A 57671-nucleotide genomic window follows, 5' to 3' on the forward strand; every position below is an offset into this window, starting at 1 on the left:
TATATATCGACCTGCCAAAAAAATGGGGTCGGTGTTGGGGAAGCTTTGTCGTTATTATTTGCGGGTAAATGGCCGGACTTTATTCAGGAGAAATTGGATCGGTTGGTGTGACATGCTGAATGGTTACAACAAATCAAAGATAAGGCCGTTAATGAGTTTTGCAAACAAGCGCTACAGCAACATTCAGAGATTATTGGAAAGCCCGATGCAAGCGCTCATCAACGTTACGGCGAGCTCTATGAAAATGTTAGAACACTCGATAAAGAGATGGCGCGGATTTTTGATTACCACAATCACAGCCGTTCCAATGCAGGTATCATATTAATGACATTACGAGCCAACAATCTCGCCGACTCAGAACTCATCGCCAAATTATCGCCTGAGTTTGAGCAGCAGACCCGCGCCTATCGCGATACATCACTTTAAATCTGAGCCATTATTCAGCACAATAAAATTGTGCTGAACATCAAATAGCGAATCAAGTATCTCAGAAATTTTAAATTACTCCGATTACCGTAGATAAACGCAATGTCATCTGATATTTTGGATTTGTTGCTATAACGTCAGATAGTGCTGGCGCTAATCTAACCTATGAGCTGGCAGTTTTTAATGTAGTTTTGAGTTTGATAAATTTTTGCTGTGGTAGATTTGATAAGCCAAAGGCGCCGTTTAACGAACAACGAAAAGTGTCAGATGAGAGGCTCAGAAATTTAAAATTGTTCCGAATATTATAGGTTTGATGAGGCCGAAAATGTTCCATACATTTTTCGGCATTTCCCACTTCCGTGTGGGGCACGTAGCGAAATCAGACATCTGGCGATACGTTCCAAAAGTGTCTGATTATGCCTAAGGCTTATCAAATCTACATGCAACATAAGATTCGGTGCCTCGGGAACAAGCTATTTCCCTAACAACTGATATAGACAAACAAATATTAACAATGACACTTTGCTGCTGCCTACTTACCTTAAATATGGCAAACTGCATGCTATGTTTCTTTCAGCCAGCAGTGCAGCATAATGCCTCTAACCCGCAACCCGCAGCAGTTCCCCAGCGATAAAACCGGTGATGCCTTATGGCAGATGCAGCAAAGTGGCGATCAACTGCAGCAGCCGCGTGAAATCGAATTTTCAATTGCCTTTTCCGATGAAGACGCTGCTGCTCAATTCGCCCAGTTTCTATTGTTACAACGCCAGAAAGTCATGTTGAGAGATGAGCCTGAATCAGCTGAGCCGGTTGAAGTTTTAGTCTGGGTTGAAATGGAGCCAGATCACCAGCAAATCACCGGCTTTGAAGATTTGTTGCTGCAGCATGCCAAACCTCTAGGTGGAAAAAATGCTGGCTGGGGTTGTTTTGGTGTTAAAGCCTGATCGCACTACAGGCAATCTTACATAATCACGGTGCTTCAATTACAAAGCACGGTGTTGACTGTATTTCAAGAAAATCCCAGAGAAAATTTGTGGGTAGTCAGGTTTTAATATGATATTAAAAAGAATTCTCTTTCTATTGCTGGGTGTTTTTCTTATTGGTTGTTCTAATGGACGAAAAGTTGAAGGTGTAGATGTGGCTACCGTGTATACAGATACAACCTATCAGGAACTACTCGCAGCAAGCGCTCGTAGAGATGTGCAACTGATTGAAACATTGCTTTTGGAGCAAAAGCTTGACCCTAATAAAGTCGGAAAAAACGGCATAACGCCGTTAATATGGGCTATTAAGGCAGAGAATTATAATAGTATTGAGACTTTGCTGAAGTTAGGCGCAAATCCAAATCAGAAGCGTGCAGGATATAGTGGAGCGGCGGTAACATTCCTGTCACGGGTGAATCAGCCAAAGCTGTTAGAACTTGTTTTAAAGAATGGAGGAAACCCCAATTCAGTAGATGGCGCTAAAAGTGCTTTAACACTTGCATTTTTTTTACGGTATAAAAAAAATGCTGAACTGCTGCTTAAGTATGGGGCTGTGTTCAGCTATGTTACAGAAGGAGGGAATAAGAGAAATGTTGTTTTTGATTGTTATGCAGTAGGAAATTTTGAATGTATATTGTATTTGCTGGAACTGGGGGCTGAGCATACCGTAGAAACAAGCGTTTTTTCTGGGAATATACTTTCTCTTTTACTTAAAACCGAAGGTCGCTTAATCAAAGAAAGCAAGCAATATCATACGATTCAAGAGATCAAGCAGTTGATTGAAAACAGACAAAGAAAATCGAAAAACACCTACCATTAAAAACTTCAATCCATTAATGCCGCAGCAGGTAAAAAATGCCCTATCTCTTTCGGCACTTGATTTTATGTCAGGTAGGTTAGATTAGCGGAGCACCATCTGACGTTTTGTATTGCTCGTCAGAAGGCGCTGGGGCTTTTCTAACCTACAGTGATCGGGATAATTTTAAATTTCCGCAACCCTAAAAATTTTCAATGGGGTCAAAGCCTAAACATACAAAACAACATTGTCTATTCAATAAAACTCCAACACACCATTCGACTAATTTTCTGCCCCTGGCTCATTGAGATAATTTTCTGCTGCTTCACTTCAGCTTTGGCTAAGGCCTTTTTAATCGCCGGTAAATTTTCTTTCTTGGCGACTAAAGAAGTGAACCAGTAGCATTGGTTTGCATAGCTTTTACTTTGCTCGATCATCCGCCGAACAAATGCCGATTCACCACCATCGCACCACAGTTCATTATGCTGGCCAGCAAAGTTTAACTGCTGCTTGCCTGATGGATAATTCACAACCGTTTCTTTTAAACGCGGCTTGCCCGCTCGCTTTTGTTTAGCTTTTTGCAAATTGGTGTGTTTGCGCAAACTGCCTGCGGCTGCATCTTCGGCTGAGCAATGGAATGGTGGATTACATATTGAAAAATCAAATATCTCGCCTGGCTGAATAATCCCTTTGAAAATATTTTGTGGATTATCCTGCCAGCGACATTCTATTTTTTTTTGCAGCTGATTCTTCTCAATTAATAAATTAGCTGCTGCCAGAGATTTCTTTTCGATATCAGCCGCAACAAAATGCCAACCATAAACACTTTGTCCCAGCAACGGGTAAATCAGGTTAGCGCCACAGCCAATATCCAGCCCGGTGACTTTTCTTTCAGACAACTGTTTTTGAGACAAGCTCAAGCTATCTGCCAGCAAGTCAGCAATATAATGGATTGAGTCAACACGGCCCGGGATTGGCGGACAAAGATAGCCAGCTGGCAAATCCCAATACTCAATTGAATAATGCGCCTTTAACAATGCCTGGTTGAGCAACTTGACTGATAAAGGATCAGAGAAGCGAATCGATTGCTTATCTTGGGGCGTTGTCACTATCTTCTGCTTCAATTGTGGGCAAACTTTAGATAGCAACTGAAAGTCATAGTCTGACTGATGCAAACTTCTCGAATGCAGCTGACCTTTAGCTTTCACTGCAGTATCGACTGATTTCGAAGTCTTAACTGCACTGGGCTTTGAAGCATAGGAAGTGCTGGACTTAGAAACATGGGAAGATTTGGATCGATTACGCATTAAAATCCTGAAGCTTTAAAGGCTATAGCTGGCATCACTTGAGTAGATGGCGGCGATTATAGCGGGTACTGAAAATTCTGGTCGACTTGAATCAATGCTATTGCGATAACAGTATCTGTGCAGCAGCTAAACCAATTATCCAATAACAGTCACTTGTTATGAATTAAATTGTCAAACTCACTCGTTCACTTTTGCATCATTGAATAACTCAACTAAATGTTACCAAAAACAGGTTCAAACAATTCCTTGGCAGGTTTCTTTAGCCATACTCTCAATCTGTTTTCATTACAGTATCAATAATAAGGTGATACGCATTTACAATAACTTCGGTAAAAAAACGGAAACTTTCATGCATATCAATAGAAAAGCAGGCTAAACCGACAATACCTTTGCAGTTAGCACTGACATTTTGTAGGATACGCGACCCTTCGCCTTCACAGAAGTTGATTATTCCTGCGAAGGGCATTTGAAACGGAAATAATTAATGTACCAACTGAGCACCGGTGCCGCCGGCAATTTAAAAAATGATGTTCTCTCGGGGTTGACGGTAGCCCTGGCTCTAGTTCCAGAAGCAGTTGCCTTTGCCTTTGTTGCAGGGGTTCAACCTTTGGTTGGATTGTACGCTGCCTTTATGGTGGGTTTGATCACCGCAGTTGCAGGTGGACGCCCAGGTATGATCTCTGGCGCAACGGGCGCTATGGCCGTGGTAATGGTGGCTTTAGTCAGCCAACACGGCGTTGAATATCTTTTTGCTACGGTGATTCTTACCGGTGTTCTGCAAATGCTGGCTGGCGCATTCAAAATGGGCAAATTCATTCGAATGGTGCCGCACCCGGTAATGCTTGGTTTTGTAAATGGCTTGGCAATCGTTATCTTCCTGGCTCAAATGTCTCAATTCCAAACTCCTGATGGCAATTGGTTATCGGGTCAAGCATTGGTAATGATGCTCGGCTTGGTCGGTTTGACCATGGCTATTATTCATTTCTTGCCAAAATTAACTACAGCAATACCTGCCGCACTAGTTGCGATTGTTGCTTTAAGTTTGCTTGTAATGGGGCTAGACCTTGATACTTTACGTGTGGGTGATATCGCCCAGCTGAATGGTGGTTTACCTTCTTTCCACTGGCCTTTTGGCCAAGGCATTAACCCGGACAGCGCAGCCTATGCACCTTTAGCCGGCGCATTTACTGAAGGCCACCCGCTGGTTCCTTTGACCATCAAAACATTAACGATCATTCTGCCTTACGCAGTGATTCTGGCATTAATCGGCCTGATTGAGTCCTTACTGACACTGACCTTGATTGATGAACTGACCGAAACCCGTGGTCAGGGCAACCGTGAATGTGTCGGCCAAGGCCTGGCAAACACTGTTACCGGTATGTTCGGTGGCATGGGTGGCTGTGCAATGATTGGTCAGAGTATGATCAATATTAACTCTGGTGGTCGCGGACGCGCTTCGGGCATTACAGCAGCTTTAGCATTACTGGGCTTTATTATTCTGGCACCTGATCTGATCGAGCTGATCCCGATTGCAGCACTGGTAGGTGTGATGTTCATCGTGGTCATTGGTACTTTCGAGTGGTCCAGCCTGCGAATTATTGGCAAAGTTCCAAAAGCTGACGTATTTGTTGTCATATTGGTTTCTGCGGTAACTGTGGCGACCGACTTGGCAATTGCTGTGGTAGTCGGTGTGATTGTTTCTGCATTAGTCTTCGCTTGGGAACACGCTAAACATGTTTATGCCGATGATCATATCGATGAGCATGGCAGCAAGATTTATGAATTGAATGGCCCGCTATTCTTTGGTTCTATCAGCCACTTTAAACAACTATTTGATATTGCCAATGATCCGCAAGATGTGATTATTGATTTCAGAAACTCTCGAGTGGTTGACCATTCAGGACTAGAAGCAATTGATTCACTGGCGGAGCGTTATTTAAATGCAGGCAAGCGTTTGCACTTACGCCACTTAAGCCCTGAGTGCCGTACTTTATTGCATCGCGCTGGCGCATTGGTTGAAGTAAATGTGATTGAAGATCCAAAGTATCGTATTGCAACTGACGACTTTGCATAATTCAATTTAAAATTTGCTGACGAAGTGTCATACTTCGTTAGCTAGAAAACCCGAGCAGAGCATGCTTCTGTTAAACTAAACCTGATTCAGGCCTGCATTTGGCGGATTCATGCTTTGCTCGGTACTTATAAAAACTCCGATGCACTTGCCATTCTAGTTATGCTCTTTTTAGACAGCCTTCACGCTATATCCTTCGGCCACTCTTCCTTCCAGCAAGCTCCAAGCACTCCAAACAGCAATTGATTCAATTAATCTGAATAATTTGCATTTTATCTGAGCCTACTAGGAATAGCATTCTGTTTGAGTCACTCTCTTGAGCCTGATTTTTTACACCATAAATCACCACCGTAGCAGCGTAACTATTTAAAAGTGAGAGAGTGCCATAAGTGACAGCAAAGCTTTTTTTTATACGAAAAAGTTAGATAACTTTGATGCACGCAATGGCTCATATCTCTTTTCCCGTTAGGCTCTTTAAATATATTTCAAATATTTCGATCCGAGTCACTGCTGCAGTACAGGAATTCACACTCAAAATGAAGATATTAGCTTCCTCTGCAAAAGTATTTTGCAAAAAAATATCCAGTGCTTTCAGTAAAATAGCTACTGCTTTAGCAGTGATTTTATTGTCTACGGCATGTAACTTAGCTTATGCAGCTAGTGAACCAGCCCAGCTAACTGATCAAGAAAAACTCTACGGACTTAACTTGATTCGCAAAGAAACGATGTATAACTACGCTTTCTTTGACCGAGTGCCAACACTGGAATACGAGAAAGCCTATAAAAAATCAGTCGCTGAAGTACTCGCCAGCAAATCGACATTAGCCTATTACCAACAACTACAAGCTTTCGTCGCTTTACTGAAAAACAGCAATACTTATGTAGAGATGCCAAAAGGCCTAGCTGATTATCCGCCACTCAAAATTGAAGACTCTTTACAACAAGCAGTAATTACTGCGATTTCTGAGGAGCTAGCAAAGAAAATCCCTTTAGGGTCAATCGTGTTAGGTATTAATGGGCAAGCATTAGATAAGAATCTACGCGAACAAACCTTCCCCAGGATCGCAGCATCTTCTCCTTATTCCATGTGGGAAAAAGGAATAGAGCAAGCACTAACCGGTAAGCCGGGTTCAAAAATTACCGTGGTATATTTAACCCAAAGCGGCCGAATAAGCTCTGCCAGTATGAAGCGAGATGCCATCAGTAATCCGCCAAAATGGGTTACTGCCAGTGGCGTGATTGAAAAAAACCAAAACTACCAGGCCAGTACACTTGAAGGTGGTATTGGTTATATCAACTTAGGTAATCAGCAAGTTGGCCAAACCTTATCTCAAATTAAAAAATCTCGGTCACTGATTCGTAAATCCAAAGCCCTAATTATCGATTTACGTTTCAATCAAAGTAATAGCAATCAGCTGGCTGCCGGTATTTTGCCTTACCTGACTCGAACCAAGTTAACCGGCCCAAGCTGGAAAACGCGCATTCGTTCAACCGATGTAGATGCAAATGGTCACCCAATTGGTTTAAGTTGGTCTGGCAGCCAAGGGGCTGATTTATATCCCAATAGAAGTGGCATTAAGAAAACAGTACCGATGATTTTCCTAATCAGCCGCGATATGGGCCGTGGTGCAGAGAACCTATTGGGTTATGTCCATCAAATGCGTAATGCTTTGTTGCTAGGTGAAATGAGCGGTGATACCACTACTCGCCAAGTAGAATTCCCACTACCGGGCGGAGGTCGCTTAACCGTGGCAACTCAGCGCGGTAATTACAGCGATAAAATTGATTACGCCGGATATGGCATACAACCAGATTATATGGTCAAGCGCGACCCAGCGTTCTTTGTTTCCGATCAAGATAAAATGCTGCAACGAGCTATTATCGAAGTTAAGCGCCGCATGTAACAGAACAATCACAGGGTGCAAATCATTCCAGCTTTGGAAATCGTCGATCCGGCTTCCTGCCTTCATCGACATACATTCCTTCCCTGGAAATCGTCGATCCGGCTTCCTGCCTTCATCGACATACATTCCTTCCCTGGAAATCGTCGATCCGGCTTCCTGCCTTCATCGACATACATTCCTTCCCTGGAAATAAAAAGGAGCCAAATTAGGCTCCTTTTTTATCGACGATATAGCAATAATATTTTAATTCTCAAGCGGCAAAATACACACTGTAATTTCTTCGCGGTCATGGTAAAGCTGCTTGGCTCGAATCGAATGATCGGGTAATCGCTCTGTCAGCTGCTCTAAATAAAGTTTTACCGATCTCCATGGTTGCTTCATCGGTAATTTTAGGTTGAAAATAGCCCGGCGACTCCAACCCTTTTCCAACCAGGTCGCCATACGCTCAACCACTCGTGCTGGCTTTTCTACCATATCGCAAACTAGCCAATCGACCGTGCCTGATGGGCGATAAGTAAAGCCATCAGCCCTGATATGCTTAACTAATCCGCTGCCCATCAGGTTGTGTTCCATCGGCCCATTGTCAATTGCAATGACTTTAATTCCACGCTCTACAAATTGCCAAGTCCAACCACCCGGTGCTGCACCAAGGTCGACTGCGGTTGTCATTGGTTTTAAGTACTCTGGCCATTTCTCGCGAGTCAGAAAGTAATGAAAAGCTTCTTCCAACTTAAGTGTTGAGCGGCTCGGTGCAGAACCCGGCATTTTCAAACGACGAATGCCCATTGGCCAAGGAGAGCGCCTGCCTTTCAAGCTAATACCCAACCAAGCACGCGTGCCAGATTCAAAGATCAAATGCATCCATGGTAATGATTCTTTATCTTGCAAGCGTTTCTGCTTGACCAATGAACGTTCAAAATGCGGCTTAAATTTACGGCACAACGCCGACAAAGCCTTGCCTTCATTGGTATCTGCACTTTCAATAAATAGCTTGCCACATACCGGCAATTCAGTTGCTGCCAGCATGATTGGCGTCAGTCGATCTTCAGCTGACAACTCCAATACAGGTGCCACCAAAACAATTTGCCGAGAAAAAACCACATGTTGAAAGCTCAGTTGACTAGCAAAATGCTCCAATGATTCTTGTGAGCCACAATCAAACAGCACCAAGCCAGATTCACGTTCAGTCTTGGCATAGCCGTAAACTTCCGACATTGCTGCCAGGTCGGTAATTTCTGCAGCGCAGGCACTTTCAAAGCCTGGACGACAATATAAAAGCAAGGATTGCATGGGGATCCGATAATATTTAGAGCTTCAAAATATACCCAAAGTAATTGGAGATACCAGTAAGCAGCAAACTAGCGAAACGCCATCAGCTTACAAGAGTAAGCGGTTGGAGCAAGCAAGCTAATGCCATGCATCTTTAACTACGGCGGGGATAAAGCGTATTCTCAACAACCAAGCCCGCGAAGACTGGCGCTGAAGTTTCAGCGGCGAATTTTCGCTCAAAGCGATCCATTATGCCAGCACCCAAGTCTGCCTAAGATCGAACAAGTTGTAGTTATTAGTTTGATATTTAACAGCAACAGTCACTATGTCTATAGCGCCCAATAAAAATTAGCTAAAAACAATCTATTCAATTGAGATCCGCAGACTTTATCAAGTATTTAAATTGACTTTTATCAGCAAACTTATCAGTTAGACCATTACAAAAATGCAAATGAAGCTTGTTTGCTTCTTTAACGCTAATTTTTATAAAATCAACTGAGTGGTAAAGTAGGAAAAATAACGCGACAACCGCAATTTTCTATACTTGATGTCTCAATAGCTTATCTCTGCTATTTACTTGGCTTTCTCTTATCTGGATCAATTAAAATGAAAAAAATAATTGCTATTGCAGCTATCACCTTGCTGTGGCTGACAGGTTGCAATCAATCATCCGCACCCGTCAGTCAGAAAGCGGTATCTCCCGCAGTATTAGTAAGTCAGGTCGAACTGGCGCCAGTAGCATTTCAGCAGCGATTTATTGCTAGAACCGAACCAGTTGACCAGGCAAACCTGAAAGCCCGAGTTGAAGGCTATTTAATTGCACGCCATTTTAAAGAGGGCGAATCCGTCAACAAGGGCCAACTGCTGTTTGAAATTGATCCCAAACCCTTGTCTGCCGTTCTCAAACAAACTCAGGCGCAACTAAAGCAAGCACAGGCCGGTTTACGTAAATCCACCAGAGATTTAAAACGATCCAAACCGCTATATCGCAAAGGTGTAGTGAGCCAAGCTGAATATGACAAAATCATCAGTGAAAAAGAGCAAGCGCAAGCTTTAGTAGAATCAGCCTCAGCGCAGGTTGAAACCGCTGAAATCAACTTGCAATACACCAAGATCTCTGCACCTTTTGACGGCATGATCGGCAAAGCTAATTTCAGCATTGGCGCATTGGTCAGCCCAAGTTCAGATGGCTTGGCGACGATCACTCGATTAGATCCTATGTATGTCACCTTCCAATTAGAAGAAAAGCAGCTGGTTAATTTTATGCAGCAATCTTCCCAAGCAAGCACCAAGGAAAAGGGCGATATAAACTTGTCGCTAGAATTGGCTAACGGCTCTATTTATGCAGAACAGGGCAAATTCAGTTTTCCCGATACGGCATTGAATCAATCCACCGGCACTTTAACTATGCGTGCCAGTTTTCCTAATCCGAAAATGGTGCTGATACCGGGTTATTTTGTCACCCTGCGGGCAGAGTCAATTGACACAACACAACAGCCATTAATTCCTCAATCAGCTGTTCAGCAAGACCAGCAGGGTTATTACGTGATGCTGGCCGACCAAAATAACCGAATTATTCGCAAGAGTGTCAAATTGGGTCGCCGCATCAATGCCATGTGGGCAGTAACTGCAGGCTTAACCGGTGGAGAAAAATTAGTGGTTGAAGGATTACAAAAAATCCGTAGTGGTATCGAAGTCATTGCTAAAGCTGCCACAGTCGATAATAAAACCGGTGCTATTTTGCCGGCTAACCAGTAACCATCAGGAAGCCGTCAAATGTTTAGCCACTTTTTTATAAAACGGCCGCGCTTTGCATTGGTAATATCCATTGTTATTACGCTAGCCGGTATTTTATCGTTACTAAAACTGCCAATTGCTCAGTTTCCAGAAATTAGCCCGCCGCAAATTTCTGTCACTGCATTTTATCCAGGCGCCAGCGCTCAAGTTGTTGAAGAGGCGGTTATTAAACCGTTAGAACAACAAATTAATGGCGTTGAAGATATGCTCTATATCGAATCAACTGCCAGCAATGATGGTTCTGCTTCGATTACCATTACTTTTCGCACCGACACTGATGCCGCGCAGGCTCAGGTCAATGTACAAAACCGGGTAGCCATTGCAGAAAACAAGCTTCCCCAAGAAGTCACTCGATCTGGTGTGACGGTTCGACAACAATCTTCAGCAATGTTATTGGGTATTAATCTTGTTTCTGACGACCCAGCCCATGACGGTATTTTTCTCAGTAATTATACCTCTAATAATATTGTTGAAAATATGGCGCGAATTCCTGGCGTGGCCAATGCCCAAGTGCTCGGTGAACGTACTTGGTCAATGCGCGTGTGGTTAAATCCTGATCGGATGGCAGCACTGGGCGTTACCATTTCCGATTTGCGAAGTGCGCTTCAAGAACAAAATGTCATTGTCGCAGCAGGAAAATTAGGCGCAGGCCCGGTCATTCCTGGCCAACAATTTGAATACAGTATTCAAACTCGTGGTCGATTGCAGTCAGTTGATGAGTTCAAACAAGTCATCGTTCGTGCCAATCCTAATGGCTCATCGGTGCATTTAAAAGATGTGGCACGAATTGAATTAGGTGCAAAAACCTACACTGCAGAAGCGTTTCTTGATAACAGTCCCACTGCATTTTTGGTGATTTACCAACAACCAAATGCTAATGCACTGGATGTCGCAGCCGCCGCTGAAAAAGAAATGCAGCGCCTGTCCAAAGCCTTTCCGAAAGGCATTGAATACAAAATTATTTTTGATACCACCAAGTTTATTCGCGCATCAATTAGCGAAGTAGTCATTACATTACTACAAGCAATTGCATTGGTTATTTTAGTGGTATTTCTGTTTTTACAGAATATTCGTGCCACCTTAATTCCAGCTTTGGCGATTCCAGTTTCTCTGGTCGGTACCTTTGCTGTAATGAGCTTGCTAGGTTATTCGATTAACACCATCACATTATTTGGACTGGTGCTAGCGATTGGCGTAGTGGTTGATGATGCCATCGTGGTGATTGAGAATGTCGAACGGCTGATCACCGAAGAAAAAATGCAGCCGATAGAAGCCACCAAGCAGGCAATGACTGAAATATCTGGCCCTATTATTGCAACCACTTTAGTTCTGCTGGCGGTGTTTGTTCCTGTTGCATTTATGCCGGGTTTAACCGGTAAGCTTTATACTCAGTTTGCAGTGACTATTTCGGTTGCTGTTTTAATTTCTTCTTTAAATGCATTAACGCTCAGCCCTGCATTATGTGCCTTATTACTTAAGCCTGGTCAGAGCCAATTAAAATGGCTTGCGCCATTTGAGCGATTAATTAAAAAAATGACCGGTGGCTACAGTAGCGTCGTCGCCTCATTATTGCGTCGCAGTACATTAATCGGGGTTTTGTTCCTCGGCTTGCTAGCGACCACCGGATACATGCTGCAAACCACACCAACCGGTTTTGTGCCCTATGAAGATCAGGGTTACTTTATGGTCGATGTTCAATTACCCGATGCCGCGTCTGGAAATCGGACTGCCGAAACACTAAAAAAAGTCAGCGCTATTATTAGTGAGCAGCCGGGTGTTGCACATGTGGTCAGCGTTTCCAGCTTCTCGTTATTATCTGGTGCCGGCTCCAATGGTGCGATGGCGATTGCTATTCTTGATGACTGGGAAGATCGTCCTGGCGTTGAACTAAATCAATTTATCATTCTTGGAAAACTTCAGGCTCAACTCAATCAACTGGCAGAAGCCCGAGTGATTGCTTTCCCATTGCCTCCTATTCCTGGATTAGGAAGTACCGGTGGTTTTGATTTCCGATTGCAAGATACTTCAGGAAAATCACCACAAGAGTTGGCACAAGTAATGGGCGGCTTAATTAATCAAGCCAATAGCAAAGATGAATTGACGCGTGTAAACAGTAGCTATCGTGCAAATATCCCCCAGTATCAATTAAATATCAACCGTAACAAAGCTAAGGCGTTAGGGGTTCCGTTATCTGATATTTTCTTGACATTACAAACCCAACTGGGCTCACTATATATTAATGATTTTAATTTATTTGGCCGCAGTTATCAGGTAACGCTACAAGCAGAAAGTCAGTATCGAGCTAAACCTTCTGACTTACAGCATTTCTATGTGCGAAACAAAAACAATGAAATGGTGCCATTAAATGCGCTGGCTTCCCTAGAACCGGTGCAAGGTCCAACCTCGATCAAACATTATAATTTGTACCGCTCTGCCAGCATCAATGGCTCAACTGTTGATGGTTACAGTTCTGGCGATGCGATTCGTATTATGTCTGAACTGGCAGATCAACTACCTGATGGTTATAGCTATCAGTGGTCAGGTCAGTCGTTGCAAGAGATTGAATCAGGCAGTCAAGCACCCTTTATTTTCGCTTTGGCTCTATTGTTTGTTTATTTATTCCTGGTAGCACAATATGAAAGCTGGAATATTCCATTTGCTGTTTTAGGCGCAGTACCGATTGCCATTTTGGGTGCCTTTATTGGCTTGTCATTATTCCGACTACTAATTCCAAGCATGAGCAACGATGTTTATGCACAAATCGGCATGGTGTTATTGATTGGTATTTCCAGCAAAACTGCGATATTAATTGTCGAATTTGCAGTGGAATTGCGCGCACAGGGACAAACTGTTTTCGAAGCCGCATTAAACGCAGCCAAGCTGAGATTCCGTGCAGTATTAATGACCGCACTATCATTTGTACTAGGTGTGTTGCCACTGGTATTGGCTAGCGGCGCAGGTGCATCCAGTCGCCGCTCACTTGGCGTAGTCGTCTTATTTGGTATGATGTTGGCAACCATTTTGGGAACGTTGTTGGTTCCAGTTTTCTACCAGATCATTCAGAATATGCGCGATAAGGTTAAAGGAAAGTTAGCGAAAAATACAAAACCTGAAACTATTTAAATTACGTTCTATCATCATTAAAAAAGGTGCTTTTAAGCACCTTTTTTAATATGAAAAATAAGTTCATTATTTAACATCAGTAGCCAACGCTTCAATGAATTCACGTTCTTTGCCAATTTTAGCCTTACATATCCCCATTATCGGATCAATGATTGTGACACCAAATTCTTTACCTGTTCCGATATTCAAATGATTCCAAGCTCTACAGAAAATACGGATATTTTGATCAATTGAGGATTGTGAAGAGCTAGATCTAGGGAATAGTGCTAAGTCAGAAGATTGATAATCCTGATCGGTTAAATAAACCAGCGCTTCATTGCCTCGAAATTTTTGGAAAAATTGATTTTTAAAATCATTGCTAACAATTTTTTCCAGCAATTGTTTTACATCTTCTAACGGCAATTCTTCATAAGTTTGTTGCAAAGCTTCATCAGCATACACATTCGCTAAGCTTTGCTCATCACTATTCATTCCTGTCATTCCATCGCCGCTACAAATCATACCAAATCGATTTGCCAAGTCTTCAAAGCGAAATACCGAACCTATTGTTCTGAAAGGACGAGGAAAAATAACATCTCCATTATAAGCTAATAAAGAAGCACTCATTGCAAGGCGGTTCTCAGTCTGGATCTTAGGAATAATTTCATGCTCTGGAGCCTCACCAATCCCACGATAAAGCATCACACCTTGAGAAATAGCTACAGGCGAGCAATATTTGAGTAGTGTTTCTTCTAGCTGTAACCGACGACTTAAATTAAGAATCAGAAAACGAAACATCCTTGTCTCTATTTTATTAATGTTCCCATCAAACTAGTCGTTTAACGGTAGATCAACCAGCAAGTCGCCTTGTAAACTGGTAATTTTGAGTTGTTGTGGCTCAATCCAGCCTACCGACGGAACATGTTGATTACGGGGAATAGAAATCGAGCCTGGATTAAATATAATAATTCCATCTCGGCATTCAATCAAAGGAATATGGGTATGCCCAAAACAAAATATATCACCTGAATTAAGCAATGGTAATTTTTCAGGTGACCAGATATGGCCATGAGATAGAAAGATCTGCCGTTCGGGCAATAACACTTGAGAAAATTCAGCCAGTACTGGAAAGTTGATCAACATTTGGTCAACTTCACTATCACAGTTGCCTCTCACTGCGATCATCTTGCTGGCATTCTGATTCAACAGTTCAGCCACTCGAATGGGGTCATAGCCTTCAGGCAAAGCATTTCTGGGGCCATGGTTTAGCAAATCGCCCAACAACAAGATCTTGTCTGGTACTTGTTGCTCTGCCAAAGCTAACGCTTTCTCAAGTGCCGAGGCGCTACCATGAATATCAGATATCAGCATTAATTTCATAAATGTCCAAAAATCACTGTAAAACTTTTAGCTGGAGGTTATTTTATTTTTCCTAAATGTAAACAGGGCAAGGAATAATTTCCCTGTCCTGTTTGATCTAAATACAATTTTCGATGTTATTTATACCCGAGAAGACCAATCTCGCTCTAACTCTCCTAAATCTTCCCAATTTTCTTCGGTGGATAAAAAATAACCATGCAATGCCATTGGACTAGTTCTCATTGCATCTTTTTCCATATATTGAAGAGAACCCCATGTTCCTAAAACGGCTTGCCACACCGCAATGGTGAACATGCTACAAAACATTGTTCTGTGTACAGTCGGATCTTTTACAGACATTGGCGGTTCATTTTGCGATTGCATATAATGCTCAACCTGCTTGACTGCTTTAGAACCAAAAGCAGAAGATCTCACTGTAAGAGAAATGGCTTTTTTCATCGAATATTGACCACTTGCAAACAAGCCACGCACCCCTTCAGCATGATTGGTATAATCCCGAGGAGTCTTATCAAAAGTGACCCATTTATTGGCAATGTGCCCAACTCGCATCGAATTCGCCATAGGACCTTTATGACGAAAAACATGCAAAGTTGAGCCGAATGGAAACATATGGGCTGGCAAGGCGGTGCTGCGTATTTCTGTTCTCTCCCAGTTAGGTGCAACCGCATGAGCAATCGCAATTTTTTTTGCGGGGTGAACTATCCCCCTGGCACGAATGCCATCACTCATACACACCACTGCGGTATGCCACATCTCCGGATCACCTTTTCTGGTTCTCTTTCCGCTGAGACCGAGTCCTGCCCGCATAAAAAATTTCTGCGGAATAGAGACACCGGGGTTCCCTCCTCGACAAAAGATGATATCCCCCAACATTAATTCAGAGAATTTCATAATTTACCAATGGACTAATTTTAATCAAAAAAAAGACTACTGTTATCTGAATTAATCAGCCAACAATAGTCTTGTTAATTATGGTGAAAATTATGCACTACAAGCAACCAATTAGCGTACTAAGCTAACCGTCAATACTTTTTTTATTAAAAAAGATCTGAAATGTTAGTCTAAGCCTGCAGCTGCCAAACTTGCAGCACGGAATACTGCCCGCGATTTATTCATGGTTTCTTCCCACTCATTTTGCGCGATAGAATCTGCCACAATACCGGCTCCTGCTTGCATAAACAGTGTGTGATCTTTAATCACCGCCGTACGAATCGCAATCGCGGTATCCATATCACCCTGCCATGACAAATAACCCACCGCACCAGAATAAATGCCTCGCTTTACTGGCTCTAGTTCATCGATGATTTCCATCGCCCGAACCTTGGCTGCACCCGATACAGTACCGGCTGGAAAGGTCGCTTTAAGCACATCCATTGAGCTCATTTCAGGTTTTAGTTTACCGGTGACATTAGAGACGATATGCATGACGTGGGAATAACGTTCAACGACCATTTTATCGGTTAGCTGAACGGTTCCTACTTCAGAAACTCGACCGATATCGTTGCGACCCAAATCGATTAGCATTAAGTGCTCTGCCAACTCTTTTGGATCGGCTAGAAGCTCTTGTTCTAATGCTTTGTCTTCTTGCTCGGTGGCACCACGATGGCGAGTACCGGCAATAGGCCGCACTGTGACATCGCCATGCTCCAGCCGAACCAGAATTTCTGGTGAAGAACCCACCACTTGATGATCACCTAAATCCATAAAAAACATATAAGGAGACGGGTTAAGGCTGCGAAGTGCCCGGTATAAATCGAGTGGCGGCGCTTGATAAGGAACGCTTAATCGCTGCGACAGCACTACTTGCATAATATCACCGTTGTAAATGTACTCTTTGCATTTATCAACCGCCTCTTTAAAGCCTTGTTCGGTAAAACCTGATTGAAAATCAGCCTCGGTGACTTGCTGGGGTTTGCTCCAGTTACGGCGCATAGGCCTTGGTAACCGCAACATCAGCTCCAATTCTTTCAAACGAGCTTCCGCTTTTAAGTAACCCTGGGCATCCTCGGTATCACCGTAAACCACCAGTAATAGTTTGCCGCTCAGGTTGTCGAATACCACCACTTCACGAGACACCATCAACAGAATGTCAGGCGTTCCCATCTGATCTTCAGATTGACATTCACCCAATCTTGGCTCGATATAACGCACCGTGTCATAACCAAAATAGCCAACTAAACCACCAGTTTGTCGATCCAATCCTGCAACCGGCGCTACTTTAAAGCTTTTGCGGAATTGCTCGACCCAATCTAAAGGCTGTTCAACCGTGATGCTTTCAACCTGCTCACCGTCTAGCTCACGCACCACTTGATGGCCATAAATTTTGACCACTTCTCGCGATGGCAAACCGATTACCGAGTAGCGCCCCCACTTTTCACCGCCGGTAACTGATTCAAGCAAATAGGAGTAAGGACCTTCTGCCAGTTTGATATAAGTACTTAAAGGTGTATCCAGGTCAGCCAGAATCTCTCGCTGCAAAGGCACCAACTGATAACCTTGCTCGGCCAGTTGATCAAATTCATTCAAAGTCATGGAGGTATCTACATATCGGGGAACACATTGATCGTTCCAGACTAACCGAAACCGCTGGCTTTGAGAATATTTATGCGCGGAGTCATCTGGTTTGCCACTGAAACTGTTAAGGTGAAAAATTGAGTTTTTCCAGAAATAAGACGAATAATGCTAGGTTTATTTTTCATTTTTATCCCATTCCTAATCTTAACCAATCTGATCGGATACCTCAGTCGTAAGATGATCACCCGCTACAAGTGCCAGCACTATCAGAAAATGACAGCTCTCGACTGGTCAGATCAACACTCTATTGCTGATACCGCTTCAATTTTTCTAAGAAACAAACCATATTCCATTATCCACCCTGAACTGCATTTCAGAGTCGGTGTCCATACATTGCTATCTGATCAGCAATTCAACCAACAACTCAACGATCCTGAGTTACAAAAGATGTATGCATTTCGAGAAATCTTAAAGAAAGTAGCCCTGATTTACTTACCACTATCTCCTTTTCTGGTAATTTTTATTTGGCTCGCCAAGACCAGTTAGCCCTAACGCTTAAAACCAAAGCAAAAACATCAATTCAACCAACGTACTTCCATACATAACTATCTCACAAACTGTCGATTGACTCACACTCTCGCACCATCCTGACAAACATTCTGCTTTGTTAAGACTTCCTTAAGTTTGCTGATTCAGACTGATCAGTAATTTAAGGAGGCACGCCATGTTTTGCTGCAAATCACAGATTAATCACCAACGCTTAAACCAGTCTGTTTCACTGGTACAAACGCCATTGCAGCAAACTGGATTGCCATTCAAACCAGCGGTTATTTCAACCAGTTCATCGCCTTCGCAGCCCAAACTAAAACTGCAATGGATCTCCCCGAGTTGCCCACAACGCACTCGGGCAGAAGCATTAATTCGTGCCAATTATCAGCTTCATTTTCAGGCAGAACCAGAAATACTGATGCCTTGGCTCGTTGATTTACAGCTGCAATCCGATAAAGCAAGCCAGCGCTTTTTATTTGGTCTAACGCCAGCCAGCAGCCAGCCATTATTTCTTGAGCAGTATCTCAACCAACCTATCGAACAATTTCTCGGTGATTGTGATCGGCAGAAAATTATTGAAATTGGCAACCTAGTAACCAATGGCAGAGGCCGTAGCTTGATTGCATTAAGTGGTCGGCTGCTCGACCAATTAGGTTTTGAGTGGGTGGTGATGACCGCCACCAGTCAATTGGCTAACAGCTTCAAAAAAATTGGCATTCCTATGCAACAGCTGGCCAATGCATCGTTGAAGGATTTGCCCAAGCAGCAGCAACAAAAATGGGGTAATTACTACAACAGCAACCCTGTGGTACTGGCAGGCCATTTACCTAGTTATCGAGATAAATTACAGCGACTGACTGGCCGATTAGATTTTTCATCTCTACTCGATGGGTTATTGCCATTTGACCTAAGTGAATCCGAAAATGCCGGAGAAAATTCATGTCTGTAATTTCAAACAACGGTATTTATCAGCAGAACACCAGCTTAATTGATCAATTAATTGGCGATGATCATATCCATAAAGTTGACCATCGGGTTGCCTTGCAATCAGCCGATCAACAATTAAGTTATTTTCAACTTCAACAAAGAATCTACAGCCTTGCTAGCCAGTTAAAAACTTTGCAAATTAAAGTAGTTGCGCTGCAGCTAGAAAACAATGTCGATTGGGTGATTACTGACCTAGCTTGTTTGGCTGCCAATATTTGCTGCGTTCCAATTCCGGTGTTTTTTACCGAACAACAACAGCAACATTGCATTAAAAGTGCCAATGCCGATTTACTAATCAGCAATCAAATAGATAAAAATAATATAACGCTGGCAGGATTAACCCAAAGTTCAGCGATTCACTTAAACCAACAAAGCATAAATATTAACAACACCTTGCCTGAAGATTGCAGCAAAGTAACTTTCACTTCCGGCTCAACTGGTCAGCCAAAAGGAGTTTGTCTAACCCAGAAAACCATGTTGCAAACTTTGCTTGCAGTGCAAAAAGCCACTGAAGCAACACAAGCAAGAAAACATTTATGTTTACTGCCACTGGCAACCCTTTTAGAAAACTTAACCGGGCTTTGGCTGACCTTACTTAATCGGGGCACTATTGTATTAGTTGATTCAAAAAACTTAGGTTTCAGCGGTGCAAAATTACAGCAGCCACAACTATTGCTAGCCAGCATCAGCCAAGCCCAACCTCATAGTATTATTTTATTGCCTCAATTATTGGGTCTATTGCTACAAGCACATTCCAAGTTAAATGATAAATCACACACACCATGGAAATTACCTGACAGTTTGCAGTTCATGGCGATTGGTGGCGCAAAAACACCGGTAACTTGGCTGGATGCTGCCCAGCAATTAAATTGGCCAGTGTTTGAAGGTTATGGTCTGTCTGAAGCGGGCTCGGTAGTTTGTTTAAACCAGCCTCAGCAGAAAAAAAATGGCACAGTTGGCCAAGCTTTATCTCATGTAAAGCTAAGTGTTGCCGACGACGGCGAGCTGCTATTAAAAGGACATTACGCCCAGCACTATCTAATCCAAAACCCAACCCAAAGTCTAACCCAAGACAGTCAATTGCAAAGCACCGATCAACAAGATGGCTGGTTAAAAACTGGCGATATTGCATCGATCGATAGCCAGGGCTTTATTTCAATTGAAGGCCGCAAAAGTAATTTACTCATCACCCAGTTAGGCCGGAATATTTCGCCGGAATGGCCAGAAAGCTTATTAAATGCCCAAAGCAGCATTGCCCAAGCCATGGTCATTGGCGACCACCAGCCGTTTCTAGCTGGGTTAATTGTCGCTTTTGCCGATGCCAGCCCACAACAGCTACAGCTTGCAATTGATCAGGTTAACCAGCAACTGCCGGATTACGCAAAAATCCAACAATGGTTAATCGTAGCGCCCTTCAGCATTGGTAATGGACAACTAACCGATAACGGTCGATTAAAGCGTGCCGCAATTAACCATCAACATGCCGAGTTAATCGAAGCGTTATACCAACCAAATACTCAGAAAACTTATAGCGCTTAATTTATAAAAAATAACCAAATTAAAGGACACTCGTATGAGCTTTTATCAAACACTGCAGCAATCTACTGAAACAGAAAGAAATCACTTACTGAGTGCGCCGTTAATTCAACGCGCATTATCTGGTGAGATTACACCAGCGCTATACCAGGCTTTTCTAACTCAGGCTTATCACCATGTTCGCTTTACCGTGCCACTACTGATGTCTTGCGGTAGCAAATTATCGGCCGAACAAGAATGGTTGCGTAAAGCGATTGCCGAATACATTGACGAAGAATATGGCCATGAACAATGGATTTTAAGTGACATTGAACATGCCGGTGGTGACAAAAGAACAGCCGCTGCCAGCATTCCTTCACCCGCAACCGAATTAATGGTTAGCTATGCATTTGATTCAATTGAGCGCGTTAGCCCATTAGCATTCTTTGGCATGGTTCAAGTATTGGAAGGCACTAGTGTTGCATTGGCTACCCAAGCAGCCGATAAAATTAAAGATTCCCTGCAGTTACCAGAAAAAGCATTTTCTTATTTATATTCCCACGGCAGCCTTGATCAAGACCATATTGAATTCTTTGCTGGTTTAATGAATCAGATCATCGATGAGAATGATCAAAAAATCATTATTCATGCCGCAAAAATGTTTTACCGTCTTTATGGCGATATTTTCCGCTCGCTGACAGTCTTAAATACAGTTGCAAACCCAACACCAAATGACGCATTGGCGGAGGCGGTATGAGCAACAAAGTATGGAAGCACGTTCTGATTACGGGTGCAGCAGGTGGTATTGGAGCAGAAATTTGTCAGCAGCTATTAACTAGCAGCGAAAAAATGACTTTAGTCGGCCGTTCTGAATCTGCATTGTTACAATTAAAACAACGCTTGTTACAACAAAAGCCCCAGCAAACAATTGATATTGTAACCTGCGATCTGGTGAATGCTCAGCAAAGAGTTGAACTCGCATCACAAGTGACCAATGTTGATTTATTAATTAACAATGCCGGCACTTTGGCATTGGATTTTTTATCTGAACAAACTGGCCAACAAGTACAACATCAAATTGAATTGAATTTATTAGCACCGATTGATTTAACTCGCTTGCTATTAAATCAGCTAGGGCAGCAACCGTCCGCCAGCATTGTCAATATTGGCTCAGCACTGGGGTTTATTGGCATGCCAGCCCACAGCGTTTATTGCGCCAGTAAAGCCGGATTACAAAGCTTTTCAGAGTCACTGCGGCGTGAACTATCAGATAGCAATATTTCGGTATTGCATATCGCGCCTCGCGCTACCGACACCCAATTAAATGACCAGCGCATGCGCCATTTAAACCAACAAACTGGCAGCAAAACAGACTCTGCCCGTTGGGTTGCTGAGCAGGTAGTTGCCGCTATCAATAAACAAACTGCAGAAACCGTACTGGGCTGGCCAGAAAAATTATTTGCCCGAATCAATAAAATCGCCCCTTCGGTGGTAGATAACGCCCTGGCTAAAAAACTACCTACGGTTCGACAATGTCTTGACACTTCTACCCAAGCACCGGTTTAATTTCATTTTTAGCTTAAGGAGATCATAATGTTCCGCTATCAAACATTTTTAATCACACTAATACTCTCTTTGGTTAGTTTTAATAGCTATGCCAGCGATGATGACCACGACAGCCACTATAAGTCAGACTCCGATCATGACAGCTACTACCAATCAGAATCCGAGCATGATTCTGATTCAGAATCACATTACGGCACGTCATTTCAACATTTACCACCACTGCAGCAATTACAGCAAGGCTGGGCAAGAGCCCAATACCAAACTAGCAAGGCGCAACAAGAAGATGCCTTTGAAGATTTATCTAAATTGGCAAAGCAACTAGCAAAGCAAAACCCTCAATCAGCTGAATTATTAATTTGGAAAGGTATTATTTTAAGTAGCCGTGCTGGCGCTGAAGGTGGTTTGTCTGCACTGTCACTGATTAAAAAAGCAAAATCATCTTATGAATCAGCATTAAAACTAGATTCCCAAGCACTCAATGGCTCAGCCTACACCAGCTTAGGTGTGCTTTATTATAAAGCACCGGGTTGGCCAATTAGCTTCGGTGACGATGATGTGGCGAAAACTATGCTAGAAAAAGCACTGGCAATCAATCCAAATGGTATAGACCCAAACTATTTCATGGGTGATTATTGGTTGAGTCAGGGCAAAAAAAATCAAGCTAAAGCATCATTTGAAAAGGCACTTCAAGCCAGCCCACGTACCAGCCAACCAATAGCAGACAAGGGTCGTCGGCAAGAAATCTTACAAGCACTTGAGCGCATTTAGCCCTATAGATCTATTGGGCTGAGTGTCCAACATAAAGGCTAGGAAATTACGTGGAAAAAATCCTACTGGTTGAAGATGATCGCATGCTGGGGCAAGGGCTCAAGCATGCGATTGAATCAGAAAACTATCATTGCGATTGGGTCACCGACGGCCACAGCGCATCAGCTAAAGTGATTAAGAGCGATTATCAACTAGTCATACTCGACCTTGGTTTGCCCGGCAAAGATGGTTTGCAGGTTTTACAGCAAGCTCGCAGTCAGGGAGTTGATATTCCGATTTTAATATTAACTGCCCGAGACACCTTGCAAGATAAAATCTCCGGGCTAGATCTAGGTGCCGATGATTACCTGTTAAAGCCTTTCGAATTGGATGAATTATTAGCACGAATTCGCGCCCAGGTAAGGCGCTATCAACGGCGTTTTAGCCAAATCATCAACCATGGTGAACTGGAATTAGATATCGGTAGCCAACAGTGCAGCTATCAAAATAAACCGATTACTTTATCTCGCAGAGAATTCGCTTTACTGGCTGATTTACTACAACACAAAGGCCAAGTTCGCAGCAAAGACCAGCTGACAGAAGCGCTGTATAGCTGGCAAGACCAAGTAGAAAGCAACACGGTTGAAGTGCACATTCACCATTTGAGAAAAAAAATTAATAATAAACTGATTCGCACCTTACGCGGCATCGGTTATATGATTGAGAGAGAATAACGTGTCACAGTCAACAAGCGTTTCAGCTAGTCCAAGCACATCATTATTGCCCTCTTCTACTCAAGCAATGTCAGACATTTCTATTCGCCGCCGACTGACTTTAATGATTATTGGCTTACTAGTGCTTACCAGTCTGACTAGCGCCATTTGGGGTTACCAAGGTGCCAGCCATGAAGCAGAGGAATTATTCGATGCTGAATTGGCGCAGCTCGCCCGTTTTTTACAAACACAGCACCTACAAGCTGAAGACCATCCATTATTATTAGTGCCTGGGCCCCATGTAATCGATGAAGTTTTTGGTCATAAATATGAAAAACGCATCGCCTTTCAGATTATTTCTAAAAGCGGAAATATATTGGTCAGTTCCGCCAAATCACCGGTTGAACCATTACAAGCCGAAATCGGCTTTTCCAATTTCATGCTTGATGATAAAAACTGGCGTAGTTTTAAGATTATTGCTGAAAACGGCAGCCAAATTATTACCGCTCAAGATGAAAAAATTCGTCAAGAGTTGGCCAGTTATATTGCCCAAGAATCGCTAATTCCCCAGTTGCTCATGCTGCCATTGGCTGCCTTGTTTTGTTGGCTGGCAATTGGCCGTGGGCTGGCACCATTAAACGCGTTATCCCAAAGAGTAAAAAGTATTTCTAGCGATTCACTTCAGCCAATAAAAGATATTACGGTACCGCAAGAAGCACGCGGGTTAACCGACTCACTAAACGATCTACTCGCGCGACTAGAAATCACCTTGCAGCGTGAGCGACAATTCACCGCCGATGCTGCGCATGAATTAAGAACACCGCTTGCAGCATTACAGCTACATACCCAACTTGCCCAGCGCCAAGCAGTGAAATCAGCGGCAAATGATCAACTTAATCAATCGCTCGACCAAGTATTACAAGGCACTCGAAGACTCACTCGTTTGGTCGAGCAATTATTGATGCTTTCAAGATTAGAAAGCCAGTCATCAAACGCTGCAGGTCAATCAACGCTTTCGCTAATCCCTATCTGCCAACAACAGTTTTCTGATTTACTACCAATGGCTGATCAAAAACACTTACAGCTGATATTAAATGCACCGCAAACTAATGCTGTACCTACTTATCAAATCAATGGTCACAGCGAAGCGCTCGCCATTTTAATTCGTAATTTATTAGACAATGCGATTAAATATTCACCCGAAAATGGCGAAGTCACCTTATCTTTACAGCAAAATGACTTAACCAATCAATTACAAATTTCAGTCACCGACCAAGGCTGCGGCTTCAGCCAACAAGCATTAACTCATGCTACCGAACGTTTCTGGCGAGATATAGAAAGCAGCCAAAGCTTAACAGGAAGTGGATTAGGGTTATCTTTGGTAAAGCGGATTGTCGAGCTGATGGATGGAAGTATTCAAATTGAAAACCAGCAAGCTGGCGGTGCTAAGGTGACGGTTTTTTTAACCGGGAAATAATTTAAATAGTATTCGACAAACACCTTATGGGACATGCTAGAGCACAACCAATCTCCAAGCTCTTCGAGCCAATTATTAAGTGTGCTATTCATAATTCAAGACATTTAAAAGTTTACAACAAATGACGCGTATTGAGCCTTTGGCGTCATTTGCTTGTGCTTGTTAAGCAGTTTACATATAAAGTGCTTCTGTATTGGGTTCAGAACTTTTTACGCGCTCAGAAAATCCTTTAAACAAAAATGATATTCTGCTGCCACTATCACCAAATAACCGTGACTTGATTGCAGGGTAGATTAGTAAGGAAATTCTACTTTCTGGCATGCCAGAAACTAAGAAAGGTTGGTTGTACTCATTACTCCAAAAGAACTCGCCACCATGCTCTTTGTAGGCAACAAACAAGGTATATGCGGTCATGAGTTCAATAATTGAATTGGTGCGCTCTTCCGGCATTTCATCAGCAAAGTCTGATGCTTCTTCAAGCATTTCATCAACAGCAGACAGGCTGTCAGCTGAAAAATCTAATTGATCATCAAGTCTGGGGTTAAATTGCTGCGCTGCAAATTCAGCATCTTTCTGTATTTGATTTTGTAGCTCGCTCACGATTACTTCCTGCGATTGTTTGTTTTTAACTTTGTAAGTTTCTACTATGGGTACGCAAGATACAAGTGCAAATGAAAGTATGTAAAAGGCAAATTTCATTGGATTACCGCCTAACAGCTTAATAGTGTGCATGCTCCATATAGCATTAATACAACCTGTCAGTTAAACCAACAAACCATTAATTAAAAACAAAACAATTATATTGATTGGAACTAGTTAAAACAAATCGTGCATGCGTGTTTTTCCAAGATAGCAGGTTTCTCGTTACCCCAGAACGACCTGCCATTAACTCTATGATACAAAAATTAATTTGATGATCGCTTAGTAAATCGCGCATTAACAGTTACCGCCAAGTCAAAATAATCACCGGAAAGTTTCACCCTTGGCTACTTGGCTTTGGAATGGCTTCTACGGATGGAGAAAATGCAGAAAAATGTCGGAAACATTTTCTGTCTGCATCGCCCTAATCCGTGGATCCATGCACTTCCTACTCGGAATGACAGGTGCTTAATCAATCAAGCCAACGCTTTTTTAATCAGCACCAAGGCTGCATCTGGAAGATCGAGCGCTAAAGCAGCTTGATGGGCTTTGTCAGACATTTTTCCCCATGTCTTTTGTACAATTCTAATAATTTTTTCTTCAGCATGCTTGGCGGCAAAAGGTAAAAATGCCGTTTCAATGAATACCATACAAGCACAGTCTTCCAGCGCTTGTACTTCGCCATCTCTTTTTATGCCTTGCTTGCGAATAATCGCCTCAGCGCGAGAACAATCCTGATCGCTATAACCATTTTGTTTCATGGTAGCTACTGCTTTGTCAGCATGTAGTTTTGCTAAAGATGTACGCCATTTCAAATAGCCAGTACGGTCCATAGGAAAGTCGGAACGAGGCATCTCCCAACGGCACAAATGTTGGCTACGCACTGCAATGGTTAGCACTTCAGAGGCATTCGGATACAAGATTTCAAGCCAACGGCTGCAATGCTCGGCATATATCAACTCTTGTGCTTTTCCATCGACCTTTTTAGGGTCTTGTTTATGCAGCGTATCGATTGCTTGAAGTGTTTGCTGGAGTTGGGACATGCTGTTTTCCTATTTTTTTATACCCTGAAGTTGCAGGGGCGTTGGCTACTTTCGCTCACCCCAATCACTTACCATAGTATGCTCACGGGGCTTCGCTCATTTGCCGCCTACCTGCACCCTCAATTACTTTGGGTATAGTATTATGGTTTTAGCAGAGCATTTTTTATTTAATTAAAACAATGAGAAATTAAATCTAATCGTTCAATCAATGCATCTGGCTGACTATCTGCGATATCTTCGCCATGGTTATAACCATAAGGCAAGCAAACTACTGCTACCTTGGCATTTCTAGCAGCACCCACATCATTTTTTGAATCACCGACCATAATGCACTGCGCTGCAGTCACATTAAAATGCGCCATAGTGTGCAGTAGTGGCTGAGGATGCGGTTTTTTCTCTGGCAAGCTATCGCCACCAATCCAGAAATCAAAGTATTGAATCATATTTTGTGTTTTTAAAATATCTTCAACAAATTGATAAGGCTTGTTAGTGACCACCGCCATTTTCACACCCTGGTTTTGCAACCATTGCAAGCCGTCAAGTACGCCGTCATAAGTGCAAGTTAACGAGTGTTGGTCTGCGTAATAGTGCATAAACAATGGGTGGGCTTTAGCAAATAATTCAGCAGTGCAATTACCTGCCATATCATCCGCTAGCGCTCGCTTGACTAGCATAACACCGCCATTACCTACCCAATCTCGAACCTTTTCAACTCCAACTACAGGCCGATTTAAGTCAGCCAGCATTTTATCGATGGCTATCGCTAAATCAGGTACTGAATCAACCAAGGTTCCATCAAGATCAAACATTGCCAGCTTTAGGTTTTTCAGCGCTGGTAATGATTGCTTAGGACTATTTTCAGAAGAAATAGATGGGCTCATTTACAGTTAGTCCATTAAAGGCGAGATAAAAACGGGAGCACTGAATGCACTCCCGAGAAGCAGCTATTTAATCGCAGTTATTTAACTTGAGATAATTGCTGACGCATTTGATCAATGCTGCCTTTGTAATCACCACTATTAAAAATGGCTGAACCTGCTACAAATGTGTCAACACCGGCTTCTGCAATTTCTTTAATGTTTGCGACATTCACGCCACCATCAATTTCCAGGCGAATATCACGGCCTGAAGCATCAATTAACTGGCGAACCTTGCGCGCTTTGTCCAACGTAGTATCGATAAATTTCTGACCACCAAAACCTGGGTTTACTGACATCAGTAAGATCACGTCTAAGCGATCCATTACATATTCCAGACATTCCAAAGAAGTGCCCGGATTTAATACCAAGCCCGCTTTACAGCCATTGTCTTTGATTAACTGCAATGAACGATCTAAGTGCTCACTCGCTTCTGGGTGGAAGGTAATGTAATCGGCACCGGCTTTGGCAAATTGAGGAATTAATGCATCTACAGGCTTGACCATCAAATGCACATCAATCGGCGCAGTAATGCCGTAGTCACGGAGTGCCTTACAAACCATTGGGCCAAAGGTCAGGTTAGGCACGTAATGGTTGTCCATTACATCAAAGTGAACCCAGTCAGCGCCAGATTCAATCACCTTGGCAACATCGTCACCGAGACGCGCCAGATCGGCAGACAAAATAGAAGGAGCGATTTTAAAATCTTTCATGATGTGATGCCTAATACCTTGGAAAATTCGCGGGCAGGTTACCGCAAAGTGGCTGTGATTTCATCAGAAAGCAGTGATTAACAGCAAAAGCACCTATTGATCACAAATAGTTACCCGCACTTTCTTCGAAACCATGATGCAAAACATCTGTCATAACGATTACTGATCTACTTTAAAACTAGCGCAAGATTTAGTTGGTAAAGCCCAGTACTGGCATACGTTTGCAGCTACCTTGTAAAAAAACAAAACCATAACAGGACAACTTCTATGGAACATTTTCCGTTGTTAGTCGAGCAAGCAACTGCTGCAGCTGGCCAACATACCGTTCTTTCTCCTTTCGATCGCCAGCCAATTGCCACCGTTGATACTGCTAACTCACAACATGTCGAACAAGCCTTAAGCAATGCTTATCGCCTATTTCGTGATCGCGATAGTTGGCTTGCCATCGATCAACGAATCGAAATTCTCGAAAAGCTCGCGGTTTTAATCGACAGTCACCATGAACATTTATCTTTGGAATCTGCTCGTGAAGGTGGCAAGCCATTATTAGATTCCCGGGTAGAAGTTTCTCGCGGTTTAGATGGTGTAAAGCTAGCCATTGAAGCACTGCGTAAAGATGGCGGCAGCATGCCAATGGTTAATGGCGCTGCAGGTTCTCGCCACCACCTGGCTTTTACCACCCGCGAACCTATCGGTGTCGTGGTTGCAGTGAGTGCATTTAACCACCCATTTAATTTAATCATTCACCAAGTGATTCCTGCGGTTGCTTCGGGCTGCCCAGTTATCGTCAAGCCAGCCGGTGATACACCCCTTTCTTGTATGCGGATTATTCAAATGCTGCATCAAGCTGGCCTACCTCCTGCTTGGGCTCAAGCAATGGTCACTGCAGAAACCAGCCATGCAACTCAGCTGGTCACTGATTCTCGCGTCGGATTTTTCTCATTTATTGGCTCATCAAAAGTCGGCTGGATGCTCAAAAGCAAACTAGCAGCAGGCACTCGCTGCGCACTAGAACACGGTGGCGTTGCCCCGGTAATTGTTCATGAAGATGCTGATATCGAACAAACCATTCAGTCACTGGCAAAAGGTGGTTACTACCACGCTGGCCAGGTGTGCGTTTCGGTACAGCGAGTTTATGCGCATAAGTCGGTATTTCAGCAATTAGCCAAAGGGCTAGCAAATGCTGCAAACGCGATGAAAGTTGGCGACCCAACGAGTCCGACTACCGAAGTTGGCCCATTAATTCGCCCTGCAGAATTAGAACGAATTCATAGTTGGGTTGAAGAAGCAGTTAAAGGTGGCGCAGTGTTGGCAGCTGGTGGCAAGGCCATTAGCGAAACCTGCTATCCACCCACCCTATTATTAAACCCTGCAGAAGATGCCAAAGTCAGCACTGAAGAAGTGTTTGGCCCGGTCGTTTGTTTGTATGAGTTCGACGAAATGGATCAAGCGATTAATCGGGCTAATAGCTTACCGGTTGCATTTCAGGCGGCAGTATTTGGCAAAGACATGGAGAAAATCCTCCGCTGCTACAAACGCCTAGACGCTTCAGCGGTGATGGTTAATCAACATACTGCTTTTCGAGTCGACGGCATGCCATTTGCTGGATTACGCCAATCAGGTATCGGCGTTGGCGGCATCGAACACACCATCGCTGAAATGCAAATAGAAAAAATGATGGTGATTCGCTCCGAGCAACTATAAATAAACTTGGAAATAAAGCGTTCACATTACATACATCAGTTATCTAATTAAATAGCGGCCATTTTTATAAAATGGCCGCTTATGAAAAAAATCAGCATAGATAAATTAACAGGAATTAAAACAATGAAAGCATCCGATCTATTTGTTAAGTGTCTCGAAGAAGAAGGTATTGAATATATTTTTGGTGTTCCCGGTGAAGAAAATGCCGATTTTATGATTTCTTTAGAACAATCAGAAAGCGTACGTTTTATTCTGACTCGCCACGAACAAGGCGCAGCATTTATGGCCGAAATTTATGGCCGATTAACCGGCCAGCCTGCCGGTTGCTTGGGCACGCTCGGTCCGGGTGCTACCAACCTGATTACCGGTGTTGCAGACTCCAATATGGACCGCGCACCGATGCTAGTGTTAACCGGCCAAGGTTCTACCCGCCGCTTACATAAAGAGTCCCACCAGATTATGGATGTTGTCGGCATGTTTAAGCCGGTCACCAAATGGGCCGAAACCATTTACCACCAAGACAACATTCCAGAAATGATTCGCAAGGCAGTTCGAATTGCCCGCAGCGAAAAACCCGGCGCAGTCTTATTAGAATTACCAGAAGATATTGCAAAATTAGATTCACTATCATTGCCAATGAAGCCTCAACGATTCCGTCGTCCAGTGCCCCATCAAGAACAAATCTTGCAAGCGGTTGAGCAAATCAAAAAAGCCAAACGGCCGATTATTATTGCTGGTAATGGTTGCATTCGTACTCGAGCTAGTGAACAACTACGCATTCTATGTGAAATGACCGGCATTGGTGTGGTCAGCACATTTATGGGTAAAGGTGCGGTAGACATGGATGCAGATTACTGCCTGTATACAGTTGGTTTAGGGCAAAAAGACCTGACTAACTGCGCTATTGATGCATCAGATTTAGTTATCTCGCTCGGTTTTGACATGGTTGAATACCATCCGAAACAGTGGAACAAAGGTAAGAACAAAGCCGTTATTCACGTCGACTACCAGCCAACCGAAATTGATGAGCATTACCACCCAGAGCTCGAGTTAGTGGGTGATGTAGCCCACTCGATTGAAATGCTGATTGCAGAATTAAAAGCGCAAGGTGGTTACAGCTTCGACAGCAGCCAACAACTATCTACTCGCGATCAAATGAAAGCCGAGCTGGCGATTCATAAAGACGATAAAACCGAAGGTACAATTCGTCCACAAAAAGCAATTTGGGATGTTCGACAAGTATTAGGTGCCGACGATATTCTGCTGTCAGATGTTGGTGCGCATAAAATGTGGATCGCTCGTCATTATCAGTGCCATTCACCAAACACTTGCTTAATTCCAAATGGTTTCTGCTCAATGGGCTTTGCATTACCCGGCGCCATTGCCGCCAACATAGTGCACCCGGATCGTAAAGTTTTAGCCATTTGTGGTGATGCCGGTTTCTTGATGAACGTTCAAGAAATGGAAACTGCCAAACGTTTGAATTCCAATATCACCGTGATGGTTTGGGAAGATCAAATGTACGGTTTAATCGCTTGGAAACAACAGGCGCAATTTGGCAAACATACCGACCTCTCGTTCACCAATCCTGACTGGATGAAGCTAGCGTCATCATTTGGCTGGAATGGTCACTGGTGTGATAAATCAGAAAATCTGCAAGATGTATTAAAACGCAGCTTCAGCGAAATGGGGCCAAGCCTAATAGTCATCCCGATTGATTACCGTGAAAACGATAAATTAACCGAGCGCCTAGGTGAAATTTCCTGCCCAATTTAGTTCTAACTAACGGAATTGGAAATGGCTCGCAATGTGCGGGCCATTTTTTCAAGGATGAAAAATGCTCTATTTGTTTTTTGATATTGATGAGACGTTATGTCTAGGCTCTCATCCAATTCTACTAGATGAAATTCATGGACTTCGAAGCGCACTATTACATAAAATCAAAATACCTCAAGCTTGTCGAGAACATCCTCCAATCGGTTTCGAAAAAGCAGAAGAAATAATGATTTTTTACTTAGATTTACACTCTCAGTTATTTAAGCTTTGTAAAGAGAACGCTGATTTTTTCAAAGTTTATTTCATTACATCTGGAAGAGGTAACAAAGCCGAATTTTTCATCCCAATATTCAATTTTGCTTTCAAAACCCAAGGATTTTTCACGCATCAAAACTTCATTGGTGAGAGTGAGATAAGGAATGATTTTGAAAAAAAACCAATCGATGAACAACGGGCATACAGCCAGATTACTAAAGATGAAACCATTTTCAAAATCATGAGAACTTTAGGGTTATCACCGCAACAATGCTTACTCATCGACGATTCTGAAACGCAACGTACAGCAGCCAACAAAAAACTCATCCCAACACTTGATCCAACAACATCAGATTATGTTACAGAGATAGAAAGAATACTTTCTTTTACTCCTAACGTTGGCTACGAATCTGAAGTCTAAATATGCTTAGTGAGAACCTGCTTTAATAATTCTGGATTACTTTGCTTCATACTATCTATCGATTGCATTAAGTTTTTCTGCAAATCTTCAGCTGCTAGCTCTTTAAGCTGATCAATTTCAATCGATAACTTCAGCAAAGTTTGTACCTCATCTAACGATTCTGCTTTGACATGTTCAGCTATCGCCAGCACTGCTTCCGATAACTTATCCAGCTGAGTGCCATAAGAATGTTGCTCAAAGATTTTTTTCTCTAGCGGGCCATTACCAGCAGCGCTTGGAATTGTAGAAAAAAACCAGTCCATCTCCGGTGCAATATTTTGATTCACTGCCCCACTAAAAGGAAAATGAATTTGCGGCATAAAATTCGGCACACTATTTGATAAAAAATTCGGTAAAAAAGCCATCCATGGATTAAACATTGCACTTCTCCCTGTCATTCAAAGCAATCAGTGTCTATTTTTTTAACAAAAGGTCAACGGAAATGACGCATGCTCACACGAAAAATCTTATACCCTCTTTTGCTGGCCGGTTCAGTTTATGCTTTGTCACCATTAGCGATTGCTGTAAACACCGAAGAACTAGTTGACCTAGAACTAGAAGACTTATTGGAGCTAGAAGTGAGCATCGCCTCACGTTACGCCCAGTCAACGTTAGATATTGCAGCGGCTGTCTATGTAGTGGATCAAGAAGATATTCGCCGCAGTGGCGCTATTCAGTTGCCTGACGTTTTACGATTGGTTCCCGGTCTACAGGTTTCTCGAGTTAACAGTAACAGCTGGTCAGTCAGTGCCCGAGGATTTAATTCCCTTTATTCAAATAAATTATTAGTGCTGGTGAATGGCCGACCCATTTATAGCGCATTATTTTCTGGCGTTGATTGGGACGCCCAGTCGGTTCCGCTAGAAGAAATTGAACGAATCGAAGTTATCCGCGGTCCCGGAGCAGCACAGTGGGGAGCCAACGCGGTAAACGGCGTCATTAATATTATTACTTTTTCGGCAGAAAATACTGAAGGCTTACAACTCAATGTGAGTGCTGGTAATCAAGATACTGCTCGTTTTCTCGCCAGCCATACCGGCCAACTTGGCTCATCAGATGTTAGCTACCGCAGTTATTTGCAATATCAATCAACCGATGCGCTTTCAACTAATTCAGGCACTCAAATAATTGATGGAAAAGATGACTGGGATGTTGCCCGGCTCGGCATGACCATGAATTGGGACGATCAATGGATAGAGTTTCAGGTTTATCAAGGTAACTCCAAACCTGAACAACAGCTGGTTAATAGCGGAATTGTCGGCTCACAAAGCCTTGATCAAAATTTCAGTGGTGGTTACGCCTATTGGCAAACCAATTGGCAAGTTGGCCAGTCAGATCATCAGCTAAAAGCATCGATTGATTATTATCAGCGAGATGATGTACTTCAAGATGAAGAACGCCTAGGCGGTTTAATCGATTATCAATTCCACGAAACAGCGCCAGGCAAGCATCAGTTGAGTAGTGGAATTTCGTGGCACGGAGTTGATATCGATTATCAGGAGAATTTTGGCAGCAACCAGTCAGTCGATCAGAGCAACCACTATTTTAATTTGTTTATACAAGATGAAATCGAGCTCAGTAAAGATTTCTGGTATCTCACACTGAGCGGCGGTGTTGCATATGATGAATATGTTAATTTTGAATTCCAACCGAGTATTCGCTCATTATGGCATTTAACCCCATCTCAAAGTTTATGGATGGCAGTATCTCGAGCGGTTCGAACACCATCTTCCAGTGAAGTATTGCTCGATACCAATCTATCTGGTGATGCTGACACCATTACCATCGAAACACCCGGCGGTGGCGGTGCAACTGAAGCCTTGCCCGTTTATTTACAGCTATTAAAAAATCAGAACTTACAATCTGAAATACTCACTGCATTGGACTTTGGTTTACGCCATCAAATTCGCCCTGGGGTTAGTTATGATATTTCCGGTTTCTACAATCAGTTCACTGATGTAGTTAGCTTGCAAAGTCAGGCGCTGACTTGTGTCGATAGCAATGGCAATACTTTTACCGTAGCGGCAGGAACCCCTTCAACCTGCACCGGTGCCGGTGCTGCCAACGATATCAGCTATGCCAGCGTCGGCGGATCACTGATCAATGACATTGAAATAAACACCAAAGGAGTTGAATTAGCCGCTACCTGGCAAGAAGATTTCTGGAAGCTGCGAGCCACTTACACTTGGGTAGATATCAAACTGGACACTACTCTGACCGACACCATTTCATCCTATTATGCCGATGTACAACAAGCGATGAGCGCCGAGCAATTGTTTAGCTTACGCGCCAGCGCTGATCTATCTGGCGGTTGGAAGCTCGATGCATGGTTGCGCTTTCAAGATGACTTGGCTTATCCCGCAGGCGTTGATTCTTACACGGAGTTAGATTTGCGAGTAGAGAAGAATTACAGCTGGGGTGATTTGATTTTAGTGGGGCAAAACCTACTGCAAACCGACCATGGCGAGTTCCGTGACAAACTTTACGGCTACTCAGGATCACTACTGGAGCGGAGCGCTTATATAAAGCTGCAATTTCCATTTGAATAATCGCTGCTGCATAACTACCTAGATGACCTCTCGATAGTCATCGCCGTTTAATTAAACATAAGAACCTTCAGGCAAACAGACTTGCCCGAAGGTTTTTTTACAAGCAAGATGGGTCAACAAACTCAAAATCTGTAAGCTGCCTACCCGCTTAGTAATTAGAAACTACAGTTTCTAAAACTATTTTCGTAGTACAGCTAAAACAGACCTGAAAATATAGCCTAGGTATATATGTCTCTCAGAATTCTGGTAGCCGAGGATCACCCCCTGTTTCGAAGCGCATTAATCAATGCAATTAGCCAGACATTTACTACTGCAGAAACCGTTGAATGCCAAGATCTGGCTGCTTTACAGCATCAATTACAACGGCCAGAAATTGTCGATTTGGTATTACTCGACTTAAATATTCCCGGCGCATGGGGCTTATCTGGCTTGTTGTGGGTCAGAGAACATTACCCTGAAGTACCTGTCTCGGTGGTATCTGCCCGAGAAGAACCCGACTTAATTCATCGCGCTTTACAAACCGGTGCAAGCGGCTTTATTCCAAAGTCATCTTCATTGGACGTGTTATGCCAAGCAATTAAACAAATTCTCGATGGCGATATATATCAGCCCGATATATCAGGCAGCCCGGTCGAAAATGTTTCAATTGACCTTGAGCAGCGTGTCGCTTCACTCACACCACAGCAAATGAAAGTGTTAAAGCTGGCAGCCGAAGGCTTGCTCAATAAGCAAATTGCCTATGAACTCGGTATTTCTGAAGCGACCATCAAAGCACATATGACCGCTATTTTGAAAAAGCTAGGCCTAAGCAGCCGAACTCAAGTCGCTTTAGCATTGCAGCAGCTTCAAGCTAATAATTAAGAATTATCAGTTTTAAGTATGTAAAGAAATATGGTCAAGTTGCATTTCGCTGTAAGCTCTCTGCAATTTGCATATGAATTAGGTATTCCTGAAGCAATTATTAGGGCACATATAACGGCTATTTTGAAAAAGCTAGGCCTAAGCAGCCGAACTCAAGTCGCTTTAGCCTTGCAACAACTTCAAGCTGATAATTAAGCATCATAAAAAATCTCGGCTGCTGGTTAATCACCAACAACCGGGAGTTTTTATCCATCAGAACTCGCAGCATAATTTCTCAGCAAAGCTCTTAATGCAGCTGGTCGCACCGGTTTGGGTAAATACTTCAGGCCGCTGTTAAGAATTTCCTTACGTACCAACTCACTATGATCGGCTGAAATAACAATACCTGGAATTTGCGGCCACTGCTGGCGAATCTGGTTAAACAAGTTCAGTCCGGTATCACCATCATTCAAATGATAATCTGCCAGCACCAATTGCGGTTGCCAGCCATCAGCTAACTGTTGCTGCATTTGTTGCTGATCGGCAGCTAGTCGAACTCGATGCCCCCAACCCGTTAATAACTGGTCTAAACCACTTAAAATTGACAGTTCATTATCAATACATAAAATCCGCAATGGAACATCTTGACCAGCATAATGAGTCACTGGTTTAAACTTAGGAATAACCTTGTGCTGGGTTAATGGCACTTGAATGCTAAATGCGGTGTAACGATTTGGCCGTGAAACTAGGTGCAACGGATGCTCTAATATTTGTGAGAAACCTTTAGCAATCGCCAGCCCCAAACCCAACCCTTCTCCTCCAGCACCCAGCCGGCAAAACTCAGCAAAAATTTCATCTCGCCGACCTTCCGGAATACCAGGGCCATTATCACAAACTAGAATTTCCAGCTGATCACCACGACGTTTACAACCTAACAGCAGCTTTTTATGTTTGGCATAACGCAACGAATTGGTTAAAAAGTTTTGCAGAATACGGCGCAGTAATCTGGGGTCGGAAGAAAACACCAAGCTGGATTTCACCCAATGCAATTCCATTTCTGCTTCTTTAGCCAGCAATTGAAATTCACTGACTAACCCACCAAGAAATTCATCGGCTGCAATTGCCTCAATTCTTGGCTCAATTTTGCCACTTTCCAGTCGAGAAATTTCAAGCAAATCTCGTAGCATATCTTCACCGGCATTCAGCGACTGATCTAATTGATCGAGCACTTGCGGAGACGATGGCCCCAGCTGCATTTTCAAACTATCTAAAAATAATCTGCTTGCATTCAATGGCTGAACCAAATCATGGGAAATGGCCGCAAGGAATCGACCTTTTGACTGATTGGCTTTTTCTGCTTCGTTACGAGCACGAAGCAGCATTTCATTTACTTTTTCTAACTCTCTCGTTCGCGTATCGACTCGCTGTTCCAACGTTTCATTAGTCGATTTCAGCGCGCGCTCTACCTGACGAAACACTGAAATATCGGTAAAGGTCATCACAAAGCCACCATCGGGTAGCGGCGTACCTTGAATTTCAATCACTCGGCCATCAGGACGAATTCGCTCTGAACGATGCATCCGACCTTGCAGCATATAACCAATTCGTTTGGTCACATGTTCTTGGTTTTCTCCCGGACCACATAAACCTCGATCAGCATTAAATCGGATGAGATCTTGTACATGAGTACCGACCTGAACTAATTCAGAGGGATAATTAAATAATTCCAGATAACGACGATTCCACGCCACTAGCCGTAAATCTGAATCGACAACACTTATCCCTTGGTTAATGTTTTCTAAAGCACCGTGCAACACCTGTCGACTGAAACGCACTTGTTCAGAAGCTTCATCAAGCAATAATTCCATTTCATCGTGGCGTAATCGTCGCCCGACTAGAATTGAATCGAGTAATAACCTGGCCGACACTCGCCCGACCACACCAGCTAACAATCTTTCGGCTCTTTCTAACCGAGACGTTGCCGGTAATTCAATCAATTCGGCCATCACTTTTTCTGAGCGATCTCGACCCAAAAATCGTTTCATTAATTGTTCAAGGCTGGATACTTCGATCTCTTGGGCTTCACCATTTCCAATATCAGCCAAGCTCGGATCACAGAATTTAAGTGCCTGGCGGCGTTCTTGCAAGCTAGCAGGAAAAACCAGTGAACCGATGCTGTATCCCAGCGCATTAACACCCAACGACAACAACATGCTGACCGAAAGGCTAGATTCCAAACCGACTAATTGAGCACTGCCTTCAAGCCAATCAGTATTGGCTAAGCCCATTGCAGGCAACACCAGTGCAACTAACCAAATTAATAACCCGGGAATTAAGCCACAATAAACACCCGCTCGATTACCTTGCCGCCAAAATAAGCCGCCAACCAAGGCCGGTGATAACTGGGCCGCTGCAACAAAAGCAATCATCCCCAATTGACCGAGTGATTGTTGGTCATCTAAAAAGCAAAACAGTAACCAGGCCAATAACAGAATCACCACCATGCTGGCACGGCGAAGATTTAACAGCTGATGACTAACACCCGCTAGCCGACGCTTTTTCAGCATCATCGGTAATAATAATTCGTGGTTGATCATCACCGATAACGCCATGGTCGCCACAATCACCATGCCGGTTGCCGCCGATGCACCACCAATAAATGCTATTAGCGCTAAAAACGGCTGGCCATCAAACAACGGCAGGCTAATCACATAGCCATCTGCCGGAATACTGGCCGGTAACATTAATTTACCGGCAATTGCCAAGGGCGCAGCCAGCAGAGCTACTATGACGATGTAGCCAGAAAACACCCAGCGAGCCAACGATAAATGGTGGCGATTTCTGTTCTCGACCACCATCACCTGAAACTGCCGCGGTAGGCACAAAAAAGCTAACATGGCGACCATGGTGTGAATTAACAAATCGCCTATTGAAGATTCTTTTTCTAGCAGTGGCCTCACCGAAGCCGAATATTGAGCCTCTTCAAGAAGTGCCATCGGCCCATCTTGCATCCCCCAAATTACCCAGCAACCCACTAAAACAAATGCCAGCAACTTCACTAACGATTCAAAAGCAATCGCCATCATAATGCCACGATGGTGTTCGGTAACATCGGCATGTCTGGCACCAAATAAAATGGTGAACAAAGCCAACATCAAGCTGATGACTAATGCCAAAGGTGCCTGTGCCGAAGTCGCTACTGGCGGACCAAAACCATTAGTCAACAAGCCATAACCCACTACCATGCCTTTAAGCTGCAGTGCGATATACGGCAAAATAATTAACAGACAAACACCGGTAACGATTAACCCTAGCGCCGAATCCTTGCCATAACGATTGGCCAAAAAATCGGCAATCGAACCGGAATGCATCGCTTTTCCGGTTTCAACCAGTCGCTTGGGGAGCTTCCAAAACACCCAAAATAAAATCAGCGGCCCGAGGTAAATTGGCAAAAATGACCAAAGATCTTCCGAGGCTTGGCCGACTGCACCAAAAAAGCTCCATGCAGTACAGTAAACTGCCAGCGACAAGCCATACACCCATGCAGCGGTTTTACTACTGGCAACAATTTCTCGACGATCACCTAACCAGGCAATCGTGAAAAGCAGCACGATGTAACCCAGCAAAATAATCGCAATCAGCCAACCCGGCATGATAAAGCCCTTCTGGTTATTATTAATGTGTTGCCGCAACAGTTAGCTGCAGCGGCCAACAGAGACATTTCTTTTTAACCAATCTATCAGAAACAACCTGCAAGAAAACCACCGCCAAGCTTGCTACTCACTACCAATAATCCTGCAGCCAGTCACAAAAGCTATACCACTTTGGTCGGGCTTATTGGATATACCAGCTCTCATTCACAATCACCGCCTGATCTCGACAGGCTTATTACTGTCCGAATCTTGCTAGTTAACTACTAGATTGTGAGTATATTGAAAGGTATGAAAACTGAATCTACTCCTCTCGCTGAGCCAACATCCGCAGAAACGACATCTGCTTATTACCAAGCTTTAAAAAGCAAAGACCGTCGATTTGACGGCCGGTTTTTTGTTGCTGTCAGCTCCACCGGAATTTATTGCCGGCCAGTTTGCCCTGCTCGCTTACCGAAACAACAGAATTGCCAGTTTTTCAAAACAGCGGCAGCGGCGGCCCATTCTGGTTTTCGGCCTTGTAAGCGATGTCGACCGGAGTTAGCGCCGGGGCTTTCTAGTATCGACATGCCAGATGCTTTAATTAGCCAGGCCTGCCGCTTGGTTGATCATGGTTTTCTACAGCAGCATTCGATTGAACAACTATCGGCTCGATTGGGAATTAGCAGTCGCCATTTGCGGCGTTTGTTTCAAATTGAATTAGGCGTGTCGCCTTTAGATTACGCTTGCAACAAACAACTGCTACTGGCTTGCCAGTTAATTCGCGATACTCAACTGCCGATCACGACCATTGCGATGCAAAGCGGTTTTGCCAGTTTACGAAGCTTTAATCATCGCTTTCAGCAGTATTACCAGCAAACGCCCAGCGAGTTTAGAAAGCAGCTAGCACCCTCTAATAAGTCGATTAATAAAACATCTAATAAAACTACCTATTCAAAAACACTGCAGTTAAAACTGGGTTATCGACCACCTTTTGATTGGCGAGGTTTATTGTCGTTTTTATCCAAACGAGTCATTCCCGGCGTTGAATCGGTCGAGCTAGATCAAGACCATGCTGTTTATCGTCGAGTGGTGTCTATTGAAGCTGCTGCTTTAGCTACGACTGACTTAAAAAGCGCTAAATCAAACCAGCCTGAGGTTATTTTTGGTTGGCTGGAAGTCAGCGACCTTACTGAAAAGTATCAGTTGAAAATCACCTTGAGCGATAATCTGGCACCGGTAATTACCGAAGTACTAAAAAGGGTTCGCCACCTGTTTGATCTGGACTGCGACCCGCAAATGATTATCCCGCAAATGTCTAATTTACAGCTGACAAATTCAGGCCTCAGACTACCCGGAGCATTTGATAGTTTTGAAATGAGCGTGCGGGCTATTCTCGGCCAACAAATAACGGTTAAAGCGGCGCATACCATTGCCAGCCGGGTTGCCAAAGCATTTGGCCAATCAGTAACCACACCTTTTGCTGAGCTAAGCCACAGCTTTCCCGATGCTAAAACCATTAGCACACTGCAACCGGCTCAATTGGGCGAACTGGGAATTGTTCGACAACGTTGCACCGCCATTCAGGCGATTGCCCATGCGATTAATGATCAAACGATTCAGCTCACCACGACATCTGATATTGAACAAACGTTACAACAGCTGCAATCACTACCGGGGATTGGCAGTTGGACCGCACAATATATCGCCATGCGAGCGCTTGGCTGGCCAGATGCTTTTTTGGATAAAGACCTCGGCGTGATAAAAAGCCTTGGCAGCAAAAACGCCAAACAGCTACAAAGCATCTCCCAACAATGGCGGCCCTGGCGCAGCTATGCGGTCATGCATTTATGGCAAGGGGCGACCTACCTACCAGCAACTGAATTTGATCAGCCTACAGACGCATAATAAGCCAACTAAATTCACCAGGAACAATCGATCATGATTTATAGCTATTTTGAAACCGCCTTCGGTACTACCTTTGCTGCAGCCGACAATGATCAGCTTTGTCATTTATGGTTCGACGGCCAAAAGCACGAACCCATCTGGCAGTACTGGAAAAAAATCGATGGTCATCCGTTATTTCTGACTTTAAAAGGCCAGCTAGAACAATACGCCAAAGGTGAACGAACCGAATTTAATTTGCCGCTCAACCCCAAAGGCACCGAGTTTCAAATGAGGGTTTGGCAAGCCTTGCTAGAAATCCCATTTGGCCAAAGCAGCAATTACGGCGCATTAGCAGCGAAATTGAACAAACCAACTGCCGCCAGAGCCGTGGGCGCAGCGGTAGGAAAAAATCCGCTATCTATTCTGATTCCCTGCCATAGAGTGATTGGTAAAGACGGCAGCTTGACTGGCTTTGCATCGGGACTGGAGATGAAGAAGAAGTTATTGCGGGTGGAGGGATTGGTTTAGTAATATTGGCTACCAATCTTGCTAGTTATGACATAGGAATTAATATGTAGTTTTTGAGCATTCTAAATAGTGAACAATATGAGAAAGTATCTGAGCTTCACATTTTCACCTGTGATTGATCCGCGCAGTAGAAATTAAACCGCTATTTCGGCAGTATACTCATCCAACAACAACAACAACCAGTTTCAAACTACACGATTGTGGATCTAATAGAGTTAGTTCATCGGTTTTTTATATAGTCAGGTAGCTAAATTGAATGAAGATCAGAAACAAACGTTAATGAAGTGGCGCTCTAGATGCAAGAGAGCACAAATAGCACACAGTTACACCGCGATTAGTTATGGTCGATACCATCTTTTTCTAGGTATTATGTTGATCGCTTTAACGACTACATCATGCGTGTTAATTTTTGCTCCTAATACTATTATGCCTTCGTGGCTCTCACCAACTATCGGTATTTCTGCGGCATTATTTGCATACTTGCAAACCTTTTTACGCCTATCTGAACAGGCCGATTCACAAAGAGTCGTAGCCAGACGGTATGGAGCTTTGAAGAAAGAAATTGAATACATTCTTGATTTTCAACTCAATGCCACTAATTGTATGGATCAAGTTGATAGCGTTCGCGTGAAAGAGTATGAAATCGCAACGGATGCTCCACACGCTTTAAGCCATAGATGGAAGAAAGCCGCAAACGAAACGAAAAGTGAGAATGATTTTTTTAGTCGCCGCAATCGTCCATAAAAAATAAGAACACCTATTTCCGTGGGTATTGGACTCATTAATTTGTCTACTTACGCGTTAAATTTATAGGAAATATATCATGTACAACTTATTAGTTACGGCAAATATCGGTGCATGGGACAAGCTATCCTATAAATTTGATAAAAGTCGTTTCCTCGAATATACAACTGAATCTATCGCCACCGCTTTTACATCCCTAACACCGGAACTTATAAGTACTCTTAAGAGTTACCCCTGTATATTTGCATATGAAGGTTATGAAAAAGATTTCTACATTGGAAAACTTAACCAGATCGAGAAACGAGGACAAGAGCTATTTATTGAATTTGAATTTTATCCAGATATTGGCCCAATATCTTTTGAAAAAATTTATCCAATCTCTCAGTTACTTGATATTCGAAAATGGGAAATGGGGAGAACTCATTGGGCTATAAAAGACGAAGATCTTTTTGATCGCCTCATAAAGGCTAATATTTTGACTCAAAACTTAATAGGTGATAAAAAAATACTTGAAAAACCTGCGGTTCGCGAACAATCAAACGCTACAATAAGTACAGTAAAGGGGTTTGTTGGGAAAGTTTTTTCATTAGATAGAGGAAATGATTCAGAATTTTTTTATCGAGGACATTCCAATAAGCAAAAATATAAATTAGAACCATCTCTATTTAGAAAAGATGCTAATGGAAACTACCTATACCTAAGAAATGAACACATACTATATAGAGAGTTAATCATCTCCAACTCATCAGATTTTCAACCTGACGAGTATACCTTAGATAGATTAGTAAGAATGCAGCATTACTCACTACCAACTAGATTATTAGACATAACATCAAATCCACTTATTGCTTTATATTTTTCCTGCAAATTTCAGCCAGAGTGCACCTCTTGTAAGTCCCAGTCAGAAAGCACTGGCGAAGTAATTATTTTTTCTATAAAAAGAAATGAAATAAAATATTTTGATTCTGATGTAGTCAGCTGCATTTCCAACTTAGCAAGATTACCAAAAGAAGAAAAAGATAGGATCGATTTTGATTTTAAGCCATTTAACGAACAAACCCCAATCAAAAGATTGGTACACCATATCAGAGAAGAGAAATCGTACTTCGAGTCAAAGATCAAACCAAGTGATTTAAAAAAAATCATCTGTGTAAAAGGCAAACAAAGTAATGATAGAATTACATCTCAGTCTGGTGCATTTCTGTTATTTGGCCATGACGCAACTCTTGATGAAGAGGGAACACCTGAAATTAGTGTTCGTAGAATTACTGTCACAAATAAAAGCTCCATTCTTCAAGAGCTTGACCTTTTAAATATTAATGAAAGCACAGTATTCCCATATATTGAAAACTCAGCAAAATACGTTGCTGACAAATACAAGTTTAATAAAGCAACTGAAGAAATCAGCTTCCTTTAAGTTAGCCACCCTAAAAAACCGCCCGCAACAACAAACTACTCCCCAGAACAATTAGCAGAACAAATGCCAATCGCCGCATATTATTATTTGATAGTGGCGGTGGAAATTTACGGCCTGCCCAGGTCGCTAAACCAACAATCGGCACGGCCAGCAAACCGGTTAGTAAAATGTCTTGGTTCATTTGTCCTTGCGCCACCACCATGACACTGCGACTTAAGGCACTGAACATGAAGGTGCCGTAGAGACAAAACCGAATGTAGTTGAATGAAAAGGGTTGCCGGTAATAGAGAAAAACCAACGGCGGCCCGGCCAAGGCAAATACACCGGCCAATAAACCTGCAATAGCATAGGCAGCAAAGAACACCGCTTTTGATGAAGCTTGCTTTAGCGGCTCAGGCTTGAGCATTAACAAGCAACCACCGAGGATAATTGCACAGCCCAGTACTATTTCCAGCCAATGGCTCATCTGACTACTCAGTAGTGTTAGCAGATAAAGCCCTGCGCCCATAAAAGGCAGCATAATCGCCAAGCCACTCAGCACTCGTTTTAAATCCAGCTGATTCCAACGCCCTTTCAGCGCAAAAACTCCATTGGATATTGCCAATAGGCTAACCACTGCTGAGGTGAACTGAATCGGTAGCAGGCCGGCCAATGTCACACCGCCCATAACAATCATACCTAGCGCAAAGCCAGTGACCGTTTGCACATAGCTACCCACGCCAACAATCAGCAAAAAAGCCGCTAAGGTTACACCGTCCAATCAGTCACTCCTCGGTTGATCAATATTGGGGGCATGATAACTACTCGAGATCAAGGACCCTGCCATTACCAGCGTCACATCTCCGAAACACCGCCTCTGAGTTGCTAGGAATAATCTGTCACCTAGCTGACCTTTATACGCTATTTAAAGTACTTTTTCTGCAGTTAAATGCTTATTTTAAAAGTATCTTTTTGATTGAAAAGCTGGCCTGCAAAGTAACAATCAATCGCTATTTTTCTTATTCAGAATCATTCCACGACCGCGAAAGCGAACATCAAACTTTTAACGATTTTAATTGCATCATTAAAAACTGATATAAAGTGAGTCAAAAAAAACTTAAAGGGTCAGACCAAAATTAATAACTCATAAGCAAATACCTCAAGCACTAGAAACAAGCAAAATAACTTCGCTAAAAAAAACCTGAAAAAAAACTTAATTAAAAGCTGGGATTTTTTTTAAAAACTATACTAGTAGCACTTAAACCCACGCCGCAGAATATTAGCTAGTAATGCATTATCCCAAATAGATAACTGCTGACTACCTCTTATTGCTAGAACACCAGCTAACTATATGATCTCGCTATTGGTATTACCACAATGAGGTGCAACTTTTGGTATGACCTAATCTTTAACATCTGAAAAGTTCGTATTTACTTTTATTTATTTGGCGGCAAAGCAACAAAAAATATTTAAAAACATAAGCTTAATACAACAAGCAACCCACCAAACCTAATGTTCGATTACGAAATTCATTGATAAACAAGATATTCTGTCACTCAAAAACCTTTAATTAAGTAAGTTTTTTTGACCTGCCACCATGTTTAGTTCGAACAAAAAAAAATTAGTCTTTTTAGTTGTGCTAGATCAAAAAGTATACCTCTTAATTTACTCAAGATAATTCGATCAGGATAGAACATGGTTTTAAAGTCAGCACTCCCTACTGGTTCAGTTGTTCAGTTAATGAACGTCAGCCTCTGATTTTAAATATTGTTCATCTGAGAGGCATATTCAGGCACACGAGATAAAACAGCAGCTTTATAAATGTTGTTTTTATACTAACTAGCCGCTGTTCCAAGCGTAGGAGTCAACAGTGACTTTTAAAAAAGTCGGTCCATACCCTTCATCTCATGATGATGTGGAACTAGATGCGTTAATGGATGGTTATCGCATTGAAGGTCCCGGAGACGTACTTCAGGCTCTAGTTCGCATTCAACATTTCTTGGGCTGGGTTCCACCACAGTTAAGAAAAGCATTAAGCGAACGCACCCGCGTTACCGAGACTAAAATCCGAGGGATTATCGATTTTTACCATCTACTGGATGCAGAGCCCACGGCACCATGGGTTGTTCACCTGAGTACTAACATCACCGATATGATGCTTGGTCAACAAACCAACATTGACCGGTTTAATAAGTACGCCAAAAAAAATCCAGGCAAGATTCAAGTTAATGAAACCTCTTGCACCGGATTATGCGAACAAGGCCCTGCATTATTAATTAATGGTTTTGCAATGGGCCGTATTAATGCACAACGTGTCGATGACATATTGGCATTAATTAGCACTGACACCCCATTAGATCAATGGCCAGCCAACTGGTTTGAAATCTCCAGCAATATTCGCAAGCCTGGCCCATTACTGCGCCACCATGTTGTTGCTGGCGAAGCTTTGGCCAAGGTTAAAACCGCATCACCTGAAGATTTCATCCTCAAGCTGGATCATGCCGGTTTGAAAGGTCGCGGTGGCGCGGGCTTTAGTACCGCATTTAAATGGCAGGCTTGTCGTAAAGCGATTGGCGATCATAAAGTGGTTGCCTGCAATGCTGACGAAGGCGAACCCGGAACATTTAAAGACCGTGTGCTGTTAGATCGGCATATTGAAAATGTACTGGAAGGCATGACTATTTGTGGTGAAGTGATAGGTGCCAAGAGCGGTTATATCTATCTTCGCAAAGAATACATTTACATGTATGGCCACATTAATAATGCGATTAAAAAACGCCGTGAAGCAGGCTTATTAACTGAAGATTTTGATATTGGCATTCACATGGGCGCTGGCGCTTATGTTTGTGGTGAAGAATCTTCAATGCTCGATTCAATGGAAGGCAAGCGTGGCATTCCACGGATTAAACCACCATTCCCAGTCGATCAAGGTTTCCTTGGCCGCCCTACCGTAGTCAACAACGTAGAAACCTTTTGTAACGTTGCGCTATTGGCGGACAAAGGCTTGGATAACTTCCGTTCAGTCGGTTGTAGCCACACCCCTGGCAGTAAATTGCACAGTATTTCGGGCGATTGTAAACACCCTGGTATTTACGAATTCCCTCTGTGTACCAGCATCGCTGAAATGATGAAGGCATGCGGCGGCAAAGAAGCTGCCATGGTTCAGGTTGGTGGCGCAGCAGGTCGTTTAATTACTGAAAACCGTTTCGATACCGCAATTGATTTCCGTCGCTTATATAGCGCTGGTTCAATGATGGTATTTAATAGCGATCGTCAACCAAAGGATTTACTGCATAACTTCAGCCATTTCTTTGTTCACGAAAGCTGCGGTTTCTGCACCCCTTGTCGTGGTGGTTGCCAAATGTTGGCCGCTTACAGCGACCAGGTTATGAACGGAACCTTGCAAAAGCAGGATGAAAAAACGCTGCTTGATACTTGTAAGCTGATGATGACTACCAGCCATTGCGGCTTGGGTAAAACAGCTGGACAAAGTATTGGTCAGATTTTCCATCATCATCTGAAAGCCCAGAAGGCAGAAAATCAGGAAATGGCTCATGAGTAATTCCAATACCATTTTAATTGATGGCCAGGAGGTTCCTTTTGAACCAGGTGAAACCGTTCTGGCTGCGGCAAAAAAAGCAGATGTTTATATTCCACATCTTTGCTTTCATCCTGAAGTAACAGTTCATGGTAGCTGCAAGCTCTGTACAGTAAAAATAAATGGTCGCTGCGTATCTTCTTGCCTGACTAAAGCTTCATCGGGCATGGCTGTGGAAAACAGCAGCGAAGAAATTCTCGATTTGCGCAAGCAATTAATCGAGCTTTTATTTGCTGAAGGTAACCACTACTGCCCAACTTGCGAACTGTCAGGTAATTGTCAATTACAGGCCTTGGCCTATGAATTTGGCATTACTCATACTCGCTTCCCACTGCAATATCCAATTCGGGAAATGGATGCAACGCATCCAGATATCATTCTCGATCGTGATCGTTGCATTAACTGTTCACTGTGTCGCCGTGCCAGTGCTCAGGTCGATAAAAAAGATGTCTTCTCGTTAGCTGGACGGGGTCCTGAGACTTATCTGCAGGTCCACTCTAGCGACGGTACTTTAGGCCAATCAAAACTTACTGTTGATGATTTAGCAGCAAACATTTGCCCCGTTGGCGCTTTATTCCATAAAAAGAACAACTACAGCCAACGCCCTGGTCAACGGATTTATGACAATCAGTCGATCGGTGAAGTAGGCAACCAGCGTCTGGAACGAGTCAAAGAGGGTGAAAACCATGGCTGATCAAAAAATAAAGGTAGCCACCTGTTCTCTGGGCGGATGCTTTGGTTGTCACATGTCGTTACTAGACATCGACGAAGCACTGATCGAAGTTGAAAAACACGTTCAGTTCGATCGCTCACCCATTACCGATATCAAAAATATTTCTAAATGTGATTTAGGTTTAATTGAAGGCGGTCTGTGTAACGAAGAAAATGTTCACGTACTAAAAGATTTCCGCGAGAACTGCAAAGTTTTAGTTGCTGTTGGTGCCTGCGCAATTAATGGTGGGTTACCTGCTATGCGCAATGGAATCGATGTTCAAGATTGTCTGAAAGAGGTGTATCAAACCGGTTATAACCTAACCACTGATATTATCCCCGATGACCCGGAAATTCCGCGCTTACAAGAAAAAGTGCAACCGTTGCACGAACTGGTGAAAGTAGATTATTTCTTACCAGGTTGCCCACCACCTGCACCGGCTTTTCTTGAACTCATTACGGCACTGCTTGAAGGCCGCGAACCTAATATTGATTATCCACATAGGCGTTTTGACTAATGGAAAACCAAACGCAAGCTGGCCTCCGCCGTATCGCCATTGAGCCGATTTCCCGCGTAGAAGGCCACGGAAAAATTACTCTACTGCTTGACGACGAAGGTCATGTTAAGCAGGCACGTTTACACATTGTTGAATTTCGTGGATTTGAAAAATTCATTGAAGGCCGCCCTTATTATGAGCTGCCATTATTAGTTCAGCGCTTATGTGGTATTTGTCCGGTGAGCCACCATTTGGCAGCAGCCAAGGCAATCGACCAAATTAACGGTGTTAAACAATTAACACCTGCGGCTTTAAAATTGCGCCAGTTGTTACACTGGGGACAATTATTACAGTCTCATGCACTGCACTTCTTCCATTTGGCATCACCTGATTTATTGTTTGGTTACGACAGCGATGTTAGCAAGCGTAATATTATTGGCGTGTTAAAAGAATATCCGGAAATTGCCGTCCAAGGCGTAAAAATCCGTAAATTCGGCCAAGAAGTTATTCGTGCTGTCAGTGGTAAACGTATCCACGGTATTGCAGCACTTCCAGGTGGCATGAACCAGCCGTTAGACCGCGAAGTTTATCAATACCTGACCGCTGAAATTGATCAAATCGTTGAGTGGAGCAAAGACGCCGTCGAATTGGCTCGTCGCTTGTGCCTAGAAGACACCGAATTATTTAATTCGTTCGCTAGCACCGAATCACCTTATATGTCACTTACTGACGAAAAGGGCGGCCTAGAATTTTACGATGGTAACTTGCGTGTTAAAAACGCTGACGGTTCGATCCTTAATGATCAGTTCCCGAATGAGCGTTACACCGACTTAATTCAGGAAGAAGCCAAGAGCTGGAGCTATATGAAGTTCCCATTCTTGCGCTCAATTCGTGAAGCGCAAGGTGGCGACTCTGGCTGGTATCGCGTTGGCCCATTGGCTCGAATTAATAACTGTGATTCTATTTCGACGCCTTTAGCCGAGCATTATCGTCAAGATTTTATGAAAATAGCGGGTAACCCGCTTGCGCATCAAAATCTGGCGTTCCACTGGGCACGAATGATTGAAGCATTGCACTGTGCAGAATCAATTCAGAAAGTGCTGGCAGATCCAGATCTGTTTAGCCTCGATTTAGTCGCTAAAGGCAATAGACAAAGCTCAGGTATCGGTATTATCGAAGCGCCTCGTGGCACCTTATTCCATCATTATGAAGTCAATGATGACGACCAAGTCACCATGGCGAATCTGATTGTATCGACTACTAGTAATAACTTTGCCATGAACGAAGCAGTTTGTTCAGCGGCTAATCAGCATATTGATGGTAATGAAGTTACACCTGGCTTGTTAAATCTGCTAGAAGTTGCTGTGCGTTCTTATGACCCATGTTTGTCTTGTGCTACCCACGCAATTGGTAAAATGCCGCTGCATGTGGAAATGCTCGATAGCAAAGGTCAGCTGATTCATCAATTAAGTAAAAATTCGAATGGTGAGTTTAGCTAAGGTTAATAATTCGATAATTTAATCGATTATTTTTCTAACTAATTTATTCTAGCGGCCAGTCGGTCGCTGGAATAAAAAACATTTAGCAGGTTTATTGCTATGAGTGACCATCTCAGTAAGACAAAAATTAGTTTGATTGCCTATGGCAATATTGCCCGCGGCGATGATGGTGCAGCACCGGTACTGTTAAATCGAATTGAAGAAATTCAGTCACAAATAGACTGTCAATTGCATCTGGTTGAAGATATGCAGCTCGGCCCTGAGCATGCATACGATTTAAAAGACGTCGATGCAGTCATATTTCTCGACTGCGACAGTCAATGTGAAACCATCAGTTTCAAGCAATTAGCCGCACAAATTAACGTTCATTTTTCTAGCCATGCCCAGACACCGGAAACCGTGATGTCACTTCATGGCATGCTAACAGAATCAGAAACACCACCCTGCTATCAATTAGGCATTGGCGGTGATGATTTCGAATTAGGGCAGAATATGAGTGAACGGTGCCACAAGAATTTGAAGTTGGCACAAGCTCATTTGTTGAGCCTGTTAGAAACTCCAGTATCACAATGGAACCCACTTTAAAAAAACGAATACCGATAGATCAAAATAGAACCTAACTTAACGGCACACGTTAAAGAAAGACCATAACGAAATGCAATAACGAGAAGTACAACAAAGAGAAATACCACTGGATAGCGCCAGTTAGGCATTAATATCACTATCACTTAACTGCCAGAGTATTTTTCATCAGCAATGCCCAATGCTGATCTTCAGGAAAGCCCGTTTATAACGGCAGTCTTTGCTCATGTAATAGCGAGCGATGGTTGCCGTTTTTTATTGCTTGGCTAAAGCAGACGCATCTCGATTAAACCCGCATATCAATCATTGTATTTTTCCTGCACGATTTAGCAGATATGCCGCACTCGATAATATAGCTACCTTAGTGCATTACCTTCTTCGAATACTTACGCAGCCACCAATACAACTTCATCCAAGCAACATTGCAAAATATGACATTTGATATCAGCTGACGATTTTTATCCTGCCAAGCAGTATAATCATCACGGCTTGCTGCTTTTACTGAGGCGGCAGCGACTTGTAACCATTAGTGTTGATACGAGATAATCTTGGTACTCGGATAGTGTCAGCGCTCATAGCTTCTATCGAACCCAGCTAGAGAAACTTAATGCTTAACTCAATTATTGCCATTAGTGCCGGTGCTTCTATCGGTGCAACACTTCGCTGGCTGATCGGTAGTGCGCTGAATTCATTATTTCCAAGCATCCCCCCTGGAACCCTAATTGCTAACCTGTTGGGTGCTTATTTAATTGGCCTGGCCTTGGCAATGTTCGCTCACTTTCCCAGCTTGGCGCCTGAATGGAAACTACTGGTGATTACCGGTTTTCTCGGCAGCCTGACAACCTTTTCAACTTTTTCTGCCGAGATCACTGGCTTGCTACAACAGGGGCGAATAATGATGGCGGCGGGCGCAATTAGCCTGCATTTGTTTGGCTCTTTAATTATGACCAGCTTGGGTATGTTCAGTGGATCGTTATTAAAATAAAGGCTGAAGCATGAAAATAATGATGACCTCATTGCGAGGCACTCTGTAGGTCATCCCTGAGCCTAAGCGAAGCGTGACATCTATGGTGAAATATTTATATTGTCGCTATTCGCTTCGCTCATGACGACCTTGCAGCATACAATTAAGTGCAGAATAATACAGACTATTTCTTACACTTCCTCAACCTTAAATCATCAGAATAGTTCGCTTGCTATGCTACCTTTTTGATTTGTCGTTGCGGTCTGCTTCCGTACAAATTAATCAGCGCACCGCTAATAATCAAACCCCCGCCGATCCAAGTCCAATAAGTCGGCAGTTCACTAAATAGCGCCCAGCCTAACAACATCGAAAAAATAACTTGAACATAGGAATACGCAGTTGCGCTACTCGCTGCTTCTGTTTGCATCGCTTTGGTTAAGCCGACTTGGCCGATCTGAGTGAAAATGCCAATCAATACCATCAAGCCAAGCACTTCCAGATTAGGCAGCACAAAATTGTCGGCCAGTAACAGTAGCAACATAGAAATTGGCAGAGCTATCAACGGGAAGTAAAAAATAATCACCGAGCTGTCTTCACTTCTACTTAGTTTTTTAACAATGACATAAGCCACCGCACTGCCAAAAGCACCTAACAATGCTGCCATAACACTTATCAGCGGTAGTGACGCTGTCGCTTCAGAGATGACACCACCCAATATAAAGTCCGGCCGCACCATGACCAGCAAGCCAGTAATGCACAGTAAAATACAAATAATCGTGGTTGGACGCACCCTCTCCTTTAGAAATACAAGTGCCAGAATTGCGGTAAATACCGGGTATAAATACTGCAAGATGGTCGCTTCAGCCAAAGGCAGGCTGGTCACCGCAAAATAAACACACATCAGCGCCAATGCTCCGGCACAGCCCCGAGCAATCAACAATGGTTTATTGTTACCCCAGATTGATAACTTCTTACGCCGCACATCTACATAGCTAATCACTAGCGAGACAATTGCCCTGGCTGCAACAATTTCCAATACTGGAATACCATAGTTACCGACCACCTTTACACAAGCGGTCATTAAGGCAAACCCGAGTGCCGACAGCACCATATAACGTACACCAATGGATATCATTGAAACCTGCTAGATTGGAAAAAGAGCCAATAAAATAAAATAACGTAATGCGAATATAAGCTTGAACGGGAAACAAACATTTCAGAAATTATATCATTTCAAGCCTTAAAAACTGCCGCCATTGTATTCAGTTTGAGCGTCATAACAAGCTTTACTATTACCAATGCTTATTTCAAAACATTGGTAGCAGTGAAACCACACTGTCATCCTTTGCTTTTCAAACAAGCAAGATACCAATGGAAAACACTCCCTTTCTTGCCAAAGCTGGCATGTTGCTCGGTTTAATCATCGGCAGAATGTTAGGCGCTGATATTTGATGCATTGCAATGGGTTTGGGCGGGCTTTGGCTAGGAAATGTAATTAGCGCGATTATTTCTGGCGAAATCATCTCTTATATAGAAATCACCTGGGAGTCAGATGTTCGATATCAACGAGCGACACAGCCTTTCTCTTTTTGGCTTAATCTATTGATCGAATTTTTTGTGGGTGTAGTTGCAATTTCTAGTACTTTTCCCAAAGACTTATATAAAGACTAAAAAAACGCCAACTACTGTTGATGCAGTAAAAGTGTCACCATGCTCGATGCTAAGCCAAATAAATAAATAAAATAATTTACTTGTCTCTCTTAAGACTCATTTTGAACATGTAAATAGAATCGTAAATCAATCATGTTCGGCAACGCTCAAAATTCATATGATCAATCAACCACAAGAACCCCTGTAAAACTCCAGTTTAGTTGTGCAGGTGTTATTTATGTTTTTTGAGTTTCCTTAGTGCTCAATCTTTTCATTAAATCACTCTGAAAACATGGTTATGAGCGCTTACCATAGCTTCGCACTACGATTGATTTGTTGCGAAAGATTCTCATTTGCTTATGCCGAAATAATCTATCACAGAAACTACATTCAAAACTTTAACTATTTCAATAGCAATTAGAAAAACCTAATGCAAAGAAGCACCTAACAAGAAAATATGTCGCATTATTTGTGATGACGAGCCAATAGTTTCAAAGCACACTGCGCGCAGCTTGTCACTTCATTAATAGCGCACACATATATCAGCTTGTCTTATTGATAACTGAGTGCAAGAACATTGACCTTAACTTCAGGAATAATCACCCTATGAAAATCAAGCCTGTTTCAATTTTTGCTGCTGCTTTGCTTGCTAACACGCCTGCAATGGCTGAAGGTTTGAAAATTCAAAATAGCGACCTTAACCTTCAGTTTGGAGGTCGAATTCAATATGATTACAACCGTTCAGAAGAAAATAATCAGGTTGATGAAGATGATTTTAATTTACGACGTGGTCGCCTTTTTGTGAAAGGAAATATCTCTGAAAACTGGTCATTTAAAACCCAATTTAATGTAGATGGAAGCGGCGCTGAAGATTTATACCTTCGCTATAACGGTTTCGATTCAGGCCAGACAATTACAATTGGTAACCAGAATATGCCATTTGGCTTGGAAGAGCTTACTTCTTCTAAAGATATTAGCGTATTGGAACGTTCTGCTATTACCGAACTATTTGCAGTAGGTAAAGCAGAAGGCATTCAATTTAACGGTGCTCTTGGCAACCAAACTTATGCACTGGGATTGTTTACAGATAATGACGTTGACTCAGAAAAAGGCTTTGCAGCTCGCTATACTTTTTCTCCAGTAAAAACTCAGAGTAGTGTTTTGCATTTAGGCGTCGCTTATAAAAACATCTCTGATGATCAAGCACTAGGGCTTGAAGCAGCTTTCGCCACTGGGCCATTTCATATACAGGCTGAATACACAGACGGTACTACTGAATCTAACAATGATGCCAGCGGGTACTATGTTCAGGCGGGCTATATTTTTACGGGAGAAACCCGTCCTTATAAAGGTGGAAAATTCAAGCGAGTATCTCCCAGCAGCAAGAGTGGTGCCTGGGAGGCGGTTGCCCGTTACGAAGATGGTGACGGAAACCATAGCGATATCGAACTGGGTACAACCGATGCAACGGCTTACACTATCGGATTAAATTACTACGCAAACAAAAATGTACGTTTAGGCATTAATTATACCGATGGTGAAGATAATAACAGCAACGATACCGGTAATGAGCTACGTCTGCGCTTCCAAGTAACATTTTAATCAATAGCTTGGTCAATATTCTATTGTGTCAAAATAGACAACCACCAGCTAAGGCTGGTGGTTGCTATCTACCAAATGAAAAGGTAATTAACGACAACCGCAACCACCGTTGCCATCACAACCTTCTTTTTCTTCACCACAGTTTGAAGCTGCGTGCCCCATATCGAGTGGACTTTCTGGTGCTCTAATGGCTTTTTCTTTAACCACCAATTCACCTAATTGATCCCAGCGATAAGTCGGGCCATCAACGCATACTAAGTGATCGGCCATATAGCAGTGACCACACAAGCCAACGCCACAGTGCATTCTGCGTTCTAGCGATAACCAGATGTGATCTGCCGGAAAACCTTTGCCTTCCATAATCCGGCAAACTGCCAACATCATGCCTTCAGGGCCACAGGTAATTACATGGTCAAATGGACCATCGTCTTGAATGATCTGATCTAGGTTATCGGCCAATTGGCGACCAGCTAGATAAGACTTGCTCGCGCCACTACAGTCATCGACCGCTTCATAAAGTTTGCATTGCTCTTGCCAGCGCTCACGCTCTTTTTTCATTACCAGCATGGCTTCATTTCTGGCTGAGAAATAAACCACTGGCTCGGCAGATGCCTCAATTAATGCATCTACTTTTGCTGCTACTGGCGCTAAACCACAACCACCAGCAATAACTAATACTTTTTTATCTTTAAGATTTGGCCAGCCCTGACCCATTGGGCCTCGGCCACCGACCATGGCACCTGGTTCCAATTCAAACAGCGCATCTGTCAGCTCACCAATTTTACGGATCAGGCAGTGAAAATGACCGTTTTCATCAGGCATACTGGCATAAGTAAATGCTGCTTCACCGGCATTTGGAATCGTCAGCATCATAAACTGACCCGGCTGGACCTTATTGATATTGCATAGATCCGGCATTTCATCTTTGTTTAGACTCTCTCCCTCGTTAAAGGGCGCAAAAGTGAAATGACACAGATCTTCGCCGTCCTGATATTTATCAACAATGCGCATTAACGCAGGCGTGTGATCGATCAGTTGTTGCTTATGCATTAGCAATTGCCTCCATCACTGAATGTACTCCGATGGAGCCAGGACAGGTTACTTCACAGCGACCACAACCGACGCAGCCATAGCTGTCATCCATGCGGGATGCGATATCATCAGAAAATTTATGGAACCAGAAACGTTGAACCCTCTTGCCAGAAGCTTGCGTTGGGTTAGCGCCACTAGCTTCTTTTTGAAAGCCTTCCATTAAGCAAGAATCCCAGAAACGCTCACGCACATAACCGGTGGGTGTTTTAATATCTTCAACCGCATAACAACTGCAGCTTGGACAAACCATGGTACAGCCCGAGCAGCTTAGGCACTGAATACCTAACTTGTCCCATAATTCATCAGGAATGGCACGCGCATTTAAGCGGCGAATACCGTTTAATAATTGAGTGTCATTAGGGAAAGATGCCTTGGCACGTTTTTCGGTCAATTTGCGCCAATAATCCCAACCTTCCTCTGCTAATTTAAGGTTCATTCCCCAAATTGCATGTTCACCTGCCTGGCTGTTACAGCCTAACCACCAGCCCGCTTGCTCACCGGCAACTGAAGGCATTGGAATTAAAACCAAGTCTGCCGTGCCGTCACGTACCGTTGGGCCTGCATCGACTGTTGGGCAAAAACCACCTTCGCAAGGCGCGTGGCAATCAATACCAACCAACAAAGTTTGACGACGGCGCGCCTGGTAATTTGGGTCGGTAGCGAAATGCTTATCTTGATAAGCAATCGCTTTTAAATCACAGGCTTTAACACCAAATAAAACCCGCTTTTCTATACGAGGAATAATCGGTTTAAATGTTGGGTTTTCTGCACCAGCTTCAAAACGGAATAAATCTTCACGCTCGGAGAAAAAGAAATCTTTTGGCGACATTAATGGACGTAATTCGTCATCGAATTCTTCAACTGCACCATGGGCAATTGGTTGCCAGCTACCATTGCCAGTTGCATCCATGACTGGTTGAAAAACTTCTCGCTCTTCAGATAACCAATTACGTAAAAATTCTGGTCGCTCCAGTTTATAAACTTTCATTATGCAACCACTCCTGATGCCGCTTCTTCTGCCGCAAGGTTTTCTAACTTGATCACCTGAATTGATCTTGGCTCTACGCCCGCTGGCAATGCGGTTACTTTAACTGCACAAGCTTTTAATTCAGGCATTTTAGTGATCGGATCTTGTACGTCGTTGGTCAACTGATTCGATGGCGTATCATTAAAGTGATACGGCATGCTGACTAAGCCTTGTGGCAATTCTTCAATCAGAACCACTCGCGTTTCTAAATAACCACGGCGTGAACTTACCGATACCGGCGCATGGTTATACAAGCCCATGTTGGC

The 57671-nt window shown here is 43.1% G+C and carries 49 protein-coding genes (1 of these 49 running past the window's edge); 32 read left to right on the forward strand and 17 right to left on the reverse strand.

Translation table 11 applies throughout. The annotated features are described in order from the left end of the window. The first annotated feature begins 267 nt into the window (after positions 1-267). From DC094_RS22190 to DC094_RS18030, 3 genes are all read left to right on the forward strand, one after another. Positions 268-426 carry a hypothetical protein gene (locus DC094_RS22190; protein WP_158527384.1) on the forward strand — a complete coding sequence of 53 codons (159 nt, stop codon included), beginning with the start codon at positions 268-270 and terminating at the stop codon, positions 424-426. Between the two features lie 593 nt (positions 427-1019). Continuing rightward, positions 1020-1370 carry a ribonuclease E inhibitor RraB gene (locus tag DC094_RS18025; protein WP_116688522.1) on the forward strand — a complete coding sequence of 117 codons (351 nt, stop codon included), beginning with the start codon at positions 1020-1022 and terminating at the stop codon, positions 1368-1370. Between the two features lie 109 nt (positions 1371-1479). After that, positions 1480-2229, forward strand: a complete 750-nt coding sequence (locus DC094_RS18030) for an ankyrin repeat domain-containing protein (protein WP_116688523.1) — start codon at positions 1480-1482, stop codon at positions 2227-2229. A gap of 227 nt (positions 2230-2456) precedes the next feature. Here DC094_RS18030 and rlmF read toward each other — a convergent pair whose 3' ends face one another. Next, positions 2457-3512 (reverse strand): 23S rRNA (adenine(1618)-N(6))-methyltransferase RlmF, encoded by a 1056-nt coding sequence (gene rlmF, locus DC094_RS18035; RefSeq protein ID WP_116688524.1) that lies wholly within the window; start codon positions 3510-3512, stop codon positions 2457-2459. 484 nt (positions 3513-3996) lie between these two features. Between rlmF and DC094_RS18040 the strand changes: the two genes are divergently transcribed. Together DC094_RS18040 and DC094_RS18045 are read left to right on the forward strand one after the other, a co-directional pair. Next, positions 3997-5586 (forward strand): SulP family inorganic anion transporter, encoded by a 1590-nt coding sequence (locus DC094_RS18040; protein WP_116688525.1) that lies wholly within the window; start codon positions 3997-3999, stop codon positions 5584-5586. A gap of 533 nt (positions 5587-6119) precedes the next feature. Then, positions 6120-7487 (forward strand): S41 family peptidase, encoded by a 1368-nt coding sequence (locus DC094_RS18045; RefSeq protein WP_158527385.1) that lies wholly within the window; start codon positions 6120-6122, stop codon positions 7485-7487. Positions 7488-7730: 243 nt separating this feature from the next. On the opposite strand, the gene rlmM is transcribed toward DC094_RS18045, so the two are convergent. Then, positions 7731-8777 (reverse strand): 23S rRNA (cytidine(2498)-2'-O)-methyltransferase RlmM, encoded by a 1047-nt coding sequence (rlmM, locus tag DC094_RS18050; protein WP_116688527.1) that lies wholly within the window; start codon positions 8775-8777, stop codon positions 7731-7733. Positions 8778-9362: 585 nt separating this feature from the next. Between rlmM and DC094_RS18055 the strand changes: the two genes are divergently transcribed. After that, positions 9363-10514 carry an efflux RND transporter periplasmic adaptor subunit gene (locus tag DC094_RS18055; protein ID WP_116688528.1) on the forward strand — a complete coding sequence of 384 codons (1152 nt, stop codon included), beginning with the start codon at positions 9363-9365 and terminating at the stop codon, positions 10512-10514. Positions 10515-10532: 18 nt separating this feature from the next. Continuing rightward, positions 10533-13676, forward strand: coding sequence for an efflux RND transporter permease subunit (locus tag DC094_RS18060; RefSeq protein WP_116688529.1), 3144 nt, complete (start codon positions 10533-10535; stop codon positions 13674-13676). Between the two features lie 66 nt (positions 13677-13742). Here the strand turns inward: DC094_RS18060 and DC094_RS18065 are convergent, their stop codons facing one another. From DC094_RS18065 to trpE, 4 genes are all read right to left on the reverse strand, one after another. Further along, complete coding sequence (locus DC094_RS18065; protein WP_116688530.1) at positions 13743-14453, reverse strand: hypothetical protein; 711 nt, start codon at positions 14451-14453, stop codon at positions 13743-13745. 33 nt (positions 14454-14486) lie between these two features. Continuing rightward, the gene (gene yfcE / locus DC094_RS18070) at positions 14487-15035 is read right to left on the reverse strand and encodes a phosphodiesterase (RefSeq protein WP_116688531.1); all 549 of its coding nucleotides are present in this window, start codon (positions 15033-15035) and stop codon (positions 14487-14489) included. A 120-nt stretch (positions 15036-15155) separates the two neighbouring features. Continuing rightward, a complete protein-coding gene (locus DC094_RS18075; protein ID WP_133245609.1) occupies positions 15156-15926 on the reverse strand; it encodes a hypothetical protein in 771 nt (256 codons plus the stop codon). A 165-nt stretch (positions 15927-16091) separates the two neighbouring features. Beyond that, positions 16092-17567, reverse strand: coding sequence for an anthranilate synthase component I (gene trpE / locus DC094_RS18080; protein ID WP_116688533.1), 1476 nt, complete (start codon positions 17565-17567; stop codon positions 16092-16094). 255 nt (positions 17568-17822) lie between these two features. Between trpE and DC094_RS18085 the strand changes: the two genes are divergently transcribed. The 8 genes from DC094_RS18085 to DC094_RS18120 all read left to right on the forward strand — a co-directional run bounded on the left by DC094_RS18085 (position 17823) and on the right by DC094_RS18120 (position 25103). Beyond that, positions 17823-18095 carry a hypothetical protein gene (locus DC094_RS18085; protein ID WP_133245610.1) on the forward strand — a complete coding sequence of 91 codons (273 nt, stop codon included), beginning with the start codon at positions 17823-17825 and terminating at the stop codon, positions 18093-18095. A 178-nt stretch (positions 18096-18273) separates the two neighbouring features. Beyond that, complete coding sequence (locus tag DC094_RS18090; protein ID WP_116688535.1) at positions 18274-19047, forward strand: thermostable hemolysin; 774 nt, start codon at positions 18274-18276, stop codon at positions 19045-19047. Further along, positions 19038-20624, forward strand: a complete 1587-nt coding sequence (locus DC094_RS18095) for an AMP-binding protein (protein ID WP_116688536.1) — start codon at positions 19038-19040, stop codon at positions 20622-20624. The genes DC094_RS18090 and DC094_RS18095 overlap by 10 nt, the downstream gene beginning before the upstream one ends. 34 nt (positions 20625-20658) lie before the next feature. Next, positions 20659-21357 (forward strand): iron-containing redox enzyme family protein, encoded by a 699-nt coding sequence (locus DC094_RS18100; protein WP_116688537.1) that lies wholly within the window; start codon positions 20659-20661, stop codon positions 21355-21357. Further along, the gene (locus tag DC094_RS18105) at positions 21354-22166 is read left to right on the forward strand and encodes an SDR family oxidoreductase (protein WP_116688538.1); all 813 of its coding nucleotides are present in this window, start codon (positions 21354-21356) and stop codon (positions 22164-22166) included. Before DC094_RS18100 ends, DC094_RS18105 begins: the two co-directional genes overlap by 4 nt. Before the next feature lie 27 nt (positions 22167-22193). After that, positions 22194-22934 (forward strand): tetratricopeptide repeat protein, encoded by a 741-nt coding sequence (locus DC094_RS18110; RefSeq protein ID WP_116688539.1) that lies wholly within the window; start codon positions 22194-22196, stop codon positions 22932-22934. Between the two features lie 50 nt (positions 22935-22984). Further along, the gene (locus DC094_RS18115; protein WP_241504092.1) at positions 22985-23647 is read left to right on the forward strand and encodes a response regulator; all 663 of its coding nucleotides are present in this window, start codon (positions 22985-22987) and stop codon (positions 23645-23647) included. 1 nt (position 23648) lies between these two features. Then, the gene (locus tag DC094_RS18120; protein ID WP_133245611.1) at positions 23649-25103 is read left to right on the forward strand and encodes an ATP-binding protein; all 1455 of its coding nucleotides are present in this window, start codon (positions 23649-23651) and stop codon (positions 25101-25103) included. Positions 25104-25274: 171 nt separating this feature from the next. On the opposite strand, the gene DC094_RS18125 is transcribed toward DC094_RS18120, so the two are convergent. The 4 genes from DC094_RS18125 to rpe all read right to left on the reverse strand — a co-directional run bounded on the left by DC094_RS18125 (position 25275) and on the right by rpe (position 28415). After that, on the reverse strand, positions 25275-25703 hold the full coding sequence (locus DC094_RS18125) for a hypothetical protein (protein ID WP_133245612.1): 429 nt from the start codon (positions 25701-25703) through the stop codon (positions 25275-25277). A 515-nt stretch (positions 25704-26218) separates the two neighbouring features. Next, entirely contained in the window at positions 26219-26785 is a 567-nt protein-coding gene (locus DC094_RS18130) for a DUF4202 domain-containing protein (RefSeq protein WP_116688542.1), read from the reverse strand. Positions 26786-26952: 167 nt separating this feature from the next. Next, positions 26953-27666 carry a phosphoglycolate phosphatase gene (locus tag DC094_RS18135; RefSeq protein ID WP_116688543.1) on the reverse strand — a complete coding sequence of 238 codons (714 nt, stop codon included), beginning with the start codon at positions 27664-27666 and terminating at the stop codon, positions 26953-26955. Between the two features lie 77 nt (positions 27667-27743). After that, positions 27744-28415 carry a ribulose-phosphate 3-epimerase gene (rpe, locus tag DC094_RS18140; protein WP_116688544.1) on the reverse strand — a complete coding sequence of 224 codons (672 nt, stop codon included), beginning with the start codon at positions 28413-28415 and terminating at the stop codon, positions 27744-27746. Positions 28416-28682: 267 nt separating this feature from the next. Between rpe and DC094_RS18145 the strand changes: the two genes are divergently transcribed. From DC094_RS18145 to DC094_RS18155, 3 genes are all read left to right on the forward strand, one after another. Then, entirely contained in the window at positions 28683-30119 is a 1437-nt protein-coding gene (locus DC094_RS18145; RefSeq protein WP_116688545.1) for an aldehyde dehydrogenase family protein, read from the forward strand. 123 nt (positions 30120-30242) lie between these two features. After that, a complete protein-coding gene (locus tag DC094_RS18150) occupies positions 30243-31895 on the forward strand; it encodes an acetolactate synthase large subunit (protein WP_116688630.1) in 1653 nt (550 codons plus the stop codon). 61 nt (positions 31896-31956) lie between these two features. Then, positions 31957-32571, forward strand: coding sequence for an HAD family hydrolase (locus DC094_RS18155; protein ID WP_116688546.1), 615 nt, complete (start codon positions 31957-31959; stop codon positions 32569-32571). Here the strand turns inward: DC094_RS18155 and DC094_RS18160 are convergent. Then, entirely contained in the window at positions 32568-33008 is a 441-nt protein-coding gene (locus DC094_RS18160; protein ID WP_133245613.1) for a hypothetical protein, read from the reverse strand. The genes DC094_RS18155 and DC094_RS18160 overlap by 4 nt on opposite strands. Before the next feature lie 51 nt (positions 33009-33059). Between DC094_RS18160 and DC094_RS18165 the strand changes: the two genes are divergently transcribed. From DC094_RS18165 to DC094_RS22910, 3 genes are all read left to right on the forward strand, one after another. Then, positions 33060-35159, forward strand: coding sequence for a TonB-dependent receptor plug domain-containing protein (locus DC094_RS18165; RefSeq protein ID WP_116688548.1), 2100 nt, complete (start codon positions 33060-33062; stop codon positions 35157-35159). Between the two features lie 228 nt (positions 35160-35387). Continuing rightward, positions 35388-36020: a response regulator transcription factor gene (locus tag DC094_RS18170; protein WP_116688549.1), complete on the forward strand. Its 633-nt coding sequence runs from the start codon at positions 35388-35390 to the stop codon at positions 36018-36020. 30 nt (positions 36021-36050) lie between these two features. Further along, the gene (locus DC094_RS22910; RefSeq protein WP_116688550.1) at positions 36051-36215 is read left to right on the forward strand and encodes a LuxR C-terminal-related transcriptional regulator; all 165 of its coding nucleotides are present in this window, start codon (positions 36051-36053) and stop codon (positions 36213-36215) included. Positions 36216-36265: 50 nt separating this feature from the next. On the opposite strand, the gene DC094_RS18180 is transcribed toward DC094_RS22910, so the two are convergent. After that, positions 36266-39652: a hybrid sensor histidine kinase/response regulator gene (locus DC094_RS18180; RefSeq protein ID WP_133245614.1), complete on the reverse strand. Its 3387-nt coding sequence runs from the start codon at positions 39650-39652 to the stop codon at positions 36266-36268. Positions 39653-39940: 288 nt separating this feature from the next. Between DC094_RS18180 and DC094_RS18185 the strand changes: the two genes are divergently transcribed. The 4 genes from DC094_RS18185 to DC094_RS18200 all read left to right on the forward strand — a co-directional run bounded on the left by DC094_RS18185 (position 39941) and on the right by DC094_RS18200 (position 44204). Beyond that, a complete protein-coding gene (locus DC094_RS18185) occupies positions 39941-41536 on the forward strand; it encodes a DNA-3-methyladenine glycosylase 2 family protein (protein ID WP_116688552.1) in 1596 nt (531 codons plus the stop codon). A 33-nt stretch (positions 41537-41569) separates the two neighbouring features. Continuing rightward, positions 41570-42043 (forward strand): methylated-DNA--[protein]-cysteine S-methyltransferase, encoded by a 474-nt coding sequence (locus DC094_RS18190; RefSeq protein WP_116688553.1) that lies wholly within the window; start codon positions 41570-41572, stop codon positions 42041-42043. Positions 42044-42295: 252 nt separating this feature from the next. Then, the gene (locus DC094_RS18195; RefSeq protein WP_116688554.1) at positions 42296-42787 is read left to right on the forward strand and encodes an SLATT domain-containing protein; all 492 of its coding nucleotides are present in this window, start codon (positions 42296-42298) and stop codon (positions 42785-42787) included. A 79-nt stretch (positions 42788-42866) separates the two neighbouring features. Continuing rightward, positions 42867-44204, forward strand: a complete 1338-nt coding sequence (locus tag DC094_RS18200; RefSeq protein WP_116688555.1) for an FRG domain-containing protein — start codon at positions 42867-42869, stop codon at positions 44202-44204. A 10-nt stretch (positions 44205-44214) separates the two neighbouring features. Here DC094_RS18200 and DC094_RS18205 read toward each other — a convergent pair whose 3' ends face one another. After that, positions 44215-44964, reverse strand: coding sequence for a sulfite exporter TauE/SafE family protein (locus DC094_RS18205; protein ID WP_116688556.1), 750 nt, complete (start codon positions 44962-44964; stop codon positions 44215-44217). Between the two features lie 1089 nt (positions 44965-46053). On the opposite strand from DC094_RS18205, the gene DC094_RS18210 reads away from it, so the two are divergent. The 6 genes from DC094_RS18210 (at position 46054) to crcB (ending at position 52055) form a co-directional block, all read left to right on the forward strand. Further along, on the forward strand, positions 46054-47745 hold the full coding sequence (locus tag DC094_RS18210; RefSeq protein WP_116688557.1) for an NAD(P)H-dependent oxidoreductase subunit E: 1692 nt from the start codon (positions 46054-46056) through the stop codon (positions 47743-47745). Next, the gene (locus DC094_RS18215; RefSeq protein WP_116688558.1) at positions 47738-48475 is read left to right on the forward strand and encodes a 2Fe-2S iron-sulfur cluster-binding protein; all 738 of its coding nucleotides are present in this window, start codon (positions 47738-47740) and stop codon (positions 48473-48475) included. Before DC094_RS18210 ends, DC094_RS18215 begins: the two co-directional genes overlap by 8 nt. Continuing rightward, entirely contained in the window at positions 48468-49010 is a 543-nt protein-coding gene (locus tag DC094_RS18220; RefSeq protein ID WP_116688559.1) for an NADH-quinone oxidoreductase subunit B family protein, read from the forward strand. Before DC094_RS18215 ends, DC094_RS18220 begins: the two co-directional genes overlap by 8 nt. Beyond that, positions 49010-50488, forward strand: coding sequence for a Ni/Fe hydrogenase subunit alpha (locus tag DC094_RS23020; protein ID WP_116688560.1), 1479 nt, complete (start codon positions 49010-49012; stop codon positions 50486-50488). Before DC094_RS18220 ends, DC094_RS23020 begins: the two co-directional genes overlap by 1 nt. A 99-nt stretch (positions 50489-50587) precedes the next feature. Further along, the gene (locus DC094_RS18230; protein WP_116688561.1) at positions 50588-51073 is read left to right on the forward strand and encodes a hydrogenase maturation protease; all 486 of its coding nucleotides are present in this window, start codon (positions 50588-50590) and stop codon (positions 51071-51073) included. Between the two features lie 604 nt (positions 51074-51677). Beyond that, entirely contained in the window at positions 51678-52055 is a 378-nt protein-coding gene (crcB, locus tag DC094_RS18235) for a fluoride efflux transporter CrcB (protein ID WP_116688562.1), read from the forward strand. Positions 52056-52266: 211 nt separating this feature from the next. Here crcB and DC094_RS18240 read toward each other — a convergent pair whose 3' ends face one another. Then, the gene (locus tag DC094_RS18240; protein WP_116688563.1) at positions 52267-53169 is read right to left on the reverse strand and encodes a DMT family transporter; all 903 of its coding nucleotides are present in this window, start codon (positions 53167-53169) and stop codon (positions 52267-52269) included. A gap of 1121 nt (positions 53170-54290) precedes the next feature. Between DC094_RS18240 and DC094_RS18250 the strand changes: the two genes are divergently transcribed. Beyond that, positions 54291-55286 carry an OprO/OprP family phosphate-selective porin gene (locus tag DC094_RS18250; RefSeq protein WP_116688565.1) on the forward strand — a complete coding sequence of 332 codons (996 nt, stop codon included), beginning with the start codon at positions 54291-54293 and terminating at the stop codon, positions 55284-55286. 87 nt (positions 55287-55373) lie between these two features. Here the strand turns inward: DC094_RS18250 and DC094_RS18255 are convergent, their stop codons facing one another. The 3 genes in view from DC094_RS18255 to fdhF are tightly spaced (each overlapping or abutting the next) and all read right to left on the reverse strand, a layout consistent with a single transcriptional unit that may run on beyond the window. After that, positions 55374-56336 (reverse strand): iron-sulfur cluster-binding protein, encoded by a 963-nt coding sequence (locus tag DC094_RS18255; RefSeq protein WP_116688566.1) that lies wholly within the window; start codon positions 56334-56336, stop codon positions 55374-55376. Continuing rightward, the gene (locus tag DC094_RS18260; RefSeq protein ID WP_116688567.1) at positions 56329-57366 is read right to left on the reverse strand and encodes a 4Fe-4S dicluster domain-containing protein; all 1038 of its coding nucleotides are present in this window, start codon (positions 57364-57366) and stop codon (positions 56329-56331) included. The genes DC094_RS18255 and DC094_RS18260 overlap by 8 nt, the downstream gene beginning before the upstream one ends. Then, on the reverse strand, positions 57366-57671 hold the 3' end of the coding sequence (gene fdhF / locus DC094_RS18265; protein ID WP_206605699.1) for a formate dehydrogenase subunit alpha. 1857 nt of this gene lie beyond the right edge of the window; only the last 306 of its 2163 coding nucleotides appear in the window; its start codon lies beyond the right edge, outside the window; the stop codon is at positions 57366-57368. The genes DC094_RS18260 and fdhF overlap by 1 nt, the downstream gene beginning before the upstream one ends.

Source organism: Pelagibaculum spongiae (genome assembly GCF_003097315.1).
Classification (GTDB): Bacteria; Pseudomonadota; Gammaproteobacteria; order Enterobacterales; family Pelagibaculaceae; genus Pelagibaculum; species Pelagibaculum spongiae.

Bases quoted from the DNA above. Each gene is read 5' to 3' on its own strand.
- DC094_RS22190 (WP_158527384.1), top strand. From the start codon at position 268: ATGGCGCGGATTTTTGATTACCACAATCACAGCCGTTCCAATGCAGGT.
- DC094_RS18025 (WP_116688522.1), top strand. From the start codon at position 1,020: ATGCCTCTAACCCGCAACCCGCAGCAGTTCCCCAGCGATAAAACCGGT.
- DC094_RS18030 (WP_116688523.1), top strand. From the start codon at position 1,480: ATGATATTAAAAAGAATTCTCTTTCTATTGCTGGGTGTTTTTCTTATT.
- rlmF (WP_116688524.1), bottom strand. From the start codon at position 3,512: ATGCGTAATCGATCCAAATCTTCCCATGTTTCTAAGTCCAGCACTTCC.
- DC094_RS18040 (WP_116688525.1), top strand. From the start codon at position 3,997: ATGTACCAACTGAGCACCGGTGCCGCCGGCAATTTAAAAAATGATGTT.
- DC094_RS18045 (WP_158527385.1), top strand. From the start codon at position 6,120: ATGAAGATATTAGCTTCCTCTGCAAAAGTATTTTGCAAAAAAATATCC.
- rlmM (WP_116688527.1), bottom strand. From the start codon at position 8,777: ATGCAATCCTTGCTTTTATATTGTCGTCCAGGCTTTGAAAGTGCCTGC.
- DC094_RS18055 (WP_116688528.1), top strand. From the start codon at position 9,363: ATGAAAAAAATAATTGCTATTGCAGCTATCACCTTGCTGTGGCTGACA.
- DC094_RS18060 (WP_116688529.1), top strand. From the start codon at position 10,533: ATGTTTAGCCACTTTTTTATAAAACGGCCGCGCTTTGCATTGGTAATA.
- DC094_RS18065 (WP_116688530.1), bottom strand. From the start codon at position 14,453: ATGTTTCGTTTTCTGATTCTTAATTTAAGTCGTCGGTTACAGCTAGAA.
- yfcE (WP_116688531.1), bottom strand. From the start codon at position 15,035: ATGAAATTAATGCTGATATCTGATATTCATGGTAGCGCCTCGGCACTT.
- DC094_RS18075 (WP_133245609.1), bottom strand. From the start codon at position 15,926: ATGAAATTCTCTGAATTAATGTTGGGGGATATCATCTTTTGTCGAGGA.
- trpE (WP_116688533.1), bottom strand. From the start codon at position 17,567: ATGACTTTGAATGAATTTGATCAACTGGCCGAGCAAGGTTATCAGTTG.
- DC094_RS18085 (WP_133245610.1), top strand. From the start codon at position 17,823: ATGACAGCTCTCGACTGGTCAGATCAACACTCTATTGCTGATACCGCT.
- DC094_RS18090 (WP_116688535.1), top strand. From the start codon at position 18,274: ATGTTTTGCTGCAAATCACAGATTAATCACCAACGCTTAAACCAGTCT.
- DC094_RS18095 (WP_116688536.1), top strand. From the start codon at position 19,038: ATGTCTGTAATTTCAAACAACGGTATTTATCAGCAGAACACCAGCTTA.
- DC094_RS18100 (WP_116688537.1), top strand. From the start codon at position 20,659: ATGAGCTTTTATCAAACACTGCAGCAATCTACTGAAACAGAAAGAAAT.
- DC094_RS18105 (WP_116688538.1), top strand. From the start codon at position 21,354: ATGAGCAACAAAGTATGGAAGCACGTTCTGATTACGGGTGCAGCAGGT.
- DC094_RS18110 (WP_116688539.1), top strand. From the start codon at position 22,194: ATGTTCCGCTATCAAACATTTTTAATCACACTAATACTCTCTTTGGTT.
- DC094_RS18130 (WP_116688542.1), bottom strand. From the start codon at position 26,785: ATGTCCCAACTCCAGCAAACACTTCAAGCAATCGATACGCTGCATAAA.
- DC094_RS18135 (WP_116688543.1), bottom strand. From the start codon at position 27,666: ATGAGCCCATCTATTTCTTCTGAAAATAGTCCTAAGCAATCATTACCA.
- rpe (WP_116688544.1), bottom strand. From the start codon at position 28,415: ATGAAAGATTTTAAAATCGCTCCTTCTATTTTGTCTGCCGATCTGGCG.
- DC094_RS18145 (WP_116688545.1), top strand. From the start codon at position 28,683: ATGGAACATTTTCCGTTGTTAGTCGAGCAAGCAACTGCTGCAGCTGGC.
- DC094_RS18150 (WP_116688630.1), top strand. From the start codon at position 30,243: ATGAAAGCATCCGATCTATTTGTTAAGTGTCTCGAAGAAGAAGGTATT.
- DC094_RS18155 (WP_116688546.1), top strand. From the start codon at position 31,957: ATGCTCTATTTGTTTTTTGATATTGATGAGACGTTATGTCTAGGCTCT.
- DC094_RS18160 (WP_133245613.1), bottom strand. From the start codon at position 33,008: ATGACAGGGAGAAGTGCAATGTTTAATCCATGGATGGCTTTTTTACCG.
- DC094_RS18165 (WP_116688548.1), top strand. From the start codon at position 33,060: ATGCTCACACGAAAAATCTTATACCCTCTTTTGCTGGCCGGTTCAGTT.
- DC094_RS18170 (WP_116688549.1), top strand. From the start codon at position 35,388: ATGTCTCTCAGAATTCTGGTAGCCGAGGATCACCCCCTGTTTCGAAGC.
- DC094_RS22910 (WP_116688550.1), top strand. From the start codon at position 36,051: ATGGTCAAGTTGCATTTCGCTGTAAGCTCTCTGCAATTTGCATATGAA.
- DC094_RS18180 (WP_133245614.1), bottom strand. From the start codon at position 39,652: ATGCCGGGTTGGCTGATTGCGATTATTTTGCTGGGTTACATCGTGCTG.
- DC094_RS18185 (WP_116688552.1), top strand. From the start codon at position 39,941: ATGAAAACTGAATCTACTCCTCTCGCTGAGCCAACATCCGCAGAAACG.
- DC094_RS18190 (WP_116688553.1), top strand. From the start codon at position 41,570: ATGATTTATAGCTATTTTGAAACCGCCTTCGGTACTACCTTTGCTGCA.
- DC094_RS18200 (WP_116688555.1), top strand. From the start codon at position 42,867: ATGTACAACTTATTAGTTACGGCAAATATCGGTGCATGGGACAAGCTA.
- DC094_RS18215 (WP_116688558.1), top strand. From the start codon at position 47,738: ATGAGTAATTCCAATACCATTTTAATTGATGGCCAGGAGGTTCCTTTT.
- DC094_RS18220 (WP_116688559.1), top strand. From the start codon at position 48,468: ATGGCTGATCAAAAAATAAAGGTAGCCACCTGTTCTCTGGGCGGATGC.
- DC094_RS23020 (WP_116688560.1), top strand. From the start codon at position 49,010: ATGGAAAACCAAACGCAAGCTGGCCTCCGCCGTATCGCCATTGAGCCG.
- DC094_RS18230 (WP_116688561.1), top strand. From the start codon at position 50,588: ATGAGTGACCATCTCAGTAAGACAAAAATTAGTTTGATTGCCTATGGC.
- crcB (WP_116688562.1), top strand. From the start codon at position 51,678: ATGCTTAACTCAATTATTGCCATTAGTGCCGGTGCTTCTATCGGTGCA.
- DC094_RS18240 (WP_116688563.1), bottom strand. From the start codon at position 53,169: ATGATATCCATTGGTGTACGTTATATGGTGCTGTCGGCACTCGGGTTT.
- DC094_RS18250 (WP_116688565.1), top strand. From the start codon at position 54,291: ATGAAAATCAAGCCTGTTTCAATTTTTGCTGCTGCTTTGCTTGCTAAC.
- DC094_RS18255 (WP_116688566.1), bottom strand. From the start codon at position 56,336: ATGCATAAGCAACAACTGATCGATCACACGCCTGCGTTAATGCGCATT.
- DC094_RS18260 (WP_116688567.1), bottom strand. From the start codon at position 57,366: ATGAAAGTTTATAAACTGGAGCGACCAGAATTTTTACGTAATTGGTTA.